Raw genomic sequence first — 56251 nt, 5'->3', positions numbered from 1 at the left:
GCCGGGCGCGCCGATCGCCATGATCAGCTTGCCGAAGTCGATCAGCATGCGCTGGTAGGTCATGTCGGTGTCCGGGCTCACGCCCATCACCTCGAGCAGCAGCACGCGCGCCGCGCACGGGTCGCGCAGGAACGCGAAGAACGCGGCAAGCCCCGCGTCGACGCTCTCGCGCAGATCGCCGCCGCGCGCGGCGACCGCCTGCGCGACCGCGTCATGCAGTTGCTGTGCGAGATGCAGGTAGGTGCAGCGCAGCAAATCCTCGGTGCTGGCGAACGCCGCATAAAAATAGCGATCGTTCAGCTTCGCTTCCTGGCAGATCGACCGCACGGTCGCCTTGCGGAACCCGACCGTGCCGAACACGCGCGTCGCCGCGCGGATCAGCGCATCGCGCCGCTCGGCGGCCCGCACCTCGGGCGCCACGCCGCCATACGAGCGGCCCCGTTTTTCCGTTTCGAGTGCTTTCTCCATTCCGCTATTTGACATCAGGACACCCGAAAACTAAAGTGGTGACGATCAACACCACAATAGACACGCCGCCGGCGCGGCGCAAGCGGAACGGGAGGAACGACGGATGAAGGGGTTTTCCGGGAAAGTCGCCGCGATCACGGGCGCCGGTTCGGGCATGGGCCGCAGCCTCGCGGTCGAGCTCGCGCGGCGCGGCTGCGCGGTCGCGCTCGCCGACGTCAACGATGTCGGGCTCGCCGGCACGGCCGCCGCCTGTGCGCAGCACGGGGTGCGCGTGAGCACGCGGCGGCTCGACGTCGCCGACCGCGATGCGGTATTCGCGTGGGCCGGCTTCGTCCGCGCCGAACACGGCAAGGTCAACCTGGTCTTCAACAACGCGGGCGTGTCGCTGGCCGCCAGCGCCGAGACCGCGCGCATCGCCGATCTCGAATGGATCGTCGGCATCAACTTCTGGGGCGTCGTGCACGGCACGCAGGCGTTCCTGCCGCATCTGCGCGCGTCGGGCGACGGACACGTCGTCAACACGTCGAGCCTGTTCGGGCTCGTCGCGATGCCGACGCAAAGCGCGTACAACGCAACCAAGTTCGCGGTGCGCGGCTTCACCGAGGCACTGCGGATGGAGCTCGAACTCGACGGCGCGCCGGTGAGCGCGACCTGCGTGCATCCGGGCGGCGTCGCGACGAACATCGTCGACGCGAGCCGCGTCGATACCAGCATCCACGCGCTCACGGGCCAGGACGAAGCGACCCATCGCCGGCAGGCGAACCGCCTGATCAACGCAACGACGGCCGACGATGCCGCGCGGCAGATTCTCGCGGGTGTCGAGCGTAATGCGCGCCGCGTGCTCGTCGGCGCCGACGCACGCCGTCTCGACCGGATCGCACGCGTGCTCGGCGCCGGTTACCAGCGGCTGATGCTGCGCTACGTGCGCCGCGCCCGCGCACGCAACCTCGAACGCACCCACGCCCCGGCCGCACTCCCGACCACGCCGACCAAGGACCCCGCATGACCTCGACGACGACCGACCGGCGCGACGCGCCGCCCGCCCCCGGCGCCCGCCGCGACGATGGCGACAACCGCGACCTCGACGTGCTGATCGTCGGCGCCGGCTTGTCCGGCATCGGCGCCGCGTATCACCTGAAGCAGCGCTGCCCGCATGCGAGCGTCGCGATCGTCGAGGCGCGCGAGGCGAGCGGTGGCACCTGGGACCTGTTCCGCTATCCGGGCGTCCGTTCGGATTCCGATATGTTCACGCTCGGCTACAGCTTCCGCCCGTGGCACAGCGACAAGGCGATCTCGGACGGCCAGACGATCCTCGACTACATCCGCGACACCGCACGCAGCTACGGCATCGACAAGACGATCCGCTACGGCCAGAAGGTCGTCGCGGCCGACTGGGATTCGAACCGCGCGCGCTGGACGGTACGCATCGAGCGCACGCGCGACGGCGCGACCGACACGCTCGTCACCACCTGCCGTTTCCTGTTCATGTGCAGCGGCTACTACGACTACGACGCCGGCTACCGGCCCGACTGGCCCGGCATGGACACGTTCGAGGGCAACCTCGTGCATCCGCAGCACTGGCCGAAGGATCTGTCATACGCGAACCGGCGCGTCGTCGTGATCGGCAGCGGCGCGACGGCCGTCACGCTCGTGCCGTCGATGGCGGCCGACGCGCAGCACGTGACGATGCTGCAGCGCTCGCCGACCTACATCGTGTCGCTGCCCGCACGCGACAAGATCGCGAACGCGCTGCGCCGCGTGCTGCCGGCGCGGCTCGCACACCGGCTCGTGCGCGTGAAGAACGTGCTGCTGACGATGTACCTGTACAACGTGTCGCGCCGCAAGCCCGATCAAACGAAGAAGTTCATCATCCGCGCGGCCGGCAAGCAGCTCGGCCCCGGCTTCGACGTCGCGAAGCACCTGACGCCGCGCTACATGCCGTGGGACCAGCGCGTGTGCCTCGTGCCGAACGGCGACCTGTTCAAGTCGATCCGCGCGGGCCGCGCGTCGATCGTCACCGACGAGATCGAGCGCTTCACGCCGACCGGCCTCAAGCTGAAGAGCGGCCAGCAGCTCGACGCGGACGTGATCGTCACCGCGACCGGGCTGAAGGTGAAGATGCTTGGCGGCGCGCGCGTCACGGTCGACGGCCGCGCGGTCGACCTGCCGGACACCGTGTCGTACAAGGGGATGATGTACAGCGACGTGCCGAACCTCGCGTCGTCGTTCGGCTACACGAACGCGTCATGGACGCTGAAGGCCGAGCTGATCGCGCGCTACGTGTGCCGGCTGCTCAACCACATGCGCGCGAACGGCTACGACACGTGCGTGCCGCGGCTCGGGGCCGGCGATCTCGGCGACGTGCCGGCCGTCAACCTGAGCTCGGGCTACATCCAGCGCGCGGCCGGCATCCTGCCGAAGCAGGGCCACCGCAAGCCGTGGAAATTCCATCAGAACTACGTGCTCGATCTCGCATCGCTGAAGTTCAGCGCGCTCGCCGATTCGGCGATGCATTTCGAACGCCGCGCGAAAGCCGGCCCGGCCGCCACCGCGCCGGTTGCCGAACCCGCACTCGAAACCCGTTGAGACCGACATGACCCATACGCTCCATCTGATCCAGAACGTGCTGCTCGGCGTCGTCGCGGTGCTCGCCGCGCTCGCGCTGTTTTCCGGTTATGTGGCCCGTCGCGTGACGCGCGCGTTTCCGCCCGAAGGCCGGTTCGTCGACATCGGCGGCGACCGTATCCACTACGTCGAATACGGCAACGGCCCGCCGATCGTGTTCGTGCACGGGCTCGCGGGGCAGCTGCGCAACTTCGCGTACCTGCCGCTCGCACGGCTCGCGCAGCAGCATCGCGTGATCCTCATCGACCGGCCCGGCGCCGGCCGCTCGATCCGCGGCGCGGGTTCGCAGGCGAACGTGTTCGCGCAGGCCCGCACGGTCGCCGCGTTCATCGACGCGCTGCGGCTCGACAAGCCCATGCTCGTCGGCCATTCGCTCGGCGGCGCGATCGCGCTCGCGGTCGGCCTCAACCACACGGACCGCGTGAGCCGGCTCGCGCTGATCGCGCCGCTATCGCACCAGCAGCCCGAGCCGCCGGCGCCGTTCCGGCCGCTGATGCTGCCGTCGCCGCTCGTGCGCCGTTTCGTGTCGTGGACCTTCGCGATCCCGCTGACGATCCTGACCGGCCGCAAGGCCGTGCGCCAGGTGTTCGCGCCGGAAGACGTGCCGCGCGACTTCCCGGTCAAAGGCGGCGGGCTGCTCGGCATGCGGCCGCACGTGTTCTACGCGACGGCGACCGACCTGCTGTCGGCGCCCGTCGACCTGCCCGCGATGGAGCGCCGCTACGCGGACCTCGCGCTGCCGGTCGACGTGCTGTACGGCCGCGCCGATCCGATCCTGAACTGGCGCGAGCACGGCGACGCGCTGGCGAAGAAATCGGCGCGCGTGCGGCTGAAGGTCGTCGAAGGCGGTCACATGCTGCCGATCACGATTCCCGATGCGACGGCCGACTGGCTGCTCGAAGTCGCCGCCGCGCCGACCGATGCCGCCGCGCAAGCGGCGCGTGTCGAGCACTGAACACCAAGCCGGAACGTAACGAAGCCTGATCCCGTGCCGGACCGCCGGCGCCGCGGCGGAATCAGGCTTCGTCGTCGGGCACCGACAGCCCGAGATCCGAGATCACCTCGCGCGCGCTGCGGAATGCCGCGACCGCGGCCGGCGCGCCCGCGTACAGCGCGCTGTGCAGCAGCACCTCGCGGATCTCGACGAGGCTCGCGCCGTTGTTGAGCGCTCCGCGAATATGGCCTTTCAGTTCCGTGCTGCGGCCGAGCGCCGCCAGCATCGCGCACGTGCACAGGCTGCGCGTCTTCAGGTCGATCCCGCCCCGTTGCCACGTGCTGCCCCACGCGTGTTCGTTCAGCCAGTTCTGCAGCGGACGCGAAAAACCGTCGAGGTCGCGCATCGCGCGCTCGACGAACGCCTCGCCCATCACGTCGATCCGCCGCGCCTTGCCGTATTCCCTGTCCTGTTCGCTCATGTCGGTGTCCTGTGTGAGGTCGTGACCGTTGCGGCGGCGCCGGCGGCCGGGAGATGTCGCGCCATGTTCACGGGGCCGGCGCGTTTCGTCAAAGACGCGGCCCTCGGTTCGCGGCCGCCCGCGTGACGCGATGTCGAACGCTACGTAACATTGCGCCGCGCGTTACGGCGGTTCACGGGAACATCGCCATGAACGCACCGGCGCACCGTGCGTGCCCGCCGCGCGAAACCATCATTAATGCGTTTAAATCGCGTTGATATTCCCGATTTCCGCAACAAAGCGCGACACCGTTTCGCGGAACCCGTCGTGGCGCGGAATTTGCAGTGCAGGCTTGGACACACTTCCAATGTCGAGGCCAACATGTACAACATTTTCAAGAAGACGACGGTAACGATGGCCGTCTCGTCGCTGCTCGCACTATATGGTTGCGGCTCGGTCGATGGACCGACGACCCCGCCGACGATCAAGCCGAGCACGTCGGGGACGGGCGGCAGTTCGGGGACTTCCGGCACGTCGGGCGGCGGTTCGTCGGGGACGTCGGGCGGCGGTAGTTCGGGGACTTCGGGTACGTCTTCCGGTACGTCGGGTACGTCTGGCACGTCTGGCACGTCTGGCACGTCTGGCACGTCGGGTACTTCCGGTACGTCGGGTACGTCTGGCACGTCGGGTACGTCTGGCACCTCGGGTACTTCCGGTACGTCGGGCACTTCCGGTACGTCGGGTACTTCCGGTACGTCGGGTACTTCCGGCACGTCGGGCACTTCCGGTACGTCGGGCACTTCCGGTACGTCGGGTACTTCCGGTACGTCGGGTACCTCCGGTACGTCGGGTACCTCCGGCACCTCGGGCACTTCCGGTACCTCGGGCACTTCCGGTACCTCGGGCACTTCCGGCACCTCGGGCACTTCCGGCACCTCGGGCACTTCCGGTACGTCGGGTACCTCCGGCACCTCTGGCACTTCGGGCACTTCGGGCACTTCGGGCACTTCGGGCACTTCGGGCACTTCGGGTACTTCGGGTACTTCGGGTACTTCCGGCACTTCGGGTACTTCGGGTACTTCCGGCACCTCGGGCACCTCGGGCACCTCCGGCACCTCGGGTACGTCGGGTACGTCGGGTACGTCGGGTACGTCGGGTACGTCGGGCACGTCGGGCACGTCGGGTACGTCGGGCACCTCTGGCACGTCGGGTACTTCCGGCACCTCCGGTACCGGCGTCACCCCGCTCGGCAATGTCCTCCAGAAATCCGGCAACCTCGTGACGGCAGTCGGCACGACGGTCGCGAACGGCGGCGCGCAGATCGGCGGCGTGCAGATCCCCGGCACGAACCCGACGACGGCCACCAGCATCGGCAATGCGGTCACGAGCCTCGGCAACGGCGTGCAGTCGCTCGGCAACGGCGTCGCGGCCGGCCTCGGCTCGATCGGCGTGTCGGCGAACCCGCTCGGACCGACGCTGACGTCGACCACCGGCCTGCTGACCGGCGCCGGCGGCACGGTCAACAACCTCGGCAACGCGGTGAAGAGCCTCGGCTCGGGCCCGCTGTCGCCGCTGTCGCCCGTGACGACGCTCGTCGGCGATCTCGTCAACACCGTCGGCGGCGCCGTCAACTCGACCGCGTCCGGCCTCAACACGGCGCTGAACAGCTCGCCGGTCCAGCAGCTCGAGACGCAGGTCGGCAAGGTGATCAACCCGATCACGAACACGCTGACCGGCGGCGTCACGACGCCGGGCGCCACGCAGACGCTCGGCGGCGTGACGCTGCTCGGCACACCGCTCAACGGCCTGCTGAGCACGCTCGGCAACGGCCTCGCAACCGCAGGCACGAAGGTCGGCGGCGCGACCGACAACCCGCTCGGCGCGGCTCTCGGCGGCGTCGTGGCCCAGCTCGGCAATACGGTGACCTCCACCGGCGGCCTCGTCCACGACAACAACGCGGGCAGCTCCAGCAGCGGCACCGGCGGCAGCAACCCGCTCGCCCCGATCACGGGCCTGCTCGGCACGCTGACGGGTGGGCTCGGCGGCGGCAGCTCGAGCGGTTCGGGCGGCACCAGCGGCACGAGCGGCGGCCCGCTCGGACCGGTCACGGGCCTGCTCGGCTCGCTGACCGGCGCACTCGGCGGCCTCGGTTCGAGCGGCACCAGCGGGACCGGCGGCACGAGCGGCACCGGCGGCGGCCCGCTGGCACCGGTCACCGGCCTGCTCGGTACCGTGACGGGCGCACTCGGCGGCCTCGGTTCGGGCGGCACCAGCGGGACCGGCGGCACAAGCGGCACCGGCGGTTCGGGTGTCGGCGGCCTGCTGGCGCCGGTCACCAACCTCGTCAACTCGCTGACGCCGCTCGGCGCAAGCCTCACCGGCACGGTCACGACGCCGGGAGGCAACGTGACGGGCACCCTCGGCGGCCTGCTGACGAGCGGCCCGGTCGGCACGCTGACGGGCGCGCTGACGACGCCGGCCGGCGGCGCCGGTGCCGGCGCGACGGTCACCCCGAGCGGCGCGGCCGGCACCGCGACGACACCGGCCGGCAGCGGCACCGTGGCGGCCGGCCTGACCGGCAGCTCGAACGGCGCCGCCGCGGGTGGTGCAGCCAACCTGCTGTCGCCGGTGACGAACCTCCTCGGCGGTCTGCTGGGCGGCGGCACCAAGAAGTAACGTCTTACCTACCAGAACCACAGGCCAATGGCCGGGCACGCATCAATACAAAGCCCGGCCGACGGCCGGCGTCACCCGCCAAGCGGGGGCGCCGGCCCTCATCCCGACGAGGATCCGATCATGAATTCCACGCTCGACGGCATCGCCGCGGTCCAGGACCGCCCGCCCCGTTCCGCCACGCCCTTCCGTGCCGGCCTGCTCGGCATCACGGCCGGGCTCCTCGCGCTGTGGTTCACGCGCGACCAGCCGGCCCTCGACGCCGCGACGCGCGCGATCATCGCGAGCCTCGCGATCATCGGCACGATCGCGCTGCACGAAATCCTCATCTCGCGCGTCTACCTGCGCCCGAGCGCGGGGCTGTCGCGCCAGGCCGTGCGGCCGCTCGGCCTCGCGCGCGTCGCGACACGGCTCGGCGCGCTCACGTCGATCTACGCGGGCATCGGGATGCTGTACTGGCTGCTGCCCGAATATCACGGCGATTTCTACCTGCCGTTCTGGTCGCTGCTGCGCGCGCTCGCGCCGTACGTGATCGTCGCCGCGCCGTTCTATTTCATGTGGATGGACCGCCATCAGCGCGAAACCGACGACGCGTACCTGCTGTGGGGCCGCCTCCTGTTCCGCCGCGAGAAGCCCGCGAGCTGGCAGCCGGTGCGCGAAATGCTCGCCGGCTGGGGCGTGAAGACGTTCTTCCTGCCGCTGATGACCGTCTACCTGTCGAAGGACGCCGATCATCTGACCGCGTCGCTCGCGCACGCGATGAGCGCGCCGATGTCGCTCGCGACCTTCACGTTCATGTACGACCTGTCGTTCACGATGGACCTGATGTTCGGCACCGTCGGCTATCTGTGCACGTTCCGCATCCTCGACAGCCACGTGCGCACGGTCGAACCGACGGCACTCGGCTGGGGCGCCGCGCTGATCTGCTACCAACCGTTCTGGTCGCTGATCTCGGGCCACTACATCCGCTACGAAGGCTCGCTGTTCTGGGACAACTGGCTGCTGTCCGCGCCGACGCTGCGCGTGATCTGGGGCGCGCTGATCATCCTGCTGCTGCTGACGTATGCGCTGTCGACGATCTCGTTCGGGCTGCGCTTCTCGAACCTCACCCATCGCGGAATCATCACGTCGGGCCCGTACCGCTTTACGAAGCATCCGGCGTACATCACGAAGAACCTGTCGTACTGGATGGTGTCGGTGCCGTTCGTCGAGCCGCTCGGCTGGCAGATCGGGCTCATGCACTGCGCCGCGCTGGTCGCGGTCAACCTGATCTATTACCTGCGCGCGAAGACGGAAGAACGCCACCTGATGCGCGACCCCGACTATCGCGCGTATGCCGCATGGATCGCGGAGCACGGGCTGTTCGCGCGGATCAGGCAGGCGTTCGGGGTGCAGCAGCCGGCCTGACGCATCGACTGGAGGCCGGGGCAGCGCGCAAGCGTCGACGTTTCGCCGGCCCCGGCGCACAATGGCGCTCCCCGACGGACGGCGCGCGATTCGAACGATGAACGACAAAACGATACGACCGGCAACCACCGGCGACGCGGCGATCGTCGCGCGCATCCTCTCCGATGCAGTCGCGTTCAAGATCGCCCACGACGACATGGCATGGGGGCACCGCCCGCGAACCGAACACGACGTGCTGCCGATGCTCGACGACGGCAATGTTCAAGTCGTCGAGCAGGACGGCGTGGCCGCCGCGATCTTCATGCTGACGTGGCAGGACGACGAGTACTGGGGGCCGCAGGACCCGGTCGCCGGCTACGTGCACCGGCTCTCGGTGCGTGACGGCTTCCACGGCCACGGGCTCGGTCGCCACGCGATCGACTGGTGCGCCGATCAGGTACGCACGCGCCGGCGCCCGTTTCTGCGGCTCGATTGCGATCCGCGCAACGCGCGGCTGTGTGCGTACTACGAGGCGCTGGGGTTCGCGCGCGTGTCGCTGCGGCCGATGGCGAGCGGGTATATCGCGTCGCTTTACGAGCGCGCGGTGGCGGGCTGACGGTCACGCTCGCGCAACACGTGCTGGCGTGCGTGGCAACCATGCACTCGCCCGCCCTCCGAACGCTCCGTGTTCGCGCGCATCGAGTATCGCCGCAACGCAGCTCCGTTGCGGCCAATTGTCGCGAAACAACGCTTTTCTCCGCTTTCCGTCGCTTTTCCCCGCCAGTCCGATTGCCCAGCCCGATCGCCTGGCGTATGGTTCCGGCCGTCCGCGTGCGCCCTGTCGCCCGGACACCCGACCGTCGTCCCGCACGACGGCCGTGCGGGCCGTGCCCGCCGCTCACCGTCTCCGCGATGCCGCCCGCCGGCGCCGCGCATTCATGAGGAAAGAGGCGTGATCCACAAAGTCCTGATCCTGTTCGCACTCTGCATCGCGGGCCTCGCCGCGATCGCCGCCGGTTTCCAGCACATCCCCAGCTGATTCGCGGCCCCGGCTCGCTTCGCCGAGCCCGGGGGCCGCACCCATTCCTCTCCCTTGTTGCGATGAACCCTTTTCTCGAACCGCCCGGGACGGGCGACCTTTGCCATGCGCATCGACGTACAGCATTCCCAGCACGACATCGACGATGAACTCGACACACTCTACGCACGCCTCCATCAGCCGGGCCATCGCCTGCACGGGCTGCCGGCCGTCACGCTCGGCCGCTCGGGCCTGATCGTCCGCCACCGCGAGGCGGACGGCGAATACTTCCTGTACGTCGAGGATCCGGCCGCGCGCGAACTTGCCGGCTACACGGTGTTCAACCGCCTTCCCGAAATCCCGCGCCGCGCGGACCGCTACCTGCGCGCGCCGCATACGCGGCTGCGCGGCTCGTCGCAACGCAAGGGCCTCGCGACGACGCTGTATCGCTGGGGGCTCGACGCAGGCCTGTGCCTGATCAGCGGCGCGCGCCAGTCGGTCGGCGCCGCGCAGCTGTGGACCACGCTCGCGCACGATTACCGGCACGGCTTCGTCGATATCGAGGGCCGCGCGCTGCGCTATCTCGGCGAAACCGTCGCCGACGACGTACACGGCGCGCTGCATACGCGGCGCCTGTTGCTCGGCAACGGATGGGAAATCGGCGCATTCGCACGAGCGGTCGGGATGAGCGACGCCGAACCGGCTCGACGCGAGTCAGCAACCATTTTCAACGAGGCAGCACGGACCGCGTCGCGTACGTAGCGTCGGCACACGCGCCACGCCGATCGAACGCCGATGCGATAATCCGTCCGGTCCGCGTGACGCGGCTGCGCACCCCGCCAACCGAAACGCCCATCGATGACCACCGAATTCCGAACCGACGCCGACCGCCGCATCAACATCGTCGCCCTGTGCGGCAGCCTCCGGTCGCTGTCGTACAACGCCGCGCTGCTCGATGCTGCCGCGCACGTCGCGCCGCGCGGCATGCGCATCACGCGTTTCGATCGCCTCGGCGAATTCCCGCTGTTCAATCCCGATGCCGAATTTCCGTCGCCCGCCGCCGTGCGCGACCTGATCGATCGCCTGAACGCGGCGGACGGCGTGCTGATCGCGAGCCCGGAATACGCGCACGGCGTAACCGGCGTGATGAAGAACGCGCTGGACTGGGTCGTGGGGTGCGAAGCCATCGTCCACAAGCCGGTCGCGGTGCTGAATGCATCGCCGCGCGCAACGCATGCGGACGCGGCGCTGCGGGAAACACTGTCGGTGATGTCGGCCCGCATCATCGAGCGCGCGTCGATCACGCTGCCGATCCTCGGGAGTCAGCTCGACGCCGCGGGCATCGCCGCGCATCCGCCGTTCGCGTCGATGCTGGCCGAAGCATTGCAGGCGCTCGGCGCGGCGATAACCGAAGGCGAGCCGCCGCACTGATGTTGCGCATCCGGCAACGCATCGCAGTCCAAACGAATCGGACGTTGCACCCGTCGACAGGCGCAATGTCCAACCCGGATCATCGTCCGCGATAGATCGGATTGTCGCGGGTAATCGAGCCCGATTCGCTCGCGGTCGGCGACATCGTCCCGTATCCGCTCGTATCGGCGGTCGACGTACCGGTCGAGCCGATCTTCGTCAGCGCTTCCGCCAGTCGCGCCGGATAGTGCGGATCTTCACCCGTCTGACGGTAGCCGGCCGCGTGCAGTGCGGCCAGTTCGGCCGTGACCTCCGCGCGCGTCACGGTGGACTGCGGCGCGGCCCATGCGGAAACGGAAGCGGTCGCGGCAACCGTCGCAAGAACATACAGAGCAAGCTTGTTCATCTGATCTCTCCTGAGCATCGACGACGTTGTCGATGGAGAGTGAGTCGACCCGCGAGCGCAAAGATGACACGCGTCGACGAAATTTATTCGACGTCGTGTCCGACGCGAACGACATACGCACGTGAATGTCGACCGACTGTCAGATTTCGCCGGCTCGCGCGACTACAGTGTGGTGGCCACGCGCCACCCTCTGTTCTCGTTCAAAGGGTCCGATATGAAAAGCAGAATCTGGATACTGATCGCGTCGCATCTCGCAACGGGTCTCGTTGCATTCGCAGCGGGCATCTACGTGCTCCCGATCCTGACGGCATCGGAAGGTGCAAGCGCCATCGAACTGCAAGTGGCCGCCGAAAACACCCGACATACCGGCCGCTTCGAACGCGACCTGCCGGGAAGCGATCCGCTGCACTGGGCCAACGGCAAGCTGACGATCACCGATTCGTCGATCGCCTTCGAAGGCGACATCGCGCCAGGGCCCGACTACAAGATCTATCTCGTTCCGGAATTCGTCGACACGCGAGCGTCGTTCCTCGCGATCAAGGCGCGTGCCGCGCGCGTGGGCGACCTGACGACCTTCGGCAATTTCGTCGTGCCGCTTCCCGACGACGTGAATCCCGCGCAATACACGACGGTCGTGATCTGGTGCGAGCGATTTTCGAAATTCATCAGCGCGGCCCGATATCAAAGCGCAGCGACGTCGGGCAGTGTGTCGATGTAATCGGCCCCAGCTGCAACGGTACGAGGTCGCGCTACCGGCTCTTGCTCCGCGTGCCCTTCTTCACCGCCTTCGCGCGCGGCGCTTCCTTCTCGGGCTGCGCGCCGCCGCCGGCAAGATCCTCGAGCCACGCGAGCGCATCGACGTACGACAGGAATTGCTGCAGATAGGCCGGCGACAGCTCGCGCATCGTCGCCAGCGACCGATGCACGAGGCTGTTCGAATTGAGCGGCCCCGCGTTGCGCGGCACCTGGTCGAGCGACTGGCGATACTGCTTTTCCGTGCGAACTTTCGACCACATCGTGTGGAAGTAGTCGACCAGTTCGGGATCGAGCCCGCGCCGGTCGGCCTGCGCATCACGCGCGAGCCGATCGACGAGCCCGGCAAGCGCGCCACGCGGCGGCGCATCTGCCGCGGCTTCCGCCGCCTTGCTCACTTCCGTTGCTTCATCGGCCCGCGCGACGACCGCCGCAAAACCTTCGATCAGCGTCGCCAGCCGCGCGTCGAGCAACCCGCGCGCGTCGCCATCGAGTGCGGCCGCGCGCCGTTCGAGTGCGTCGATCCGGTGAAAGCGCACGGGATCGAGCCGATCCGCGCCCTGCTCGCGCCATGCGTCGAGCGTCGCGCGGGCGTGCGTCGCGTCGCCCGTCACTGCGCCTTTCCTCCGTTCGATGCGCTCTTGCGCGGCACCGGCGCGATCTCCACGCGGCGGTTCTTCGCGCGGCCTTCATCGTCCGCATTCGAGCTGACCGGCTGTTCGGAGCCGAACGCGGCGGCGAACACCGACGGCGCCGGCACGCCGGCATCGATCAGCGCACGCGTGACGGTCAGCGCGCGCTTGGCCGACAGTTCCCAGTTGTCCGCGAACTGGCGGTTGCCGGCATGCACCTGCTGGTCGTCAGCGAAACCACTGATCATCAGGATCTCGTCGCGCGTCTTCAGGTAGGCGGCCAGCGGCCCGGCCAGCGTCTTCAGCAAGTCGCGGCCCGCGGGCTGCAACTGGTCGGAGTTCAGCGCGAACAACACGTTGCCGCTGATGCCGATGCGGCCGTTGATGAGCGTCACGCGGCCGGCCGCGAGCGGCCCGGCGAGCGCCTGTTCGAGCGACTTGCGCTGCTGCGCTTCCTGCTGGCGCGCGCGCACGGCTTCCTCGAGCTTCGACGTGAGCTGAAGCTGCATGCCGATCACGCCGACGAGGATCAGCACGAACGCGCCGAGCAGCACCGACATCAGGTCGGCGAACGCGGGCCACACCGGCGCGGATGGCGCGCCGCCGTCGATTTCGTCGTGCATGCGTTACGCTCCGACGGGCGCCCGCCGGCCGGCGAGCTGCTGCAGATCCTCGACGATCTGCTTCTGCGACATCATGCTCAGGTCGATCACCTCGCGCGCCTGCGCGACGTAGTACTCGAGCTGCTCGTCGCTGCGCGCGAGCGATTTCTCGAGCGCGGCCTCGATGCGCTGCAGATGGTTCAACAGCTTGTCGTTCGATTCGCCGAACACCTGCACGGCCATCCCGAACGCATCGCCGAGGCTCGCGACCTCGACGGCGCCCGCGGTGACCTGCGCGGCCACCGAATCGAGCTTGCGCGTTTCGGCATCGACGGTGTCGTTGAAGCGCGCGCCGACACGATCGAGCAGGTCGGCCGACGTGCTGACGAGCGCATCGATCGCGGTGCGCTGTTCGGTCGACGCGTGATTGACCGCGCCGAGCAGCGTTTCGAGCGTCGCGAGCAGGCGGCTGCGCTCCTCGAGCGTCGCGGTATCGCGCACCATGCTGTCGGACAGGCGCTGGCGCAACTCGGCAACGACGTCGGCCGCGGCCTTCGGCGCCTCCGACGCGGCCTGCACGAGGCGCGCGATCTCGTTGATCGTGTCGCTCGCATGCACCTGCGCCTGCGCGGTGATGTCGTTCGCGGTGCGGGCCAGCGTGTCGCAGATGTCCTGCTGGCGCGTCGCGGCCTGTGCGCTCGTCTGTGCCCATTCGTCGCGCAGCGCGGCCGCCATCGCGGCGAGCGAATCGTTCCACGCGGACAGGCGCTGTTCGTCGCGCGCGGCGAGTTGCGTCTGCAGGCCCGTGTGCGAATCGCGGATCGTCGTCAGCAGATCGTTCGAGCGTTGTTCGAAGGTCGTTGCCTGCGTGGTGAGATCGCGTGTCGTTTGCGCAAGTGCGTCGCAGATTTCCTGCTGACGGCCGGCGCTGTGCACGCCAGCACGCTGCCATTCGTCGCCGAGCTTCGTGGCCATCGCGGCCAGCGAGGCGTTCCATGTCGACAGACGTTCTTCGTCGCGTGCGGCGAGTTGCGTTTGCAGGCCCGTATGCGAATCGCGGATCGTCGACAGCAGATCGTTCGAGCGTTGTTCGAAGGTCGTTGCCTGCGTGGTGAGATCGCGTGTCGTTTGCGCGAGTGCGTCGCAGATTTCCTGCTGACGGCCTGCGCTGTGCACGCCCGCACGCTGCCATTCGTCGCCGAGCTTCGTCGCCATCGCGGCCAGAGAATCGTTCCACGCGGACAGGCGTTCTTCGTCGCGCGCGGCGAGTTGCGTTTGCAGGCCCGTGTGCGAATCGCGGATCGTCGCCAGCAGGTCGTTCGAGCGTTGCTCGAAGGTCGCTGCCTGCGTGGTGAGTTCGCGCGTCGTTTGTGCGAGTGCGTCGCAGATTTCCTGCTGACGGCCGGCGCTGTGCACGCCCGCGCGTTGCCATTCGTCGCCGAGCTTCGTAGCCATCGCGGCCAGCGAATCGTTCCATGCCGACAGGCGTTCTTCGTCGCGTGCGGCGAGTTGCGTTTGCAGGCCCGTGTGCGAATCGCGGATCGTCGACAGCAGGTCGTTCGAGCGTTGTTCGAAGGTCGTTGCCTGCGTGGTGAGTTCGCGCGTCGTTTGCGCGAGTGCGTCGCAGATTTCCTGCTGGCGGCCGGCGCTGTGCACGCCCGCACGCTGCCATTCGTCGCCGAGCTTCGTGGCCATCGCGGCCAGCGAATCGTTCCACGCCGTGAGGCGCTGTTCGTCGCGCACAGCCAGTTCGGTCTGCAGCCCCGCGTGCGACTCGCGCATCGCGGCAAGCGCCGCGCCCGAATGTCGCTCGAACGTCGCGGCAGCCTCGCCCAACGCGCGCGCATGCTGGCCGGCCAGCGTCTCGCCGACCTGCTCCTGGCGCGACAGCGCATCGCGCCATGCGTCCGACAGGCGGCCTTCGGTCGATTCGAGGCGGGTCGCGACGCCATCGAGCAGGTCCGTCGAACGCTGCGCGAACGTGTCGGTGAACTGGCCGAGCGTCGTCTGCAGCTGCTGCGCAACGGCGTCGCCGGCGCGGCGCTGTTCGTCGAGCGCGCGGTTCCACACGGCCGTCACGTTGCCGGTGGTCTTCTCGAAGCCGTCCGTCAGCCCGTCGAGCTGACGCTGCACGGCGCCCGTCACGGTGTCGCGCAGCGCGGCCATCTCGTGCGCGAGCCCCGTCATCGTCGCCGCGACGACCGGCTGCAGCGCGGCACCGGCCACGCGCGCGCTTTCGGCGGCGCTTTCCTTCAGCGCGTCGCCGACGTTCGACGCAAGGCCCGCGTACGCACGCTCGGTCCGGTCGAAAAACGCCTGCTGGCTGTCGAGCTGGCGATCGTGCAGCGCGACGCTGCGCGCCTCGAGCGTCGTCATCATCGTCTGCAGCCGGTCGACCAGCGCCGGCATCACGTCGGCCTGGCGCTGCAGCAGCCGGAACGATTCGTCGCGCTGGTGCGCGGACGAATGCACGCGCAACGTCGTCGCGATCTTCGCGTCGAGCTGCTGTGCCGCGTCGATCCGCTCACGGCGCACGAGCGCGGACAGCAGCCCGAGCATCGCGGACGTCGCGACACCCGCGATCGACGTGCCGAACGCGAACCCGAGGCCCTTCACCGGCGCGATCAGCGATGCGCGGATCGCGTCGAGATCGGTCGCGCTTTCGAGCGCGGCGCCCGTGCCCTTCAGCGTCACGACCATCCCGAGCAGCGTGCCGAGCATGCCGAGCAGCACGAGCAGGCCGACGAGGTAAGGCGTGAGCGACGGGCCCGGCAGCGCGACGCGCGCGCCTTCGACACGCGCGCGCACGGCGCCGCGCAGGCCCGGGTGCAGCGTGTCGAGCCACGTGTCGAGCTTCGCGGGCGGCTCGGTCAGGCCGGCGACCGCACGCGACAGCGTGGCAGTCGCCTGCCGGTAGCGCAGCAGTTCCCACGCGCCGGCGACGTAGCACGCGCCGATCAGCAGCGTGACGGCCGACGCCAGCGGGTTCGACGCGACGTAACCGACACCGATCCAGCACACTGCGAGCAAACCGGCGACGAAGACAACGAGATCAATGCGAATTCTGGACATAGCGTGTTGATTAGCAGGTGCGAAGGGCCGCGAGCAGCCCGTCTACCGTTTGAAACCGGACTTCGAGTTCGGCAAGCAGGATGCCTTGCATCTCGTCTCGAAACGTGTCGAGCCATGCGCCGGGCACGAGCGCCTTGACGGTCGCGCCGTCGGCAACCGCGCCGTCATCGGTGGGGTCGACGGCAGCAGCGGATTCGGCATCGGCCAGCGCCTGCCGCTCCGCGTCGCGCAGCCGCCCGAAACGCGTGCCGAGCAGCGCGGGCACGGCCGACAGCAGGCTGCGCTCGCGCGCGCCGAGCACGCGCTCCATGATCGCGTCGAGCGTCGCGAGCCGCGCCATCCCGGACGAGCGCGCGGCGAGCGCGCCCCGCAAGCGGCCGCGCAACTGGCCGATCGCCGTTTCCATGTCCTGCTGCAGGGACAGATAACGCTGGCGGAAGTCCGCGAAATCGGCCGTATCGGCAGCCGGCGGCGGCAGGTCGCCGGGCCGGCGCCGCGTACGCGGCCGGTTGGTGGCCGCGATCGCCTGCGCGAGGTCGTGGCGCACGCGCGCGAAGTCGCGCTCCGCGTCGTAGCCGCGCACGCCGGCCGCGACGCCGGGCGGGCTCGCACCCAGCGCGGACGACAGCGTGATCGCGTCGGTCCAGCCGAGCCACTGGCTCAGCCGGTCGGACAGCGTTTGCCGGGATTCCGCGACATCGGCGTCGGCCAGGCGCGCGAGCAGCCGGACGAGCGTCGGGCCGGTCAGTGCCGGGCGCGGGGAAGCGTGCACCATGCTGCAAACCGTCAAAAAAGGCAGCAGTTTACACGGCGCCGGGAGGTCGACCGCCAGAATCGGGGAAGCGGCGCCGTCGAGCGCGCCGAGCGACACGCGCGAACGCCCGCCGCGCAAGGCTCGCCGGGTGGCGGCAGGGAGCCGGGAAGATCGTCGGCAACGGCCTGGCGCGCCGCCGGAATCGGGCTGCCGGGCACATCACCTAGTGCCTGAAGAGGAAGAAACGGCGTTTCCGGTCGACCTGCGGTTTCCGGAAACCGGATGCGCGTTGGCGCCGTTTGAGCGGTTCGAGCAGTTCGCTCCGGCGGCCGGCCACGTAAATGGCCAGCCGCCGTGCAATGCAAACCGGAATCGGAAGCGGTCAGATCCCCGCTTTCGGCGCGTTCAGGATCAGCCGCAGCCCGAGCAGCGTGATCGCGCCAGCCGCGATGCGGTCAACCCACTTCTTCGCGCGCAGGTACAGCTCGCGCGGCCGGCGGGTGGAAAAGCACAGCGCGACGATCGTGTACCAGCCGAATTCGACGCCGAACACGAGCGGCGGCAGCGCGAGGTAGCACCACAGCGGCGGATGCTGCGGGAGCAGCGCCGCGAAGATGCTGCCGTACCAGATTGCCGTCTTCGGGTTGCTGAGCTGGGTCGTGAGGCCCGTCCAGAACGACTTGCGCGCGCTGCCGGCGGCCATCGCCTGCGGATCGTCCATCGCGATCGGCCGGTCGGCGCCGCGCCAGATCTTCGACGCCATATAGATCAGGTACGCGCCGCCCGCCACCTTGAGGCCCACATACAGCCATTCGACGGCCTGCAGCAGCGTATAGAGCCCGGCCAGCGCGACGCCGCCGAACACGATGCCGCCCAGGCCCATGCCGAGCGCGGTGGCAAGGCCGTCGCGGCGCGACAGTCCGATCGAATTGCGGGCAACCAGCACGAAACTCGGGCCCGGAATCATCGCGCCGAGCCACAGCGCGGCCAGGATGGCGAGTACGGCAGCCGATGCAGTCATCGAAGTCTCCTTGGTCAACGACGCCGATTCGCCGACGCCTGCGTGTCGTTTCCGACGGTCGAAGCGCTGATTCTGGCACGCTTCCCGGGCGGCCGAAAGCGCCCGCGCGCTGCTATGCTGGCCGTTTTTCCCGTCATCCCGCACCGTCGCCCATGATCGAGATCCGCGCCGCCCGCTATCCCGACGACGCCCGCGTCGTCGAAGCGATCTTCCGCGAGTACATCGCGAGCCCCTCCGTCAGCCTCAAATTCCAGGACTACGAGCCCGAGATCGCCGCGCTGCCCGGCAAATACGCGGCGCCGCGCGGGTTGCTGCTGCTCGCGTGGCACGGCGAGCGCGCGGTCGGCTGCGGGGCGTTTCGCGAGATCGACGCGGTAACGTGCGAGATGAAGCGTGTCTACGTACGCCCCGAAGCGCGCGGGTTGAACGTCGGCCGCCAGCTCGTCGAACGGCTGCTACGCGACGCAAAGGCGGCCGGTTATGCGCGCATGTGCCTCGACGTGCTGCCCGAGTTCGTCGCCGCAAGGCAACTGTATGCTTCACTCGGCTTCACGCCCGCGCCGCCCGTCACGTTCAATCCGGTGCCCGGCACCGAGTTTCTCGGGCGCGATCTGTGACCCGCGCGGCCGGCATGCCCTTCCTCCTTTCGACCCGACACCCCGCCATGCGCGTCCTCCGCCTGTCCCTCCTGCTGCTCCCGCTGCTCGCGGCGCTGCCTGCCGGCGCCCGCGCCGGCGAGCTGCCGAAGTCGATCGCCGCGCAACTGCCGCCCGACTACCGGCCGCTGCTCGCGCAAGCCGGGCCGGATCTCGGCAACGGCCGGCACAGCTTTCTGGTCGTCGTGCATCGCGCGATCGATACGCGCGAGCAGCCGTCGCCGCGCCCGCTGCTGATCTTCGAGGAGCAACCCGATCACGCATTCCGGCTCACCGCGCGCAACGACGAGGTCGTCCTGCGCGCGAACGACGGCGGCCAGTGCGACCCGTTCGATCCCGAATACGCCGCCGACAACGGCCTCTCGGTGAAAGGCCGCTATTTCACCGTGCAGAACTTCGTCGCGTGCGGGCAGCACTGGACCGACTACGTGACGTTCCGCTACGACCCGCGCACGCACGGCTGGGAATTTTCGAACCAGATCGTCACCGTCTCGTATCCGCTCGACGACAAGCCCGACCACGTCACCGTCACGCGCGCCGACGCGCACCAGCCGGTGTCGTTCGGACAGTGGAAACGCAAGGATTAAACGGGGCACGGCAAGCACCGACACCGGCGAAATCCCGCAGGCAAAACGCACCGCCCGGGGAGTACGCGGGTGACAGGAAATGTCGAGACTAGCGGAAATTCGATTGCATGCCCGGTGCACTCGCCGGCGCGCTCCGCTCCGACGCCGGCAGGCCCGCGTCGTGCCCGCTCGCGACGATCACGTCCGACCCGGCTCGCCGATCGAGAACAGCTCGCGCCTTGTCCATATCCAGCGCCCCTTCCCAGCGGGCCACCACCACCGTGGCGACGCCGTTCCCGATCAAGTTGGTCACGGCGCGTGCTTCGTTCAGGAAGCGATCGACGCCGAGCAGCAAAACCAGACCGGACACGGGCACCTGATGCATCGTGGACAACGTCGCCGCCAGCGCGACGAAACCCGCGCCGGCCACCCCGGCGGAGCCCTTCGACGTAAGCAGCAGGACCCCGAGCAGCAGAAGCTGATCCCAGATCGACAGGTGGATATTGAACGCCTGCGCGATGAAGAGGGATGCCATCGTCAGGTAGATCGCAGTGCCGTCCGCGTTGAAGGTGTAGCCCGTGGGCAAGACCATGCCGACGACCGGACGCGAACACCCCATGCGTTCCAACTTGAGCAGCATCTGCGGCAGCACGGCTTCCGTCGATGCCGTGCCGAGCGTGATCAGGATCTCGTCGCGGATGTAACGCAGGTACTTCCACAGCGACAACCCGCACACGCGCATGACCAGACCGAGCGCGACAGTCACGAACAGGATCGACGTGAGGTACAGGCACAGCATGAGTTGCCCGAACTGCGCGAGCGTACCGATGCCATATTTTGCGATGGTGAACGCCATCCCGCCAAACGCGCCTGCGGGCGCCACATACATGACGATGCGCACGACACCGAACATCCCCTGCAGGAACATGTCCAGCATATCGACGAGCGGCGCGGTCCGCGGGCCGAGCTTCGCAAGCGCGATCGCGAAAATCACCGAGAAGAAGATGATCGGCAGTATCTCGCCAGTCGCGAATGCCCCGACAACGCTGCCCGGCACGATGCTCATCAAGAAATCGAGCGCGCCGTGATGCTGTGCTGCATGCGTGTAGCTGGCGATCGCGGCACTGTCGATCCTCGACGGATCGGCGTTCATTCCACTGCCCGGCTTGATCACGTTGACGACCACCATCCCGACCACGAGCGCAACGGTGGATGCGGCCTCGAAATACAGCACGGCCTTCACGCCGACCCTCCCGGCTTCGTGAAGGTCGGTCATGCGCGCAATGCCGACCACCACCGACGCAAAGATGATCGGCGCGAGAAGCATCCGGATCAGCTTGATGAACAGGTCGCCGAGCGGCTTGAGCTGGGATCCGATATCGGGGTAGAAATGCCCGACGAGGATGCCGGCAACGATGCCGATCAGAACCTGGACGTAAAGTTTGGAAAGCGTTCTGCGAATGCGTGATGCCAGCATGACTGTCTCCTGTGCATGGCGTCCTGTTTCGGAAATCGCGTGCGCGCGGGGGCGATGCAGCCGCTCACCCTGAACGTCGACGTCGATCTCGCCTGCCTGACTATTTGTTATGTGTCACGGTGCGCCGGCGAGCGTCCGGCGCACCGTGCCGATGGGGCTTATGCCGACAGCTTTTGCATTTCCGCGAACAGGTCGGCCTTGCCTTCGAAGCCGATGCCGGGCAGGTCCGGCATCGTAATGAAGCCGTTGTCGACCTTCACGCCATCGGGAAAGCCGCCGTACGGCTGGAACAGGTCCGGATACGACTCGTTGCCGCCGAGGCCTAGGCCGGCCGCGATGTTGAGCGACATCTGATGGCCGCCATGCGGAATGCAGCGGCTCGGCGACCAGCCGTGCTGGCGCAGCATGTCGAGCGTGCGCAGATACTCGACGAGACCATAGCTCAGCGCGCAGTCGAACTGCAGCCAGTCGCGATCCGCGCGCATCCCGCCGTAGCGGATCAGGTTGCGGGCGTCCTGCATCGAGAACAGGTCCTCGCCCGTCGCCATCGGTTTGTCGTAGTAATTGCGCAACGTCGCCTGGAGTTCGAAATCGAGCGGATCGCCCGGTTCCTCGTACCAGAACAGGTCGTATTGCGAGAGTGCCTTCGCGTACCGGATCGCGGTGTCGAGATCGAATCGGCCGTTCGCGTCGACCGCAAGTTTCTGGCCATCACCGAGCACGCTGAGGATCGAGTCGATGCGGCGCAGGTCTTCATCGAGCGACGCGCCGCCGATCTTCTTCTTCACGACCGTGTAGCCACGGTCGATATAGCTGCGCATCTCGTCCTTGAGCTTCTCGTGATCCTGGCCCGGATAGTAGTAGCCGCCCGCTGCATAGACGAAGATCTTACGGTTCGGCCGACCGTCGCCGTAGCGGTCCGCCAACAACTGGAACAGCGGCTTGCCGTCGATCTTGGCCACCGCATCCCACACGGCCATGTCGATCGTGCCGATGGCGACCGAGCGCTCGCCATGGCCGCCCGGCTTTTCGTTGGTGAACATCGTCGCCCAGATCTTGTGCGGATCGAGGTTGTCGCCGGCATCGTTGGCGAGCGAGCCGGGATCGGCCTCGAGAATGCGCGGGATGAAGCGTTCGCGCATGAGCTTGCCCTGGCCGTAGCGGCCGTTCGAGTTGAAGCCATAGCCGACGACCGGCTTGCCGTCGCGGATCACGTCGGTGATTACGGCGACGAGGCTCAGCGTCATCTTGCTGAAGTCGATGTAGGCGTTGCGGATCGGGGAACTGATAGGAACGGTTTTTTCGCGAATCTCGACGATTCTCATGGTGGTGTCTCCTGGACTGACACGTTTGCTGGCGATCTCGATTGCATGCACGCTGCTGCAATGAGACGGAGCATAGTCCGCGGAGAACGACCTATAATTCACCTTAATTCATTTCATTTTTTACCAAAAGTGAGAACTGATTCGACGTCGGACTTCGAGTTCTTCATCCAGCTCGCAAAACTGAAGAGCCTGTCGGGAGCAGCCCGGTCTCTCGGAATCACGCCTCCCGCGGCGACCAAGCGGCTCGGCATTCTCGAGGACCGGTTCGGCAAGCGGCTGGTCAACCGGACGACACGCAGCGTGAGCCTGACACCGGAAGGCGAGATGTATGCGCAGTACGCCACACAGATCCTCGATCAGGTGCGGGAGATGGAGGAGGCGATCGCCGGGACGCCGGCAGACCCGCATGGTCGGCTGCGCATCAATGCGACGCTTGGCTTCGGGCGCACTACCATCGCGCCGCTGGTATCGGAATTTGCGAAGCGCTATCCGAACGTCGATGTCCAGTTCGTGGTCACCGATCGCCCGGTGGATCTGGTCGAGGGTGCGTTCGACATGGCCATCCGGTTCGGCGAATTGCCGGACCAGCGCTTGCGGGCACGGCGCCTGATGAGCAATCGCAGGTTCCTGTGCGCGTCGCCAAAGTATCTCGAGCGAAACGGTGTTCCCCAGCGCAAGGAAGATCTCGTCCATCACCGCTGCATCATTCACACGCAGAACGACGACGCGTTCGGCGTCTGGCGCTTCATGCAGGACGATCATCTCGAGGCGTTGAAGGTAAGCGGCTCGCTCTCCAGCAACGACGGCGACATCGTGCTGCGCTGGGCGCTGGACGGTCATGGCATCCTGATCCGCTCGGAATGGGATCTCGCCAAATACATCCAGAGCGGGCGACTTCGCCTCGTGCTGCCCGACGTCGTCCTGCCCTCCGCAGACCTGTTCGTCTACTACCCGGGGCAACGCAACGAGTCGACTCGCGCCCGTGCGTTCATCGACTTTCTCGTCAAGCACTTCGAGGCGCCGTTTGTTCCGGTCGACGTGAACAACGCGGCACCGGAGCGGAAGAGAATCGGTCGGTCGAAATAATGACGCCACGCTCCCTCGGAAGGTTGGCGCAGGAACGCATCATGGGGATCCGTATCGCCCGGAGCCGGAACCCGCCGCACTGCCCCGCGGGCAAACCATGATCCACGCCAGGCGATTCACGACAACTCGCGACGGCCCGCCAACAGGTCTACCATAGGCGCTCGTCGCCCTTCGGGCGATCGCCGCACGGCATACGCCGTGCGCCTGCCCTTCCCACGTAGAACCCGCGCAGGAGGACGTCATGACGCAACACTTCGACGCGATCGTCATCGGCACCGGGCAAGCCGGCCCGCCGCTCGCCGCACGGCTGTCGGCCGCCGGGATGAAGGTCGCGATCATCGAGCGCGGCCGCTTCGGCGGCACCTGCGTGAACACCGGTTGCATCCCCACCAAGACACTGATCGCGAGCGCGTACGCCGCCCACCTCGCGCGGCGGGGCAGCGAATACGGCGTGTCGGTCGGCGGCCCCGTCACCGTCGACATGAAGGCCGTGAAGGCGCGCAAGGACCAGATCTCCGGCCGCTCAACCCACGGCGTCGAACAATGGGTGCGCGGGCTCGCCAACACGACCGTGTTCCAGGGTCATGCCCGGTTCGAGCGCGCCGACGCGGTGCGCGTGGGCGACGCGCTGCTCGAAGCCGAACGCATCTTCATCAACGTCGGCGGACGCGCGCTGGTACCGCCGATGCCGGGCCTCGATTCGGTGCCGTACCTGACCAACTCGACGATGATGGATGTCGACTTCCTGCCCGAGCATCTCGTGATCGTCGGCGGCAGCTACGTCGGGCTCGAATTCGGCCAGATGTACCGCCGCTTCGGGTCGCAAGTCACGATCGTCGAGAAGGGCTCGCGCCTGATCCGCCGCGAGGACGACGACGTATCGCAGGCCGTGCGCGAGATTCTCGAAAACGAAGGGATCGACGTGCAGCTCGACGCGAACTGCCTGAGCGCGCGGCGCGACGGCAGCAACGTCGTGGTCGGCCTCGACTGCGCGGGCGGCGGCCGCGAGGTCGCGGGCTCGCACCTGCTGCTCGCGGTCGGACGCGTGCCGAACACCGACGATCTCGGGCTCGACCGCGCGGGCGTCGCGACCGACGCGCGCGGTTATATCGACGTCGACAACCAGTTGCGCACGAACGTGCCCGGCATCTGGGCGCTCGGCGACTGCAACGGGCGCGGCGCGTTCACGCACACCGCGTACAACGACTACGAGATCGTCGCGGCCAACCTGCTCGACGACGATCCGCGCAAGGTATCCGACCGCATCACCGCATACGCGATGTATATCGATCCGCCGCTCGGCCGGGTCGGCATGACGCTCGCGGAAGCGAAGCAGACGGGCCGCCGGCTGCTGGTCGGCACGCGCCCGATGACGCGCGTCGGCCGCGCGGTGGAAAAAGGCGAGAGCCAGGGTTTCATGAAGGTGATCGTCGACGCGGACAGCCACGCGATCCTCGGCGCGTCGATCCTCGGCGTGACGGGCGACGAAGTCGTGCACGGGATGCTCGACGTGATGGCCGCCGGCGCGCCGTACACGACGATCAGCCGCGCGATGCACATCCACCCGACCGTCTCGGAGCTGGTGCCAACGCTGCTGCAGGATCTGCATCCGGTCGAATGACGCGTGGCGGGCAGCCGTGCATCGGCGTTTCACCGGGGTCGGACGGTGTGCGAAGATGGCCGCTCGCCACGACACCCGGGAACGCCATGGACCGCCTGCAAACGATGCAGATCTACGTACAGATCGTCGAACGCGGCAACTTCACGCAAGCCGCCGACGCGCTGCAACTGCATCGGCCGGCCGTGACGAAAGCCGTGCAGCAGCTCGAACAGGAACTCGGCATCCGGCTGCTGAACCGCAGCACGCGCCGCGTCAGCGTGACCGCCGAAGGCGAGGCATTCTACGCGCGCTGCGTGCAGCTGCTCGGCAGCATCGACGACGCGTTCGCGTCGTTCCCCAAGCAGCGCGCGGCGCCGAAGGGCCGGCTGCGGCTCGACATCGCGCTCGCGCTCGCGAAGACGGTCGTGATTCCGGCGCTGCCCGATTTCCAGCAGCGCTATCCGCAGATCGAGCTCGTGCTCGGCGCGAGCGACCAGCCGTCCGACCTGATCGGCGAAGGCATCGACTGCGTCGTGCGGGTCGGCACGCTGAAGGATTCGAGCATGGTCGCGCGCACGGTCGGCGCCGTGCCGATGGTGACGTGCGCATCGCCCGCGTATATTTCCCGCCACGGTTTGCCGCGCACGCTCGACGATCTGCGCGCGCATCGCGCGGTCAACTTCTTTACCGGCAGCAATCGCCGGGTGCTCGAATGGACGTTCCGCCCGAACGGCGAAACCGTCGCGCTGAAGCTCGCGAGCAGCCTGCTCACGAACAACTCGGAAGCGCTGCTGTCCTGCGGGCTGGCCGGCCTCGGCATCGTGCACGCGCTGCGGCCCGCGCTGCAGCCGAGCATCGACTCGGGGCACCTGATCGAACTGCTGCCGGGCGTGCCGGCCGTGCCGAAGCCGATTTCGGTGCTGTACCCGAACCGCGCGCATCTGCCCGACAAGGTGCGCGCGTTCATCGACTGGCTGACCGAGCTGATCGCGCGCCGCTATCCGGCGTAGAACCGGTCATGAACCTGCACGAACGCGGTCGACGAAGACGATACGCTTGCAGCCGGATCGCCGGACGAAGGTCCGGGCGCGACTTCCACGCGACCGCGTTGCGTGCGTCACCGCGTGACGCGATAACCCAGCGATCGCTCCAGGTACCGCGCCAGTTGCTCCCGGGAAAATGCCGGCTGCTCGATCCCGCTGCCGTCGAGAAATTCGATTACATTGCGGCAGTCCCACACGTAATTGTTCTGGTAGAGCTCGGCGGTACTCATGCCGTCGCGGATGTTGTCGTCGAACAGGCTCAATAACGGATAGAGCGGCGCGTCGACATCCGACTTCCACGCATCGCGCCATTCACGGAACGGCACGACCTGAAACCGCATACCGAAGTAGCGCTCCAGCCTCGAGAAGAATTCCCTCAGCGTCAGGTCGGTCTCGGGCGAATTGATCAGATTGAATTTGCGCCCCAGCGCCGCCGGATTGCGTGAAATCCGTGCCAGCGCTTTCGTCATGTAATCCACGCTCGTCAGCCCTTCGCGCAGGTCCTGCAGATCCGGCACGGTACCGAGCGCAATACATGTCTTCACCAGCCGTCCCCACCACTGATAATCCGCGCTCACGCCGGTCTCGCCGTGAAACGTCGCGTATCCGAGCCGGAAGGTCATCAGCGGCAGGCCGCGCTGCCCGGCCTGGTCGGCCATCTTCTCCATCACCCATTTGCTGCGCGTGTAGCCGATATCCTCAAGCACCGCCGGCAGGTTCTGATCGATGTCGTCCGCTTCGGTCATCATCGTCTTGCCGGTGAAGCGATGCCCCCAGCTGTACACCGAGATCGTCGACAGCAGGATCACCGCCTTGCTTCGCCGGCACCCGGCGAACGCAAGGACCTCGAACATGCCGTCCACATTGATCTTCTTCATGTACGAATACGGCTGGATGAAATTGACCGCGCTGGCGGAGTGGTAAACGATGTCGATTTCGTCCGCCAGCACCGCGTAGTCTTGCTCGTTCATGCCCAAGCGCGGCTGCGTGAAGTCGCCCGCCCACACGCGGATGCGCGATCGCTCGTCCGGCCCGAGGTTCACGTCGTATGCATGCAGCTTCTCGTCGATCCGCACGCGCGCCGCGGCGGCATCCTGCGCACGCACCACGCAATGCACCACCGCCGACGTCGTCGCGAGCAGTTCGGCCAGCAAGTGAACCCCGACGAATCCCGTCGCACCCGTCAGCAGGATCGTGCGCGGACGCGCCAGCAGCGCCGTGTCGAAGGCACCGCTGAAATCCGCCTGCTCCGGTATGCGGATATCGTTCGCCAGCACATAAACCGGTTCGCGCTCGATCTCGGGCGCCACCACGGCGACACGCCGCTCGATCTCGCCCGCGAGCCGCTCCACCGATGGATGCTCGTAGACGTCCCGGATCAGCATCTTCGTCCCCACGGCATCCGACAGCGCCCGTGCGAGCTTCGCGGTCAGCAGCGAATTTCCGCCAATGTCGAAAAAACTGTCGGTCTTGCGAAAGGACGCATGTCCGATCAACGCGACGAACGCATCTGCCACGATCCGCTCGACGGCCGTGTACGGTTCCCGCTCAGTCCGGTTGCGCTGTTCCGCACGGTAACGATGTTCGAGCGCGACGCGGTCGGTCTTGCCGTTCACCGTCATCGGCAGGTCGTCCAGCAGCACATGGCTGACGGGCCACATGTAATCGGGCAGGGTTTGCCGCACGCTCGCCTTGAGCGCGTCGACGACACGCGCGGGCGACGCGTCGGATTCGCGCGGCACGACAAATGCGACCAGTTCCGGCCCGGTTCCGGCCGCGCCGGGCAACGCCAGCACCACTGCCTTGCGCACCTCGCCGGACCCGACGAGCGCGGCGTGAATTTCACTCAGCTCGACCAGATTGCCCCTGATCTTGACCTGATCGTCCAGGCGCCCGAGGAACTGGATCGAGCCATCGTCCAGCCAGCGCCCGAGGTCGCCGGTGCGATAGACGATCTGGTCCGGACGCTGCGGATGCGGGCGGAATTTCTCGCGGGTCAACGCAGGGTTGCCCAGGTAGCCGCGGGCCAGGCTGCGCCCGCCGATGCAGATCTCGCCGACCTCGTCCGCCGTCACGGATTCCAGTGCGTCGTTCAGGATCAGGATCTCCGTGCCGTCGATGGGCCGCCCGATCGAGTCCGGACGGCCGAGCGCCGCATCCGGAACGACGTGGCAAGTCGCGAAGATCGTCGCTTCGGTCGGCCCGTAGTAGTCGATGACCGTGTAATCGATCCCGCCGGTATCGATCGGGCCAAGCTTTTCGCCGGCGGTAAACAAATATTGCAGCGCCAGTTCCGCCGGCTGCCCGACGCGCACCACATCGGCAACCATCACGGTGGGCACGTACGCATGCGTGATCCGGTGACGGGCGAAGAAGCCCACCAGCGCGTCGGCGTCGAGGCGCGTTTCATCGTCGGGTAAAAACAGCGTCGCGCCCGAAGCAAGGGTCGACCAGATTTCCCACTGCGATACGTCGAAGCCGAGGCCGGCCATCAGCGTCGCACGGCTGTCGGCGTTCATCGCGAAACGCGTATTGTGCCAATCGACGAGTGCCGCCACCGCGGCGTGTTCGACGATCACGCCTTTCGGCGCCCCGGTGGAACCGGACGTGAAGATCACATAGATCGCACTGTCCCGCGCATCGAAACGGGGCGTCGCACGCGCGGCGTCCCGATCCGGTCGCCGCGCACACAGGTCGGCCACGCAAGCGAACGGGATGGCCACATTCCGCGAAGTCGCGCCGGCCGTCAATACCAGCGGGGCATTGCATTCGCGCAGGATGGTGTCCTTGCGGGCATCCGGATAGCGGTCGTCGATCGGCACATAGGTCGCGCCCGCTTTCAGGATGCCGAGGATGCCGACAATGAAGTGCGCGTTGCGCGACGCCTCGATCGGCACCAGGCTGCCACGTCCGATTCCCCGGTCCTGCAATGCATCGGCAACCGCGTCGCTCAAACGGTCCAGCGCCTCGTAACTCAGGGTTTCGTGCTCGGAGACCACGGCCGGCCTGTGTCCCCCGCAGGCCGCACGCATTTTGAATGCGTCGAGCACGTTCGATTGAGTAGTCATCGTTTTTATTCCTCATATCGAACACAACAGATCTCAATATAGGCGGCGACAAACAAAAAGCAATTTCACCCGCGGTCATCACGCATCACGAAACGCCGGGGTTATTTGATGCATTCGGCGAAGCATTCGACGATGTTCCGGGTCCGCGACGGCACGCGGCTGATTGTTATTCTTCGAATAACAATCAATGATTTCGTCACGCGTTTATCCGGCGCGGTCACGCGCCTACAGTGCTCCTTCATCAACCCCCGTTCATCGAAGGAGCAATCCATGTCCCGCATCGTTCGTTTCCATCGCATCGGCGGCCCCGACGTGCTGCAGATCGACACCGTCGACGTGCCCGCGCCCGGGCCGGACGAAATCCAGTTGCGCGTGAAGGCAATCGGCCTGAATCGCGCGGAAGTCATGTACCGCAGCGGCGAATACACGTTCATGCCGCGCTTGCCCGCATCGCTCGGTTATGAAGCGTCGGGCGTCGTCGCGGCGGTCGGCCGCAACGTGACGGCATTCGCCGAAGGCGACGCGGTGAGCGTCGTGCCGGCGTTCTCGTTCGCGGACTACGGGATGTACGGCGAGGTGGTCAACGTGCCCGCGCATGCGGTCGTCAGGCATCCGGACAGCCTGTCGTTCGAGGAAGCGGCCGCGACCTGGATGATGTTCGTCACGGCCTACGGCGCGCTGATCGAACTCGGCGGGCTGCAGCGCGGCGATGCGGTGCTGATCGGCGCCGCGTCGAGCAGCGTCGGGCAGGCGGCGATCCAGGTGGCGAACCATATCGGTGCGGTGCCGATCGCGCTGACGCGCGGCGAATCGAAGCGCCAGGCGCTGCTCGACGCCGGTGCCGCGCACGTGATCGTCGGCAGCCCCGCGGACCTGCCGCAGCAGGTGGCGGAGATGACGGGCGGCAGCGGCGCGCGCATCGTGTTCGATCCGGTCGGCGGCCCCGACGCGGCCAACCTGCTGCGCGCGCTGCGCCCCCACGGCACGTTCTTCCAGTACGGCGCGCTCGACACGCGCGACATCCCGGTGCCGGTGATGGACCTGCTCGCGCGCCACCTGACGCTGCGCGGCTACGAGCTGTTCGAGATCACCGGCGACGCGCAGCGGCTCGAACGCGCGAAGCGCTTCATCGTCGACGGGCTCGCGGCCGGCGCGCTGAAGCCGCTGATCGACCGCACGTTCGCGTTCGACGACATCGCCGAAGCGCATCGGTACATGGAAGCCGGCGCGCAGGTCGGGAAGATCGTCGTCACGGTCTGAGCGGCGCATGGCGGGCGGCGGCCTCGGCGAGCCGTCGCGCCGCCCGCTCAGCTTTCGAAATACCGCGGCCGGTCGATATCGGCCAGCAGCCCCGGCTGCGTCGGCGCCCAGTCGAGCGATGCACGCGTGCGCTCGCTGGTTGCCGGCGCATCCATCCCCGCGAACATCGCGAACCAGCCGAAGTGCTCGCCCGCATCCGCACTCGATTTCGCGACGACCGGCAGGTTCAGCCGGCGGCCGATCACCGCCGCGATCTCGCGGAACGGCACCCCGGTATCGTCGACCGCGTGATAGCGCGCGCCGGCCGCGCCGCGCTCGACCGCGAGCCGGTACACGCGCGCCGCGTCGAGCCGGTGCACGGCCGGCCAGCGATTGCCGCCGTCGCCGAGATAGGCCGACGCGCCCTTCTCCCTGGCGAACGCAATGAGGCGCGGCACGAAGCCGTGATCGCCGTCGCCGTGCACGGACGGCGGCAGGCGCACGACCGACGTGTGCACGCCGCGCGCTTCCAGCGCGGCCGCGGTGGCTTCGGACGCGCGCGGATACACCGACGACACCGGCACGTGCGGATCGTCCTCCGTCGCCTCGCGTCCAGGCGCGACGAGCGCGAGGCCCGACGTGACGACCAGCGGCCGCGCCGAGCCCGCGAGCACCGCGCCGATCGCTTCGATCGCGCGACGGTCGAGCTCGCAGTTCTGCGCGAAGCGCGAGAAGTCGTGATTGAATCCCGTATGGATCACCGCATCGGCGGCTTCGGCGCCGCGCGTCAGGCTGTCGTGATCCTCCAGCGACCCGCGATGCACGTCGGCGCCGGCGGCCGAAACCGACGCGGCGGCCGCGTCGGACCGCGCGAGACCGAGCACCGAGTGCCCGGCGGCAACGAGTTCGGCAACGACGGCGGCGCCGACGAATCCCGACGCTCCAGTGACAAAGACACGCATGTTGAGTACCTCCGGGTGGAATGGAGGCTTACTATCTGTCGACGGCCGCTCGCGGTGAAGTCGTGACGGTTTACCGGTAAACGAACTAACAGGATATGGCTGACGCCCCCGACAACCTGCTCGGCGCGTACCTGCGGGACCGCCGCGAGAAACTCGACCCGGCCGCGCTCGGGCTGCCGGCCACGCGCCGCCGCACGCCGGGCCTGCGACGCGAGGAAGTCGCGCAGCGCGCGCACGTGAGTGCCGCGTGGTACACGTGGCTCGAACAGGGGCGCGGCGGCGCGCCGTCGGCCGACGTGCTCGATCGGCTCGCCCGCGCGCTGATGCTCAACGAAGCGGAACGCGAGCACCTGTTCCTGATCGGCGTCGGCCATCCGCCCGAGGTGCGCTATCACGCCCCCGCCAGCGTGACGCCGCGCCTGCAGCACGTGCTCGATTCGCTCGACGCGAGCCCCGCGATCGTGCGCACGGCGACCTGGGACGTCGTCGCATGGAACGACGCGGCGGCCGCGACGCTGACCGACTATGCAACGCTGCAGCCGTCCGCGCGCAACATCCTGCGGCTGATCTTCGTCGATCCGCGCGTGCGCGCGGCGCAGTCGAACTGGGCGCGCGTCGCGCAATTCGCGGTGGGCGCGTTTCGCGCCGACGTCGCGCGCAGCGGCGCGACGCAGGCCGTGCAGGCGTTCGTCGACGAGATGCGCATGGAGAGCGCCGAATTCGACGCGATGTGGCGCGACCACGATATCCATTCGCATGACGAAGGGACGAAAGAGATCCGCCATCCGCAGGCCGGCCGGATCGCGCTCGAGTATTCGGCGTTCTCGGTGATCGGCCGCCCCGACCTGAGCCTCGTGATCTTCACGCCCTCGACGGCGGCCGACCGCGCGCGCATCCGGGCGCTCGTCGCGGCCCGAGAACAGGCACGTGAACAGGCCGGCGCGCAGCAAGTGCCGGCTGCATAACCACGCGCAATCCGGAGCGACGGCTGCGCCGCGGGCCATGCGCCACACGGCGTCGCCCGCCCCGCCGGCCGCGCCCATCCGTCCCCACCGCCCCGCGCGATCCCATCGCAATCCGCACTGATTCCCAGTCGAATATTTAATTTTCACCTGGCGTAGCGCGCGCTTACCCTTTCGGCATCGCATCACAGGGCCACCGGCCCTTCCCTGGAGCATCCCCGATGACCGATCCCGGCACCGCGCAAGCCGTACACCGCCCGCATGCGGCTTTCGTGTCCTATGGCGCGCTCGCGCTGCTGGTACTCGCCGGCCTCAACCTGCGTCCGTTCCTGACCGCGTTCGGCCCCGTGCTCGACGTCGTGCGCGCCGACACGGGCCTCGGCTTCCGTGCGGCCGCGCTACTGACCACGCTGCCGTTCGTGCTGATGGGGGTCGTGGCCGGTGTCGGTGTCGGGCTCGCGCGGCGCTTCGGCGAGCAGCGCGCGCTGACCGCCGCGCTGGCGCTGATCGCGGCCGGCTGCACGGCGCGCCTGTGGGCCGGCGGCAGTGCGGGCCTGATCGCAACCGCGATCGTCGCGGGCGCCGGTGTCGCCGTGGTCCAGGCGCTCGTGCCGGGCCTCGCGAAACGCTGGTTCGTCGACCGGCTGCCGCTCGCGATGGGGCTCTATTCGGCCGCGCTGGTCGGCGGCGGCGCATTCGGCGCGGTCGCGAGCCCGTGGCTCGCCGTGCACGGCGGCTGGCATCTCGCGCTCGCCGTGTGGGCCGTGCCCGCGTTCGTCACGCTCGCGCTGTGGCGCGCGAAAGCGCCGCGCGACACCGTGCACGCGACGGCCGCCTCGACCTCGATCACTGCATTCGCACGCATTCCGCGCGCATGGCAGCTCGCGCTGTTCTTCGGCCTCAGCAACAGCGGCTACGCGAGCCTCGTCGCGTGGCTGCCCGCGTTCTACCGCGGCGTCGGCATGAGCCCGCAGGCGAGCGGCAACCTGTTCGCATGGATGGCGCTGTTCCAGGCGACCGGCGCGCTCGCGATGCCGATGCTCGCGAAACGTTCGCCCGACCGTCGCAACGTGCTGTGGCTCACGCTCGCGCTGCAGGCGGCCGGCTTCGTCGGGTTCGCGACGCTGCCCGCGTTCGCGCCGTGGCTGTGGGTCGCGAGCGTCGGCCTCGGTCTCGGCGGCTTCTTCTCGATGAGCCTGATCGTCACGCTCGACCACCTGCACGACGCGCGGCTCGCGGGCGCGCTCGCCGCGTTCGTGCAGGGCGTCGGCTTCCTGACGGTGGCGGCGAGCCCCTGGCTGATCGGCTGGCTGCGCGACGCGGGCGGCGGTTTCGCGAACGCGTGGTGGATGCACATCGCCGTGATCGCGGCGATGGCCGCGCTGAACGCCGCGTTCTCGCCCGCCGGCTACCGGCACAGCATGGTGCGCATCACCGGCGCCGCGCACTGAACCCGATTTCCTGATCCGGGTGTTCGCCGGCCTCTTCCGGCGACCGTCCAGCCGCCCGCGCATGGCCGGGCGCGGGCCGTCACGCCCATCGGCCGCTGTTCGCTTCACGACAAACACAATCAATCGGTATTGGAGACACAAATGAAAAAGCTCGTTCTGGCCGTCGCGCTCGCGCTGACGGCAGGCGCCGCCGCCGCGAAAGACCCGGCGGTCCTGCGCCTCGGCGTCGATCCCAGTTATGCGCCGTTCGAATCGCTCGCGCCCGACGGCAAGCTCGTCGGCTTCGACATCGATCTCGGCAACGCGATCTGCGAACGGATGAAGGTGCGCTGCGTATGGGTCGAGAACGCGTTCGACGGGATGATCCCCGCGTTGAAGGCACGCAAGTTCGACGGCGTGCTGTCGTCGATGAGCGTGACCGAGAAACGGCTCGCGCAGATCGCGTTCACCGACAAGATCAACAACGTGCCGCCGCGTCTCGTCGCGCGGCGCGGCTCGAACCTGCAGCCGACGCCCGAGTCGCTGCAGGGCAAGAGCGTCGGTGTCGAGCAGGGTTCGACGCAGGAGACCTACGCACGCACGTACTGGGAGCCGAAGGGTGTGATCGTCCGCACGTACCAGACGCAGGATCTCGTGTACCAGGACCTGCTGTCGGGCCGGCTCGACGCGTCGCTGCAATCGTCGGTGCAGGCCGACCTCGGTTTCCTGAAGACCGCGAAGGGGGCGAACTTCGAATTCGCGGGGCCGGCACTGCATGATCCGAAGACGCTCGGTGTCGGTTCGGCGATCGGTGTGCGCAAGGACGATGACCCGCTGCGCACGCAGATCAACCAGGCGCTTGCGAGCCTGATTCAGGACGGGACTTACCAACGCATCGCGAAGAAGTATTTCTCGTTCGATATCTACAATTGACGATGTGACGAGTTGGCCGGTGACGGCTGGCGGAGAAAGCGAAGGGGCGTCGTGCATGAGTGCGCGGCGCCTCTTTTTTTGGGCAGCGGTATTCGAAGACATAGCAGCCGTTCGTCGATCACGGTGCCTTCTGTTCAGCCTCGGCCGTTGCGTACGCAACGACGACCCTCGTCATGTTCCCTCGCGGGCCAGCGTCTGCATCACGGTCCATATCTCGCCGACCATTCCCGAATCGAGCGCGGAAGTGAGTCCGCCCGACGTTTGGCCAACCGCCTGCGACCGCGTGACGTTTTTTGAGGGTTATACGACCTTTGAGCCTTCTGTGTCGCCTTTCATAATTGGTATGGAAGACGAGTCAGGCGCATCAACATGATTGCGCTTTGAACCGTCGGCTTGGTCAATCACGAGGCAGATAAAGGAACACACGATGAGGCTCAGGAACAAGTCAGCTTTGATCACCGGTGGCACGAGTGGCATCGGTCTTGCAACCGCCAGGCTCTTCATTGCCGAAGGCGCCCGCGTAGCGGTTACCGGTCGCGACGATGCCGTATTTGAACGCGTGAAGGCCGAGCTTGGCGAGAATGCGCTCGTTCTCAAGGGCGACGTCCGTTCGATCGACGACATGCGGGCGATTGCCGCGGAAGTGAAAGAGCAGTTCGGCGGGCTGGATGTCGTGTTCGCCAATGCGGGTCGGGCGTTCCCGTCAGCCGTCAACGACATCGACGAGGCACTCTATGACGAGATCCTGGACATCAACGTCAAGGGCGTGGTGTATACGCTCCAGGCGGCGCTCCCGATCTTGCGAGAGTGTTCCTCAGTCATCCTCAATACATCGTTCGTCGCGCAGACCGGCAAGCATGGCATCTCGCTGACCGCGGCGGCGAAGGCGGCCGTCCGATCCCTTGCCCGCAGCTGGTCCTACGAGTTTCTCGACCGCAAGATCCGCTTCAACGCGATCGCTCCCGGCGCGATGGACACGCCCCTGATCAGCAAGTGGGGGATGTCCGAAGAGTGGGTTCGCGACCGCAAGGCCGAGTTCGCCAAGGCTATCCCGGTGGGCCACATGGGAAAAGCCGAGGACATTGCCTACGCGGCGCTCTATCTCGCCAGCGACGAATCCTCCTACGTCGTCGGCACCGAACTGGTCGTCGATGGCGGCATGTCGCAACTTTAAGGCCTCGGCTTCCGGTTTCGGAGCCCGGCACGACACCGCGGCTCCACTCATGTGAATCACACCCCCGCCGCGCCTTTCGTCGTGGCGGTCCGGCAATCCGGCCCGACCTGGCTGCGCCCGCAGAGGGGGCCGACGTACAAGGAGAAAATATCTTGACCGACAATAGCGAAAACAACGCGTCCGGCCAGCAGCCGATTGGCGCGGACCGTTCCCGCCGCGATGTGCTCAAGCTTGGCAGCCTCGCCACGCTCGGCGCCATCCTGGGAGGCGGAACCCTGCTTGGCCGCCCCACTTCCGCTTATGCGCAGACGGGCAACGACGGGATGCTCTCCCCGGCCGATCCGCTCGACATCGTCATCGCGGTATATCCCGGCGGGACACTGCTCGATTTCGCCGGCCCCAGCGAGATCTTTCACCGGTTACCGAACACGAACGTTCGCTATGCGAGCCTCGATGGCGGTTATGTGCCGCTCGAATTCGGCGTCATGTATGGCAAGACCGAACGACTGGCCGATATCGAGAAGGCAGGCCTGATTCTGGTTCCCGGCGGATCTAATCTGACGGCGCCGATGCAGCCGGCATATCAAGCGCAGATCCGGCGTCTGGCCGAGCGCGCCGACCATGTGACGTCGGTGTGCAACGGGTCGCTCGTGCTCGCCGCAACGGGCATTCTCAAGGGCAAGCGCAGCGCCTGCCATTGGGCCTTCGTCAACAAGCTGTCCGAATATGGCGCCATCCCCGTTCCGGATCGCTTCGTGGAAGACGACAACGGCCGCTTCATGAGCGGCGGCGGCGTAACGGCGGGCATCGACTTCGCCCTTCGCGTGGCCGCGAAACTGCGCGGTCAACAGGCCGCCGAATTCACGCAACTCGTGATCGAATACGATCCCGCGCCGCCGTTCCATTCCGGCCATCCCCGAGATGCCCGGCCAGAACTCATTGCGATGGTCGACAAGAAACTGCCGGGCGCATCCAAGGGACTCGCACGCATTCCAGGTGTTCGCTGAAACACTTCCACGCGTTGTGCGCGAGGCCACACCGCTGGCCTCGATGAAGGCCGCAACCGGCATGGTCTGCACGCCCCGTCTGCCCAAGCCGGTGCGGCCCACTTCAATTCAAGCCAAGATCGGAAATCATCGCATGCGACAGACTCGTCATTGTGTTGCTGCCCTCGCAGCCTGCATCGCCCTTTTCGCTGTTGCGCCACCTGCAACGGCAAGTGACGCCCAGCGTCCGCCCGAAGCGGCCATCAAAGCCGAAAATGCACGATGGGCGGACGCCTTCGCGCGAGGTGATTACGCTGCGATAGGTCGCCTCTATACGGAAGACGGCGCACTGTTACCGCCCGGGGGCGACCGGGTCACCGGCCCCGGCGCGATCGTCGCGTATTTCACCAAAGGATATTCGGGATCCAGGCCTTGCACCGTATCCTTCGACAACTACGAGTTCTACGGCAACGACCGGATGGTGACCGAAGTGTCGGATGCCGAGATCCGTGATCCGAGCGGCAAGCTCAAATATCGCGGCAAGCAGATCCTTGTCTTCGTGAAGCAGGGCGACACCTGGAAGCTGCATCGCGACATCTGGAACAGTTACGCCCGCTGAAACCCGACGCTCGTCGGTGTCGGTGAAAGTTTCCCGGGCGGTGGGTCAAACGGCAGCGGCCTGATCCATCGGAATGGGAAAGTGACGCGCTGATCGGCCCTCGATCAGCGCTCACCGTTCAATCTGCTTTCGCGTCGGATCGATTGCGGCGGATGTCCATGCAGTTTGACGAAGGCCCTTCGCATCCGTTCCGGATCGGCGAACCCCACCGCGAGCGCAATCTGTTCGATCGGCTCACTACCGCTCTGCAGGCGCAGCCGTGCAGCTTCAACGCGCAAGCGCTCGACCGCCTTGGCGGGCGTTTCACCCGTTTCCCGGCGAAATGCGCGTCCGAATTGCCGCGGACTCAATCTGGCGGCATCGGCAAGCCGCTCGACAGGCAGCGCTTCGGCAAGATGCTCACGGGCAAAATTCAGCGCGATGCGGATACGATCCGACTCCGGTTCCATCTGCGACATCGCCGAGAATTGGGACTGCCCTCCCGGTCGGCGATACGGGACGACCAAATACCTTGCGACAGCGCGCGCGATTTCCGCGCCCATGTCTCGTTCGATCATCGCGAGCGCCAAGTCTATTCCGGCGGCGATGCCCGCCGACGTCCAGATGCGGCCATCGGCGATATAAATGCTGTCGCTCTCGACCCGGGTGCGAGGGAAGCGCGACTGCAACTGGGCAGCATACAGCCAGTGCGTCGTTGCTCTCAGGCCGTCCAGCAAGCCGGTTTCCGCCAGCAGAAACGCGCCCGTACACACGCTTGCCACCCGCGACGCCTTGGCCCCCAGTTTCCTGGCAGCGGCGATGTTCTCCGATGTCTGCATCGGTTCGATATCACCGCCCACGAATACGACGGTGTCGAACGTGCGCCGCCCGACCGGCTTCGTCTCGATCGGAAAGCCCGCATTGCCGAGCACGGAGCCTCCGGCCTGCGAGATGACCTGCAGATCGTATGGGGTATGGCCGGCGGCTCTGACCACCTGATTAAAGGCCGAAAGGGGTCCGGCCAGGTCAAGCGCATCGTAGCCGCGGCAAACGAAGAATCCAATTCGATGCATGATGATGTCGTGATCGAAAACCATCGAAGTGACGTATTTTACGGATAACCCTCGAATAGCGCCATTCGATATTTTCTTGCGAGATAGCCGATGGCGGACGTCGTCCGACCTGAATATTGCTTGTATGCCATCGAGGAAACGCGAGACGGCGGCAACGCCGGGAAGCGGCCGCAAAATACGACCGTCTCAACCGGCCTGCAGCTGAATGTCAGTGCCAGTCGCCAGCGAATCGACGCGGTTGATAAGTACCGTTGTTCCAGGTAAAACGCGCTGACTTGCCCGACGCAACCTTGCCCCTGGGGCGCACAAGCAGGTCATGGAACCCATTGGTCGTGTGAGGACTAAACGACAGCACGTAGTGAGCCTCCGTCGTGCTTTCCGCATCACACGCATCCTGTCGGGCATCGCTCGAATTCGTGCCCTTCCCGGCCTTCTTCTTCACGCAATCGCTAGCCTCATCCTTGTCATAGGTCGACCAATCCGTCAGCGCGGTGAAGATGGGCATCACGCGACCCTCTGCATAACGATACAAGCTCAGTATCTCGGTCGTATCGCTATGTGCGGTCGATGTGTAGTTGTTGTCGAAGCGGACGCCAAAGGCAGTTTCCCGGTCGCTGATTCGGTACGGGACGAGATCCATGGCAACCGATGCGTTCCACAATAGCGGCGACGTATCGACGCGCTCGCTTCGGTCACTCGCGAGCAGGCGGAATCCTTGCTCGTCGCGGGTCAGGATGCCTGTCCACAATGCCGCTTCGACGTCATCGTTCGGGTGCTGTACCAATGCGGCCACGACCCACAGCGGCCCTGACATGGATGGCCCATGCGCCCATGGCGCCAGCGCGAGACCCTTGACGCTTTCCGCCGGTGCCGGATTCTTGTCCATCAGGGTACGCAACGCGGCTTGCTGCTGATCCGTGTCGCGCACGTCGCTCACGCCGCTCTCGGCAAACGTGCAATTTGCAGCCAACGCGAGTATGAGCGCCAACGCCGTTTGTACGTACAAGTGGCGTTTCCTGCTTTTCCTTTCGCCTGGATATCGCTGCCGCGAGGATGATTCTTCTCCGCTTCGTTCCTGCCTGTTGATCAACATGGCTTGTGTATTCATCGGATGCCTAACTTCGAATCAGTTGCGTGCAGACTTTGTCGGGGTAACGGATCTCGCCGACTTCCATTGTCAATGACCGCCGGACATCGCTTCAAAGCGCCATTCCCCGGGCTTCATCAAGCATCCATTTCGCAAATGCCTGTAGCGGCCCTTCGCTCAACTCGATCGGCTCGGGAAGAACGAGGCAGAAGTTTTTGGCAATCGACTTGCCGTCTGGCCAGGGCGCGACCAGACGGCCTTGTTCAAGCTCGGTCTCGATGTAAAGACGCGGCACCAACGCAACGCCCAAACCAGCCAGCGCCGCTTCGATCAGCATGGAATGCAGATCGTAACGCGCGCCGACCGCCGAATTGGTCAGCGCGATGCCGGACTCCTGTGCATAAAGCTGCCACGCGTCCGGATTTTGTCGCCGGTGCAGGCGCGGCAACTCATCCAGCGATACGTTCGCACCGGCGCCTTCGAGGAGCGCCGGACTACAAACAGGCACCAGCACCTCCTCCAGCAGCTGATGCAGATGCATGCCCGCCCATGCCGGATGCTCGAAATGAATCGCCGCATCGAAACCGCTGCCGGCAAGCAGGAAGGGTTCCATCCGTTCGGCGATATGCACGGTAATGTTCGGATGCCTGTCCTGAAAGCGTTTCAGTCGCGGGATAAGCCAACGGGTGGCGAAGGTTGGAATGGCGGCGATATCGATGCTCGCGCCCTCGCTCGGCTGCCCCATCAGATACAGGCTGTCCCGTTCCAGCCGATCCAGAATCTCGCGAACCTGCCCCGCGTATCGCATGCCGTTGGGGGCGAGCCGCACCCGATTTCCCACGCGCTCGAACAGCGCGACACCCAGAAACGCCTCCAGTCGACCGATCTGGCGACTGACGGCACCCTCGGTCAGCGCCAGCTCCTCGGCCGCGCGGGCGAAGCTGCCGTGTCGAGCCGCGGCCTCGAAAGCCTGAAGCGCGGAATTGCTTGGAATCTTGCGTCGCATGAGGGTCTCGCCGGTGGGTATGCGCTCGACGTCAGCTTGATCAAAGATCACTGAAGGCTGACTTTATTTCGTTATCTACGCAGAAAACACCAGCCTACCATTACATTTTCGCAGCGACCATCGATCGTTCGCGGAAAAATACTCATCCGGCCCGAAGGATAATCTGATGATCTACACCGTGGAATGCAGCTTCGCCGACCCCGGCAGCGAAGCCGAATGGAACGACTTCTACAGCCTCGAAAAGCTGCCCGCCCTCATCTCGGTTACCGGCTTTCACACGTCGCAACGCTTCAAGGCGTTGAGCGACGGTTGCCCGGTCTACCTCGCCGTCCACACGATCGACGGTCCCGAGATCCTGACCGGTGATGAATATCGCCGGAAAGGCGGCGGCAATTTCGCCCGGTGGCAGCAACACATCACCGACTGGCATCGAAACCTGTACAGCGATATCGGCGTTGCGCCGGCGGTCGATGCGGACGAACGCCTCGCGCTGTGTGCAAGCGGCCCCGAACCGCTGATCCGGATGGGCGTCACGCCGCTGGCCATGCACGCGGTTGCGCTGGAGAAAAGCCCGGAACGCCGTTGGCTCGCCACGCTGCCTCGGCGAACCGCTCAGTTGGCCGAGAGCGTGCCCGAAGGCGTCCACCTCTACGCGCCGATGACGGAACAACTGACCCGCTTCCGCACCGTGTCGACCGAACAGGAACAATAGATCCGCGATGCCCAACGTCACCATCCATATCCCTGCGGGGCAAATGCCGTCGGACGAGCGGCTTGCCGAGCTGTCCGGCGACTGCGTCGAACTCTGCACGCGCGTCCTTGAAGCGACACTCAAGAACGTTCACGTCATCTTTGTCGAGGTTCGGCATGGGCACGGCCATCCCGTCTTCGCGGAAGTCCAGTATCGCGTCGAGACGTTTCGCACACCCGCGGTAATGGACCGGTTCATGGAAGCGCTGGAAAACGCCATCGTCCGCTGCACCGGTCTCACCGCGCGCATCCGTTGTTTCGGTCATGCCGCGTCGAACATTCACGCCCGAAATTAATCGGTCCGGAGAATCATTGTGTCCACCGCTACCTTTCCCAGTCAGCAAGCCGGCGATTTCACGATCACCGCGATCAGCGACGGTTACCTCACCGCCAGCCTCGACTTCCTGTCGAACCTCGACGCGCCCGACGCTTCCAGAATGCAGCGCGACGCCGGGCAGAACGAGCCCGCCGCGGTGCATATCAACTGCTACGTGGTACGCGGCGCAGGCCGCACGATTCTCATCGACGGTGGGGCCGGCGGGTTCAAGCAATGGGGCGGCCGCCTGCAGACCAACTTGTTGCTTGCCGGCATCGAGCCGTCCACGATCGACACGATCCTGCTCACGCACGCGCATCCCGACCATGTCGGCGGGCTGGTGAATACGGCCGGACAAGTGGCCTTTCCGAATGCGGAGCTCGTAGCACATCAACGCGAGGTCAAGTTCTGGCAGGACGACGGAAATCTGAGCCGTGCCGGCGAGCGGGCCCGCGGCAACTTCCTGATCGCGCGCCAGGTATTCGACGGCTACCGCGACAGGCTCCGTACATTCGATGACGGCGAAGTGCTGCCCGGCATCATGGCGATGTCGCTACCGGGACACACGGACGGGCACACCGGCTATCTCGTCGAATCCGGCGATCGCGGCCTGCTCGTGTGGGGGGATGTCGTTCATTTCCCTCACATCCAGATCAAACGGCCAGATGTATCGATCGCATTCGATCAAGATCCGTCGCTGGCAGCCACCACACGCTCGCGGCTGTTGGACCGGGTCAGTTCCGACGGACTTCTGATCGCCGGCATGCATCTGGGCGAACTCGGTTTCGCGCGAATCAAGCGAACGACGGGGGAATACGGTCTGTTTTACGAGACCGACGCGTGAACGTCCGGCCAACGACGCATGTGCAAGGCGGCTCGTGGCCGAATCCGAATGCGATGCCGATGTCCGGCGACACGTAAATGCCACACAACGCGCGAGTGCGTGTAGATTAGGACCTCGCTGCGACCCGTCGCTGTGTCTTCGAATCGGTCGCCATCCGAGTCAATCCTGAAGTTGCATGGGAGCCGGCATGAACACGAAGCACAGCAAGAAAGGTCATCTCGAAGCCGCGGCGTCGCACCACGAGCAGGCCGCGCGATATCACCGCGAGGCATCGCGGCATTTCGAGGACGGCAAGGACTTTGCCCACGCCGCCCATCAGGCGATGATCGCCCATGGTCACACGCTGCATGCGATCGATCAGGCACACGACGCCGGCGCGCACGGCGCCAATTCGCCATCCACCACGCCTTCGTCATCCGGCTCGAGCGCAAGTGCCGCGGACGTGGCCAAGCTTCATGCGGCGGCCGTCGAGCTTCACACGCAGGCGGCGCAGCACATGCGTCACGCGGTCAAGCTGTTCGACCAGGATCGCAGCGCGGCCTCGCACGACGCCCAGCTGGCGCTCGCCCTCGCACTGCGCGCGTTGTCCAATGAAAATGAAGCGGCCCGACTCTTCGTCAAGCTCACTGCCGGTGGTGCTGCGTGAATCGACGCTGATCGAATTCAGGCCAGTCACATCTCGTCTGGCTGGAGATTCGGTGTGACGCGGTATTCCTTTGCGCACGCCGCACGGCACCCGGTTGTCGCGCGGACCCACGGTCGTGGGCCGCCCGTATCGATCCGCGCAACACCCGTTATGGTGTAAGCGGCTAGGCCGTGCGTTCCAGCAGGTTGGTGGCGAACGACTTCGCATGCGCGACGGCTTCCTGCGCGTCGGGGAATACACCGAGCTGCTCCCAGTGCTCTTCGGCCGCGTACGTTCCCTTCACACCGAGCGCCCGCTGAACGCGCAATTGCGCGGCGTATCTGCCGTCCTCCAATGGTCGGGCAGTTGCGATCACCTTGTGCGGCAGATCGGATCGTTCCGGCTGAACCAGCTCGACCGGACCGCCGGGTGCGCCGACATCCTTCAACTCGTTTCTGGCATTGCAGTCGGGGCAGTAGAAGCACCACCCGTCGTCGTCCTGCCTGGACCTGACCTGACCGCGAGCCAGCACGGCACGACATTCAACGTTTTCGCAGATGAACGGCATAGCAGTCTCCGGAGTTGTTTGGTGGAAATCCTAGCATGTCCGCCGACGGCCAACCATCGGCAATGTTTCCGTACGTTGATGACGACGTGCCACCTCGTCATCTTGCGCCCGTGCTTCGGTGCGTCCTGATCGTCAAGCGAGCGCCAAGGCCTTTCGTTTTTCTGCGTCGCGCTTGGGTGGCGCGTTGAACAGCCGCCCGTACTCCCTGCTGAATTGCGACGGGCTTTCGTAGCCGACACGATACCCGGCTTCCGCCGCACCCAGTCCTTCCGCCAGCATCAGACGGCGCGCCTCCTGCAAACGGATCTGCGCACGAAAACGCAGCGGGCTCATGTGCGTGGCCGCCTTGAATTGCGCGTGGAAATTCGACACGCTCATGTCCGCGAGCGCGGCGAGTTCGTCGATGGCGAAATCTTCGGTGAAGTGCTGGCGAATGAACACGATCGCTCGCTGAATCCGGCTGATACGGCCGGTCTGATACGCAATCTGATGCAACATGCCGGCATGCGGCCCGCGCAACAGGCGATAGAGAATCTCGCGCTCGATCAGCGGCGCGAGCGCGGGCACGTCGTCCGGTGCGTCGAGCAGATGCAGCAGCCGCGTTGCCGCGTCGATCAGGTGCGGCGTCGCGGCTTCCACGACGATCGCGGGCGAAGCGCGCTCCGCGCCGCGATCGGGCTTCGCTGAATCGTGCATGAGCATGTCGGCGAGCGCCTGACGATTCAGCGGCAATCGCACGCTGAGATACGGCTTGTGCGCGCTGGCCTCGATCACCGCACCGATCACCGGCAAATCCAGGCCGACGATCAGGTAGTTCGACGGATCGTACTGATACGCGCGGCCGCCGACCACCGCACGCTTGCGCCCTTGCGCGACGATGCAGCAGGACGGTTCGTAGAGCGTATGCACGGGTTCCGTCGTGGCCGACGAGCGCAGCAGGCCCAGACCCTCAATTGCTGTGTCGACCGCGCCGTCCGCAGGCGCATGGCGCGCGATCAGCGCCGCGAGATCAGCGATTTTTTCCATGGTTCGAGTGTCGCATATCCGATCGTGACCGGCATCGCAGCCGCTGCATTTTCGGAGAATCGTGCAAGAAATGCGGACTTGCAAGATATCGGCCGCCGCCCCTTCCGCGCGATGCTGTCGGTTCTTCACCTGAACCGAGGAACGGATATGTCCAGCCACAACATCGAACAGAAAGTGGTCCTGATCACGGGCGCGAGCAGCGGCATCGGCGACGCCACCGCCCGCTATCTGGGCGCCCGCGGCGCCCGGCTCATGCTCGGCGCGCGTCGCACCGAACGTCTTGCTACCCTCGCCGGCGACATTCGTGCCAAGGGCGGCACCGCAGCGTGGCGCCCGCTCGACGTGACGCGTCGCGACGACAGCGTCGCCTTCGTCGAAGCCGCGCTCGCCGAGTATGGACGTATCGACGTCATCGTCAACAATGCGGGCGTCATGCCGCTGTCGCTGATGGCGTCGCTGAAAGTCGACGAATGGGACCGCATGGTCGACGTCAACATCAAGGGCGTGCTGTACGGCATCGCGGCCGTGCTGCCGGTGATGAATCGCCAGGGTTTCGGCCAGATCGTCAACGTATCGTCGATCGGCGGGTTGCGGGTGTCGCCGACCGCCGCCGTCTATTGCGCGACGAAGTATGCGGTGCGCGCGATCTCCGATGGCCTGCGGCAGGAGAACGACAAGCTGCGCGTCACGAGCATTTGTCCGGGCGTCGTCACGTCGGAGCTGGCCGACACCATCACGGACCCGGTCGCCGCGGACGCGATGGCGACGTACCGCAGTATCGCGCTCGAACCGGACGCGATCGCTGCGGCAATCGCGTATGCGATCGCCCAGCCCGCCGACGTCGACGTGAACGAGATCGTCGTGCGCCCGACTGCGACGATCACTGGTTGACGAAAGACCCGGAATCGAAAAAGGCCAGCCCCGATCGGGGCCGGCCTTGCCGGATTGCGCTACGTGAACCGCCGTCAGCGCGACAGTCACTCAATAGTGACTGCGCCCCCACAGCGTCGCCGGCTCGTCGAGCAGATGATGCAACCCGCTGCGTTCAATCACGCGTTCCGCGACTTCGTTCACCCGCTCGAGAATTGCGTTCTCGTCGACCGACAGCACCTTCCGATCTTCCATCAGCACGCGCCCGCCGACCATCGTCATGCACACGTCGGCCGCGTTCGCGAAACACGTGACGCGATACACGGGCATGTTCATCGGCATCATGTGCGGCCGGAACAGGTCGACGAGGATGACGTCGGCGAACTTGCCGGCTTCGAGCGAGCCGACTTCGTGATCGATCGACAGCGCCTTCGCCGCGTCGATCGTCACCATCTCCAGCACCTTGCCGTGCGGCAGCACGTCCGGGTCGCGGAAATGCCGACGGTGGTAATGCATGCACTGCCACATGTGGCGGAACATGTCGTAGCCGCGATCGGGCGCCGCGCCGTCCGACGCGATCGCCACCGTCACGCCCGCATCGATCAGTTCGGGCACCGGGCAGCGCCCGATGATCGACATGATCGCGCTCGGGTTGTGGACGATCGCGGTGCCCGTCTCCACGCAGGCGGCGATATCGTCGTCGGTCAGGTCGATGCTGTGCGACATGAACGACGTCGGGCCGAGCAGCCCGAGCTCGCGATGCGCGAACGCGAGCGTGCCGGCGCGGTGGCCGTCCTGCGTAAACGTCAGCTCGCGCTCGCGCGCCAGCGCGCCGTAGCGCGCGGCCTGATCGCGAAAGTCACGCTCGTACTGCGCGAGTTCCGGGTCGTGCTCGGGGCCGTACACGGGCAGCGTGAGCGCGATCCGGATCCGGCCGCCGGCGTCGCCGTGGCATGCGTCGATGATGTTCTTGCACACGTCGTACATCGTGTCGAAATCGATGTCGCGCGTGTCGCTGCCGTCCGGTGTGTGGCGCGTGTACGCACGCGGCGCGGGCGGACGCGACGGGCCGACCGCGACGATCGAGCGCGTGCCGGTACGCACGACCGCGTCGCAATGGCGCCGCGCGTACACCGGATCGTCGACGCGCATGATCGAGTTGCCGCCGCCGAGCAACGACACGCCCGTCGTCACGCCGGCCTTCAGCCGTTCGAGCGCGGCGAGATGCGATTCGGTCTCCCAGAACGCCTCGTCCGATGCGCGCGTGTAGATCGTCTCGGCCGCGGCCGACCACGCATCGCCGTCCGCGCCGCCGATCGTGCGCAGCATCGCGTGGCCCGCGTGCGCATGCGCGTCGATCAGCCCCGGCAGCACGGCCTTGCGGCGCGCGTCGATCGTGCGCGCGGCGCGATAGCGCGCCTGCAGTTCATCGGTGCCGCCCACGGCGACGATGCGATCGCCCTTCACGGCAACCGCGCCGTTGTCGATCACGCGCCGCTGCGGGTCCATCGTGATCACGCAGCCGTTCGCGATCAGGATGTCGATCGCTTCGCGCTGGTCCTCGCGTTTTACCTCGGTAGTCATCGCGTATTGTCCTGTTGTGATTCGGGAGGGTCATGACGCCGTCGAACGGCAAAGCCGCCGGTTGAGTGCCCGGCGGCTCGCTATCGTCATGACAAAGCAGCTGTCACGCGGAACCGACCGGCGCCGCGACACGGGCCTTCAGCTTGCGCTGCACCGCGCTGATCGCGATGAACACCACCGCGTTCACCGCGAGCGCGACGAGCCCGGGGTTGATCGACGTCAGCGTGTTCGACGCGCCGGGGAACAGCGACGCAAGCGTCACGCCGTAGTAGTTCGTCATCGCGATCACGATCGCACCGGCGACGATGCCCGCGAACGCGCCTTCACGCGTGCCGAACGGCCGCTTCAGGAAGCTCGACGCGAGCATCGGCACGAGCTGCGTGAGCAGGCTCGACGAGAAGATCGCGAGCGTGACGAAGGTCGCGCCACCGCGCAGCACGAAGTAGACAACCACCAGCGTGAAGATCGGCAACGCGATTCGCGCGACGCGCGTCACTTCGCGGTCGGTCGCGTTCGGCGCGAAGCCTTCGCGGTAGATGTTGCGTGCGATCGTCGTCGACGCGTTCAGCATGATCAGCGAGCCCGGCACCAGCGCGGTCAGCAAGCCCGTGCCGCCGACGATGCCGACGAACCACGCGGGGAAGGTCTGCTTCACGAGCCGCAGCAGCGCGAGATCGGTCTGCGCGCCTTCGAGCCCGTGCACGGTCATCACAGCCGCGAAGCCGACGAGGAACAGGAACGCGATCAGCACCTGGTACAGCGGCATCAGGATCACGTTGCGGCGCAGCGCGCGCTCGTCCTTCGCAACGTAGATCGCGGTGAAGCCGTGCGGATACAGGTAATAACCGAGCGACGTGAGCAGGATCGTCGAGTTGTACCAGCTCAGGTTGAAACCATGCTCGGGCATGCGCAGGAGTTCGGGATGCGCGGCGTCGAGCTTCGCGAACATCGCGCCGAGGCCGCCGTAATAATGCATCGGCAGGTACAGGCCGAGGAAGATCGCGATCGCGAGGATCAGCACGTCCTTGAAGATCGCGATGCTCGCCGACCCGTGGATGCCCGACACGACCATGTAGACGGCCATCAGCGTCGCGGCGATCCAGATCGCGGCGGCCTGCGGAATCAGCCCGTACGACATCTCCGACACGATCACGCCGAGCCCGCGCAACTGGATCATCAGCAGCGACACCATCGCGAACACCGCGACGAGCGACACCAGCACGCCGATCGCGCGGCTGTCGTACTTCGCCGCGAAATAATCGGCGAACGACACGAGGCCGCGCTCCTTCGCGTAGCGCCACACCGCCGGCAGCATCCAGTAGCCGATCACGAACGCGAGGCAGCCGTACGACAGGATGTAGAACGCCGGCACGCCCTTGCTGTAGGTCCAGCCGCTCGCACCGAGGAACGAGAACGTCGAAAACGCCTCGCCGGCCATCAGCAGGAACGTGAGCAGCGAGCCGAAGCCGCGCCCGCCGACCGCCCACTGTTCGAGCGTGAGCTTGCGGCCACGACGCGCCATCACGCCGATCGCGAGCGCGAACACGGCGAACGCCGCGATGATGATGATCGATGCGTTCATTGCGCGTCTCCCGTGCGGCCGTCACGGGCCGCGTCGCGCTCGTCGAGATGGAACAGGATCGCGAGGATCGCGGCCGTCGCCGCCATCCAGATCAGGTTCCAGACAAGCAGGAACGGCAGCCCGAACAACAGCGGCCGCACCTCGGCGATCGAGCCGCCCGTATACATCCCGACGAACGGCAACGACGCCAGCAACAGTTTGAATTTCATGTGAGCCTCCTCCGGAAGACGCGCGTGCGCATCAGGACATCAGAACTTCTGGCGGATGCCGACCACCACCGCCACTTGCGACGTCGTCGACGACGGGCTGTCGGTGCCGTCGATCCACGCCGTGCCGACCGACGACGACGCCTTTTGGTAGAAGCCGTTCACGTACACGTCGGTGCGCTTGGACAGCAGGTACTGCACGCCGGCCGACACCTGCTGGTAGTGGCCGCTGTCGCCGCCGCGCGCGACCTTCGTATACGTGTAGCCGGCCGCGGCCATCAGCGCGGGCGTCACCATGTAGCGCAGGCTGCCTTCGTAGTTGTTGAAGCGCAGCGCGCCGCCCGTCACCTGACCGAAGTTCGAGCCGGTGTACAGCAGCCCGAGCGTCGCCTGCCCGATCGCGTAGCTGCCGCCCGCGCCCCAGATCTGCTGGCGCACCGCGCTCGACAGGCTCGCGCCGAACACCGACGCCGACGACGGGTAGTAGTTGTCGGAGGCGACGGCGCCCGCGGCGCTGCTCGCCGGATGATTCACGCGCGCATACGCGGCGCCTGCATTGAGCGGCCCGTTCGCGTACGTGACACCCGCGCTCCAGCTGTTGTCGTTCGCGAAGCCGGTCGAGTTCGAGAAGCCGTACACCAGGTTCGCCTGCAGCCCCGCGATCGTCGGCGACACGTACTTGACCGCGTTGTTGAGACGGAACGTGTTGTTGATGTCGTCGTTGTCGAACGGGTGCGTCGAGTTCTGCACGAGGAAGCTGCTCATCTGCAGCGAGCCGAGGATGTCCTGCGTCGAGTTGTACTGGCGGCCGAGCGTCACCGCGCCCCAGTTCGCGCCGCTCAGGCCAACCCACGCCGAGCGGCCGAACATCCGGCCGCCCTGGCCGAGCGCGCCGTTCGCGACGTTGAAGCCGTTCTCGAGCCGAAAGTTCGCCTTCAGGCCACCGCCGAGATCCTCGGAGCCGATCAAGCCCCAGCGCGGGCCCGATTCGTTGCCGCCCGTGAACTGCCACAGCGCATGGCCCTTCGCGTTGTTCGTGTAGGTCACGCCCGCGTCGACGATGCCGTACAGCGTCACCGTCGACTGCGCATGCGCGGCGCCGGCAAACAGCATCGCGATCGCGGCGCCCACGCTTGCGGCGCACGTCTTTCCACCCTTCATTTGCATCATCTCCGTCGTCTCCGCTCCAAACCTGCTCATTGATGTCGTGTTGTGTTTTGTTGGTCCTGCCATGCATCCCGATCGCGTTGCATCGAGTTGTCTAGACAGTCGCTGGATGGTATCCAGCCGCAATCACATCAAGAAATGAAATGTTCAACTGGCCAGCAGTTGAAAATCGAATGGAGGGGAAACGCGCGGGGCCTATGCGACCCCGCAAGACAAACGAAAGTGAACAGGCCCGCTGGACGGGGCCCGATTTGCTCAGACGTGAATGGCTCGCGTAAGCAAGCTGACGGAACGGCGCGCGCGCCGCGCCTATGCGGTTTTCCCTGAGAGCCCGTGCATCGGCCGGCGCAGCGCGGCGTCGAACGGGTTGGTGCGCGGCCCGATCGCGTCGGCCTGACGTCGCAGCAGTTCGACGACCATCGGCATCCGGTCGTCGCCGAGGCGCGACGCGAGCGTGCCGACGCTCAGCGCGCCGACCGGATAACCGGTGCGATCGAGAATCGGCACCGCGACGCCGGCCATGCCGTCGAGCACGCCGCTGTTGCGGCCCGCGTAGCCGAGCTGCCGCACGCGTTCGATCTCGGTGCGCAGGTACACCTCGTCAAGCACGCCATAGCCGCGAATGCGCGGCACGTTGAAGCGGATCACTTCCTCGCGTTCGGCTTCCGGCAGGAACGCGAGGATCGCGAGGCTGCCCTGCCCGACGCCGAGCGCGATGCGCCCGCCGATATCGCCGGTGAACGAGCGGATCGGGAACGGCCCTTCGCACAGGTCGAGACACACCGCGTCGAAGCCGCTCTTCACGAGCAGGAAGATGGTTTCGCCGAGGCTTGCGCACAGCCGCAGCAGCGCGGGGCGGCACAGCGTGCGCATGCTGCTCGGGTTGCCGGCCAGCGCGGCGAGCGCGAAGAAATCAACGCTCAGCCGGTACAGCTTCGACTGCTCGTCCTGCTCGACCATCCCTTCGGCGATCAGCGACTGCAGGATCCGGTGCGCGGTGCCCTGCGTGAGGCCGACGGCCTTCGCGAGGTGCGTGACGCGCACGCCGTCCTGCTGCATGCCGGCCAGCGCGCGCAGGATCGCGAACGCGCGCTGCAGCATGCCGGTGCCCGGCGCGCCGGCCGGATCGGCGTCCTCGTCGGCGCCGGGTGCGCGCGCGGCGGGCGTGCCGCGCATTCCGGACGAAAGGGGTTCCTGCATGCCGGCTCTCCTCAACAATTTCATTGAACGGAATACGTCAGCCGCCATTGTCGTCCGGCCGAAATTCGCCGGGCATCCGGGTGTGCACGGGATTGACGCGTGCATTTCGCGGTCCGGTCACCCTTCATTCAACGGAACGATTTGCATGCGATTCGTCGATCCATTCCGATCATCGGAATTTTTCTGAAATTCATCCCGTTGATCAGAATTCGAAATTGACGCGCCGAAATATGGCTGGCTAGAGTCCGCGTCATTGGTGCACCGGCCACTCGGTGTGCGAACCCGGAGCTCCCCATGTCGTTTCTCACGCTGTCGGATCTGACGAAAACCTTCGGCGACCTCACCGCCGTCGCCGACGTCAACCTGTCGGTCGAACAAGGCGAATTCGTGTCGCTGCTCGGGCCGTCGGGCTGCGGCAAGACCACGACGCTGCAGATGATCGCCGGCTTCGTCGACGTCACGCGCGGCCGCATCGCGCTCGACGGGCAGGACATCACGCACCTGAAGCCGAACCGCCGCGGGCTCGGCATCGTGTTCCAGAGCTATGCGCTGTTTCCGCACATGAGCGTCGCGGAGAACGTCGGCTTCGGCCTCGACATGCGCGGCGTCGACAAGGCCGAGCGCGCCGAGCGCATCCGCGCGGCGCTCGCGCTGGTGCGCCTCGATGCGCTCGCGCACCGCTTTCCGCGCGAGCTGTCGGGCGGCCAGCGGCAGCGCGTCGCGATCGCGCGCGCGGTCGTGATCGAGCCGCCGGTGCTGCTGCTCGACGAACCGATGTCGAACCTCGACGCGAAGCTGCGCGAGGACATGCAGTTCGAGCTGCGCGCGATCCAGCGCAAGATCGGCACGACGACGATCATGGTCACGCACGATCAATCGGAAGCGCTGTCGATCAGCGACCGCGTGGTCGTGATGGAAGCCGGTCGCATCACGCAGACCGACACGCCGTACCGCGCGTACGAGCGCCCGGAAAACCGCTTCGTGTCGCAGTTCATCGGCAAGGCGAACCTGCTGCCCGGCACGATCGTCGCGCACGACGGCGACGCGATCCGCATCGACCTCGGACACGATCTTGCCGAGACGGGCCGCACCGCGCACCTGCCGCCGCGCGAACGCGACGTGCGCGTCGGCGATGCCGTATCGGTCTGCATCCGTCCCGAGAAGCTGCGGCTGTGCGCACCCGATGCCGGCCGCTTCGCCGCGACGGTGACGAGCCGCTTCTTCCTCGGCAGCCAGTGGCTGTACCGCGTCGACAGCGCACTCGGCGAAGTGCTGGTGTGCTGCCAGAACGAAGGCGCGGAGCCGCTCGCGGAAGGCGCGCCGGTCGGCATCGACTGGCACAGCGATGCGGTGCGCGTGATGCGCCGGGAGGCCTGAATGCGACAGCCTTCCCGCCCGCTGCCCACCGACGGCGCAACGGCCGGCCTCGCGCGGCCGGCCGCGCCCGACACCGTGCCGGCCCCTGCCGCCACCGGGCACACGAAACGCGCGACATGGCGCGCGCATGCGCCGCTGTGGCTGATGTGCGCACCCGCGTTCGCGCTGTTCGCCGCGCTCGTGCTCGTGCCGCTCGCGATGACGCTCATGCTGACGGTCTACCGCTACGACCCGGCCACCGGCCCGATCGCCGCGTTCCAGTTCGGCAATTACGCGGAAGTGCTCGGCTCGTCGTACTTCCACACGATCTTCGCGCGCACGTTCGGGATCGCCGCGCTGACGACCGCGATCTGCGTCGCGATCGGCACGCCGGAAGCGTACGTGCTGTCGAAGATGCGCGACCCGTGGCGCTCGCTGTTCCTGCTCGCGATCCTCGCGCCGCTGCTCGTGTCGGTCGTCGTGCGCGCGTTCGGCTGGAGCATGCTGCTGAACACGAGCGGGCTCGTGAACCAGGCGTTCGGGCTCGTCGGCCTCGGGCCCTTCAAGCTCGAATACACGACCTTCGCGATCGTGATCGCGCTGGTGCACGTGATGCTGCCGTTCATGGTGATTCCGGTGTGGACCGCGCTGCAACGGCTCGATCCGCAGACCGAGCACGCGGCGCTGTCGCTCGGCGCGTCGCCGTTCACGACGCTGCGCCGCATCGTGCTACCGCAGCTGATGCCCGGCGTGCTGTCGGGCAGCCTGATGGTGTTCGGGCTGTCGGCGAGCGCGTTCGCGATTCCCGGCCTGCTCGGCGGACGCCGGCTGAAGGTCGCGGCCACGGCCGTCTACGACGAATTCCTCGGCTCGCTGAACTGGCCGCTCGGCGCGACGATCGCGGTGTTGCTGCTGGTCGCGAACCTCGTCGTGATGCTCACTTACTACCGCGTGCTCGAACGCCGCTACGCGCGCAGCCTCGGAGGCGCATCGCGATGAGAAAGAACGGCCCCTTCGCCCTTGCGTTCCACACGCTCGTGATCCTGTTCGTGCTCGCGCCGCTCGCGATCGTCGTGCTGGTTGCGTTCACCCCCGACGAAACGCTGACGTTGCCGACCCACGGGCTGTCGCTGCGCTGGTTCCGCGCGATCCTCGACTATCCCGACTTCGTCACCGCGTTCTTCAACAGCGTGAAGCTCGCGTTTGCATCGGCGACGCTGTCGCTCGCGATCGCGCTGCCGGCGGGCCTCGCCATCGGCCGCGCGGCGTTTCCCGGCCGCGCGTTCCTGAACGGCCTGCTGCTGTCGCCGCTCGTGATCCCCGGCCTCGTGCTCGGCATCGCGCTGCTGCGCTTCTTCGCGCTGATCGGCGCGACCGGCTCGTTCGCGTGGCTCGTGCTCGCGCACATGATCGTCATCACGCCGTTCGTGATGCGGCTCGTGCTCGCGTCCGTCGCGGGCCTCGACCGCAGCATCGAGCAGGCCGCGTGCTCGCTCGGCGCGGACCCGTGGACGACGTTCCGCCGCATCACGCTGCCGATGATCGTGCCCGGCATCACGGGCGGCTGGCTGCTCGCGTTCATCAACAGCTTCGACGAGCTGACGATGTCGATCTTCGTCACGTCGCCGCAGACGGTCACGCTGCCCGTGCGCATGTACATGTACGCGACCGAGTCGATCGACCCGATGATGGCGTCGGTGTCGGCGCTCGTCATCTTCATCACCGCCGGCGCGATGCTGCTGCTCGATCGCGTGTACGGCCTGAACCGCATCCTGATCGGCCAACACTGATGTCGACTCCCGTTTCCCGTTCCCCCATCGACCCGGCCGACGGCGCGCAGTTCGTGCGCGTCGCCGAGCGCGAGCGCGCCGCCGTTGCGTTCACGCTCGACGGCCGCCCCGCGCACGCGCTCGCCGGCGACACCGTGCTCACCGCGATTCTCGTCGCGCAGCGCCGCGTGCGCGTCAGCGAATTCAGCGGCCTGCCGCGCGCGGGCTTCTGCCTGATCGGCGCATGCCAGGACTGCTGGGTGCGCACCGAGGCCGGCGCGCGCTTGCGCGCGTGCTCGACGCCCATCGCCGAAGGCATGCGAATTCTCACCGGCGCGCAGCCGGCCTCGACCGGAGACACGCAATGACCGCCGCACTGCAACCGGTGATCGTCGGCGCGGGCCCGGCCGGCGTGCGCGCTGCAGAGGCGCTGGTCGACGCGGGGCTGCGCCCGGTCGTGATCGACGAGAACGCACGCTGGGGCGGGCAGATCTACCGGCAACCGCCGGCCGGCGGCGCGTTCGCACGCGGCAAGCGCACGCTGTACGGTTTCGAGGCCGCGAAAGCCGACGCCGTGCACCGGACGATGGCCGCGCTGCTGCCGCACGTCGACTACCGGCCGGACACGCTTGCGTGGGCGTGCGGCGCGGGCCGCGTCGATACGCTGCAGGACGGCCACGAAGTGACCGTGCCCTACTCGCACCTGATCGTCGCGAGCGGCGCGACCGACCGCATGCTGCCCGTGCCCGGCTGGACGCTCGCGGGCGTCTATACGCTCGGCGGCGCGCAGGTCGCATTGAAGGCGCAGGGCTGCGCGATCGGCCGGCGCATCGTGTTCGCCGGCACGGGGCCGCTGCTTTACCTCGTCGCGTACCAGTACGCGAAGGCCGGCGCGCAGGTCGCGGCCGTGCTCGACACGAGCCCGCTGCGCCGCCAGGCCGCCGCCGCGCCCGCGCTGCTGCGCATGCCGTCGACCTTCGCGAAAGGGCTCTATTACATCGGCTGGCTGCGCGCGCACGGCGTGGCGATCGAAACGGGCGTCACGCTCGAACGCGTGCTCGGCGAACAGCATGTGACGGGGCTCGCATGGCGCGCGGCCGGTGACGATGCACAGCTGCATGTGCTCGACTGCGATGCGCTCGGTCTCGGCTTCGGCCTGCGTTCGGAAACGCAGCTCGCGGATCTCGCCGGCTGCCGGTTCGGTTTCGATCCGGTCAATCGCGCGTGGCTGCCCGAGCGCGACGCGGCCGGCCGCACGTCGGTGCGCGGCATCTACGTCGCGGGCGACGGTGCGGGCATCGCCGGTGCCGACGCAGCCGAAGCGTCGGGCCGCCGCGCGGCGCTCGCACTGCTCGATGATGCCGGCATCGCGACGCCGTCGCCATCGCCGTCCGGCAAACCCGATGCGGCGACGCTGGAACGCACGCTCGCGCGCGTCGGCGCATTCCGCGCGGGCCTCGAAGCGGCGTTTGCACCGCCCGACGGGCTGGTCGCGCGCTGCCCCGACGACACGATCGTGTGCCGCTGCGAGGAGATCGACGCGGGCACGCTGCGGCGCTGCATCCGCGCCGGCGCGGCGACCGAACTCAACCGTCTGAAGGCGCTGACACGCGTCGGGATGGGCCGCTGCCAGGGCCGCATGTGCGGCGACGCGGCCGCGCTCGTGCTGGCCGCCGAAACCGGCCGCCCGCTCGCCGATGTCGGCCGGTTGCGCGCGCAACCGCCGGTGAAGCCGTTCCCGATCTCGGCCGCGCTCGCGGGCGACGACGTCGCGGCGATTCCCGACGAGGCACGCGATGAGTGATGCCCGTCATTACGACGTCGCGATCGTCGGCGGCGGCCTCGTCGGCGCGTCGGCCGCGCTCGCGCTGGCACGCCGCGGCCTGCGCGTCGGGCTGTTCGA

54 protein-coding genes (1 of these 54 cut by a window edge) are annotated in these 56251 nt (G+C 66.9%); 32 read left to right on the top strand and 22 right to left on the bottom strand.

The genetic code is table 11. The annotated features are described in order from the left end of the window. Window positions 1-483: the 5' portion of a TetR/AcrR family transcriptional regulator gene (locus tag VL15_RS09860; RefSeq protein WP_048245287.1), read on the bottom strand. Its footprint begins 174 nt before the window's first position; only the first 483 of its 657 coding nucleotides appear in the window; its start codon is at window positions 481-483; the stop codon falls past the left edge of the window. Between the two features lie 88 nt (window positions 484-571). Here VL15_RS09860 and VL15_RS09855 point away from each other — a divergent pair, with 88 nt between their 5' ends. From VL15_RS09855 to VL15_RS09845, 3 genes are read left to right on the top strand one after another with little or no spacing between them, the layout of a single operon-like run. Continuing rightward, window positions 572-1474, top strand: coding sequence for an SDR family NAD(P)-dependent oxidoreductase (locus tag VL15_RS09855; RefSeq protein WP_048245286.1), 903 nt, complete (start codon window positions 572-574; stop codon window positions 1472-1474). Continuing rightward, window positions 1471-3054 carry a flavin-containing monooxygenase gene (locus VL15_RS09850; RefSeq protein ID WP_048245285.1) on the top strand — a complete coding sequence of 528 codons (1584 nt, stop codon included), beginning with the start codon at window positions 1471-1473 and terminating at the stop codon, window positions 3052-3054. Before VL15_RS09855 ends, VL15_RS09850 begins: the two co-directional genes overlap by 4 nt. 7 nt (window positions 3055-3061) lie before the next feature. Beyond that, complete coding sequence (locus VL15_RS09845; protein WP_048245284.1) at window positions 3062-4048, top strand: alpha/beta fold hydrolase; 987 nt, start codon at window positions 3062-3064, stop codon at window positions 4046-4048. 61 nt (window positions 4049-4109) lie between these two features. Here VL15_RS09845 and VL15_RS09840 read toward each other — a convergent pair whose 3' ends face one another. Beyond that, window positions 4110-4508, bottom strand: a complete 399-nt coding sequence (locus VL15_RS09840) for a carboxymuconolactone decarboxylase family protein (protein WP_048245283.1) — start codon at window positions 4506-4508, stop codon at window positions 4110-4112. Between the two features lie 360 nt (window positions 4509-4868). On the opposite strand from VL15_RS09840, the gene VL15_RS41870 reads away from it, so the two are divergent. The 5 genes from VL15_RS41870 to VL15_RS09815 all read left to right on the top strand — a co-directional run bounded on the left by VL15_RS41870 (window position 4869) and on the right by VL15_RS09815 (window position 10995). Next, window positions 4869-7163, top strand: a complete 2295-nt coding sequence (locus VL15_RS41870) for a collagen-like triple helix repeat-containing protein (protein ID WP_155420181.1) — start codon at window positions 4869-4871, stop codon at window positions 7161-7163. Window positions 7164-7283: 120 nt separating this feature from the next. Next, window positions 7284-8567: an isoprenylcysteine carboxylmethyltransferase family protein gene (locus VL15_RS09830; RefSeq protein ID WP_048245281.1), complete on the top strand. Its 1284-nt coding sequence runs from the start codon at window positions 7284-7286 to the stop codon at window positions 8565-8567. A gap of 97 nt (window positions 8568-8664) precedes the next feature. Next, complete coding sequence (locus tag VL15_RS09825) at window positions 8665-9162, top strand: GNAT family N-acetyltransferase (protein ID WP_048245280.1); 498 nt, start codon at window positions 8665-8667, stop codon at window positions 9160-9162. Between the two features lie 528 nt (window positions 9163-9690). Beyond that, window positions 9691-10326, top strand: a complete 636-nt coding sequence (locus VL15_RS09820) for a hypothetical protein (RefSeq protein WP_048245279.1) — start codon at window positions 9691-9693, stop codon at window positions 10324-10326. Window positions 10327-10422: 96 nt separating this feature from the next. After that, window positions 10423-10995 (top strand): NADPH-dependent FMN reductase, encoded by a 573-nt coding sequence (locus VL15_RS09815; protein ID WP_048245278.1) that lies wholly within the window; start codon window positions 10423-10425, stop codon window positions 10993-10995. Between the two features lie 79 nt (window positions 10996-11074). Here VL15_RS09815 and VL15_RS09810 read toward each other — a convergent pair whose 3' ends face one another. After that, the gene (locus VL15_RS09810; protein ID WP_048245277.1) at window positions 11075-11380 is read right to left on the bottom strand and encodes a DUF4148 domain-containing protein; all 306 of its coding nucleotides are present in this window, start codon (window positions 11378-11380) and stop codon (window positions 11075-11077) included. A gap of 214 nt (window positions 11381-11594) precedes the next feature. Between VL15_RS09810 and VL15_RS09805 the strand changes: the two genes are divergently transcribed. Then, on the top strand, window positions 11595-12098 hold the full coding sequence (locus VL15_RS09805; protein ID WP_048245337.1) for a DM13 domain-containing protein: 504 nt from the start codon (window positions 11595-11597) through the stop codon (window positions 12096-12098). Between the two features lie 31 nt (window positions 12099-12129). On the opposite strand, the gene VL15_RS09800 is transcribed toward VL15_RS09805, so the two are convergent. The 5 genes from VL15_RS09800 to VL15_RS09780 all read right to left on the bottom strand — a co-directional run bounded on the left by VL15_RS09800 (window position 12130) and on the right by VL15_RS09780 (window position 18214). Further along, window positions 12130-12747 carry a DUF2894 domain-containing protein gene (locus tag VL15_RS09800; RefSeq protein WP_048245276.1) on the bottom strand — a complete coding sequence of 206 codons (618 nt, stop codon included), beginning with the start codon at window positions 12745-12747 and terminating at the stop codon, window positions 12130-12132. Beyond that, window positions 12744-13388 (bottom strand): OmpA family protein, encoded by a 645-nt coding sequence (locus VL15_RS09795; RefSeq protein ID WP_048245275.1) that lies wholly within the window; start codon window positions 13386-13388, stop codon window positions 12744-12746. Before VL15_RS09795 ends, VL15_RS09800 begins: the two co-directional genes overlap by 4 nt. Before the next feature lie 3 nt (window positions 13389-13391). Beyond that, on the bottom strand, window positions 13392-16439 hold the full coding sequence (locus tag VL15_RS09790) for a DUF802 domain-containing protein (RefSeq protein WP_048245274.1): 3048 nt from the start codon (window positions 16437-16439) through the stop codon (window positions 13392-13394). 10 nt (window positions 16440-16449) lie between these two features. Next, on the bottom strand, window positions 16450-17214 hold the full coding sequence (locus tag VL15_RS09785) for a DUF3348 domain-containing protein (protein WP_048245336.1): 765 nt from the start codon (window positions 17212-17214) through the stop codon (window positions 16450-16452). Between the two features lie 361 nt (window positions 17215-17575). Beyond that, window positions 17576-18214 carry a LysE family translocator gene (locus VL15_RS09780; protein ID WP_048245273.1) on the bottom strand — a complete coding sequence of 213 codons (639 nt, stop codon included), beginning with the start codon at window positions 18212-18214 and terminating at the stop codon, window positions 17576-17578. A 152-nt stretch (window positions 18215-18366) separates the two neighbouring features. Here VL15_RS09780 and VL15_RS09775 point away from each other — a divergent pair, with 152 nt between their 5' ends. Together VL15_RS09775 and VL15_RS09770 are read left to right on the top strand one after the other, a co-directional pair. Next, window positions 18367-18831, top strand: a complete 465-nt coding sequence (locus tag VL15_RS09775) for a GNAT family N-acetyltransferase (protein WP_048245272.1) — start codon at window positions 18367-18369, stop codon at window positions 18829-18831. Window positions 18832-18878: 47 nt separating this feature from the next. Further along, window positions 18879-19457 carry a hypothetical protein gene (locus tag VL15_RS09770; RefSeq protein WP_048245271.1) on the top strand — a complete coding sequence of 193 codons (579 nt, stop codon included), beginning with the start codon at window positions 18879-18881 and terminating at the stop codon, window positions 19455-19457. An 88-nt stretch (window positions 19458-19545) separates the two neighbouring features. Here VL15_RS09770 and dctA read toward each other — a convergent pair whose 3' ends face one another. Both dctA and VL15_RS09760 read right to left on the bottom strand, forming a co-directional pair. After that, window positions 19546-20913: a C4-dicarboxylate transporter DctA gene (gene dctA / locus VL15_RS09765; RefSeq protein WP_048245270.1), complete on the bottom strand. Its 1368-nt coding sequence runs from the start codon at window positions 20911-20913 to the stop codon at window positions 19546-19548. A 158-nt stretch (window positions 20914-21071) separates the two neighbouring features. Further along, window positions 21072-22238: a mandelate racemase/muconate lactonizing enzyme family protein gene (locus VL15_RS09760; protein ID WP_048245269.1), complete on the bottom strand. Its 1167-nt coding sequence runs from the start codon at window positions 22236-22238 to the stop codon at window positions 21072-21074. A 129-nt stretch (window positions 22239-22367) separates the two neighbouring features. Here VL15_RS09760 and VL15_RS09755 point away from each other — a divergent pair, with 129 nt between their 5' ends. The 3 genes from VL15_RS09755 (at window position 22368) to VL15_RS09745 (ending at window position 25934) form a co-directional block, all read left to right on the top strand. Beyond that, a complete protein-coding gene (locus VL15_RS09755) occupies window positions 22368-23324 on the top strand; it encodes a LysR family transcriptional regulator (protein ID WP_048245268.1) in 957 nt (318 codons plus the stop codon). Between the two features lie 241 nt (window positions 23325-23565). Then, complete coding sequence (locus tag VL15_RS09750) at window positions 23566-24945, top strand: FAD-containing oxidoreductase (protein ID WP_048245267.1); 1380 nt, start codon at window positions 23566-23568, stop codon at window positions 24943-24945. Between the two features lie 86 nt (window positions 24946-25031). Further along, window positions 25032-25934 carry a LysR family transcriptional regulator gene (locus VL15_RS09745; protein WP_048245266.1) on the top strand — a complete coding sequence of 301 codons (903 nt, stop codon included), beginning with the start codon at window positions 25032-25034 and terminating at the stop codon, window positions 25932-25934. Window positions 25935-26041: 107 nt separating this feature from the next. Here the strand turns inward: VL15_RS09745 and VL15_RS09740 are convergent, their stop codons facing one another. Continuing rightward, entirely contained in the window at window positions 26042-29017 is a 2976-nt protein-coding gene (locus VL15_RS09740) for a non-ribosomal peptide synthetase (protein WP_230684414.1), read from the bottom strand. 288 nt (window positions 29018-29305) lie between these two features. Between VL15_RS09740 and VL15_RS09735 the strand changes: the two genes are divergently transcribed. After that, complete coding sequence (locus VL15_RS09735) at window positions 29306-30295, top strand: zinc-dependent alcohol dehydrogenase family protein (RefSeq protein ID WP_048245265.1); 990 nt, start codon at window positions 29306-29308, stop codon at window positions 30293-30295. Between the two features lie 47 nt (window positions 30296-30342). Here VL15_RS09735 and VL15_RS09730 read toward each other — a convergent pair whose 3' ends face one another. Next, window positions 30343-31236 (bottom strand): SDR family oxidoreductase, encoded by an 894-nt coding sequence (locus tag VL15_RS09730; RefSeq protein ID WP_048245264.1) that lies wholly within the window; start codon window positions 31234-31236, stop codon window positions 30343-30345. Window positions 31237-31331: 95 nt separating this feature from the next. Between VL15_RS09730 and VL15_RS09725 the strand changes: the two genes are divergently transcribed. The 6 genes from VL15_RS09725 (at window position 31332) to VL15_RS09700 (ending at window position 37340) form a co-directional block, all read left to right on the top strand. Then, entirely contained in the window at window positions 31332-32201 is an 870-nt protein-coding gene (locus VL15_RS09725; protein WP_048245263.1) for a helix-turn-helix transcriptional regulator, read from the top strand. Between the two features lie 218 nt (window positions 32202-32419). Further along, entirely contained in the window at window positions 32420-33649 is a 1230-nt protein-coding gene (locus VL15_RS09720) for a cyanate transporter (RefSeq protein ID WP_080970778.1), read from the top strand. A gap of 141 nt (window positions 33650-33790) precedes the next feature. Beyond that, window positions 33791-34561 carry an ABC transporter substrate-binding protein gene (locus VL15_RS09715; RefSeq protein ID WP_048245262.1) on the top strand — a complete coding sequence of 257 codons (771 nt, stop codon included), beginning with the start codon at window positions 33791-33793 and terminating at the stop codon, window positions 34559-34561. A gap of 427 nt (window positions 34562-34988) precedes the next feature. Further along, window positions 34989-35735, top strand: a complete 747-nt coding sequence (locus tag VL15_RS09710; protein WP_048245261.1) for an SDR family oxidoreductase — start codon at window positions 34989-34991, stop codon at window positions 35733-35735. 152 nt (window positions 35736-35887) lie between these two features. Continuing rightward, on the top strand, window positions 35888-36742 hold the full coding sequence (locus tag VL15_RS09705) for a DJ-1/PfpI family protein (protein WP_048245260.1): 855 nt from the start codon (window positions 35888-35890) through the stop codon (window positions 36740-36742). A 133-nt stretch (window positions 36743-36875) separates the two neighbouring features. After that, a complete protein-coding gene (locus VL15_RS09700) occupies window positions 36876-37340 on the top strand; it encodes a YybH family protein (RefSeq protein WP_048245259.1) in 465 nt (154 codons plus the stop codon). A gap of 104 nt (window positions 37341-37444) precedes the next feature. Here VL15_RS09700 and VL15_RS09695 read toward each other — a convergent pair whose 3' ends face one another. From VL15_RS09695 to VL15_RS09685, 3 genes are all read right to left on the bottom strand, one after another. Beyond that, entirely contained in the window at window positions 37445-38392 is a 948-nt protein-coding gene (locus tag VL15_RS09695; RefSeq protein WP_048245333.1) for a GlxA family transcriptional regulator, read from the bottom strand. Between the two features lie 208 nt (window positions 38393-38600). Next, the gene (locus VL15_RS09690; RefSeq protein ID WP_048245258.1) at window positions 38601-39398 is read right to left on the bottom strand and encodes a hypothetical protein; all 798 of its coding nucleotides are present in this window, start codon (window positions 39396-39398) and stop codon (window positions 38601-38603) included. A gap of 193 nt (window positions 39399-39591) precedes the next feature. After that, the gene (locus VL15_RS09685) at window positions 39592-40485 is read right to left on the bottom strand and encodes a LysR substrate-binding domain-containing protein (RefSeq protein WP_048245332.1); all 894 of its coding nucleotides are present in this window, start codon (window positions 40483-40485) and stop codon (window positions 39592-39594) included. A gap of 166 nt (window positions 40486-40651) precedes the next feature. On the opposite strand from VL15_RS09685, the gene VL15_RS09680 reads away from it, so the two are divergent. The 4 genes from VL15_RS09680 to VL15_RS41865 all read left to right on the top strand — a co-directional run bounded on the left by VL15_RS09680 (window position 40652) and on the right by VL15_RS41865 (window position 43041). Further along, on the top strand, window positions 40652-41197 hold the full coding sequence (locus tag VL15_RS09680) for a hypothetical protein (protein ID WP_048245257.1): 546 nt from the start codon (window positions 40652-40654) through the stop codon (window positions 41195-41197). Window positions 41198-41204: 7 nt separating this feature from the next. Continuing rightward, on the top strand, window positions 41205-41531 hold the full coding sequence (locus VL15_RS09675; protein ID WP_048245256.1) for a tautomerase family protein: 327 nt from the start codon (window positions 41205-41207) through the stop codon (window positions 41529-41531). Window positions 41532-41549: 18 nt separating this feature from the next. Beyond that, window positions 41550-42395, top strand: coding sequence for an MBL fold metallo-hydrolase (locus tag VL15_RS09670; protein ID WP_048245255.1), 846 nt, complete (start codon window positions 41550-41552; stop codon window positions 42393-42395). 187 nt (window positions 42396-42582) lie between these two features. Continuing rightward, the gene (locus tag VL15_RS41865; RefSeq protein ID WP_048245331.1) at window positions 42583-43041 is read left to right on the top strand and encodes a hypothetical protein; all 459 of its coding nucleotides are present in this window, start codon (window positions 42583-42585) and stop codon (window positions 43039-43041) included. 163 nt (window positions 43042-43204) lie between these two features. On the opposite strand, the gene VL15_RS09660 is transcribed toward VL15_RS41865, so the two are convergent. Together VL15_RS09660 and VL15_RS09655 are read right to left on the bottom strand one after the other, a co-directional pair. Beyond that, window positions 43205-43588: a hypothetical protein gene (locus tag VL15_RS09660; RefSeq protein ID WP_048245254.1), complete on the bottom strand. Its 384-nt coding sequence runs from the start codon at window positions 43586-43588 to the stop codon at window positions 43205-43207. Window positions 43589-43720: 132 nt separating this feature from the next. Next, window positions 43721-44497, bottom strand: coding sequence for an AraC family transcriptional regulator (locus VL15_RS09655; protein WP_230684412.1), 777 nt, complete (start codon window positions 44495-44497; stop codon window positions 43721-43723). On the opposite strand from VL15_RS09655, the gene VL15_RS09650 reads away from it, so the two are divergent. Then, a complete protein-coding gene (locus VL15_RS09650) occupies window positions 44492-45505 on the top strand; it encodes an SDR family oxidoreductase (protein WP_419188656.1) in 1014 nt (337 codons plus the stop codon). The genes VL15_RS09655 and VL15_RS09650 overlap by 6 nt on opposite strands. Before the next feature lie 90 nt (window positions 45506-45595). Here VL15_RS09650 and VL15_RS09645 read toward each other — a convergent pair whose 3' ends face one another. The 5 genes from VL15_RS09645 to VL15_RS09625 all read right to left on the bottom strand — a co-directional run bounded on the left by VL15_RS09645 (window position 45596) and on the right by VL15_RS09625 (window position 51223). Further along, entirely contained in the window at window positions 45596-47068 is a 1473-nt protein-coding gene (locus tag VL15_RS09645) for an amidohydrolase family protein (RefSeq protein ID WP_048245251.1), read from the bottom strand. A 103-nt stretch (window positions 47069-47171) separates the two neighbouring features. After that, window positions 47172-48650: a sodium:solute symporter family protein gene (locus tag VL15_RS09640; RefSeq protein WP_048245250.1), complete on the bottom strand. Its 1479-nt coding sequence runs from the start codon at window positions 48648-48650 to the stop codon at window positions 47172-47174. Further along, window positions 48647-48859, bottom strand: a complete 213-nt coding sequence (locus tag VL15_RS09635; RefSeq protein WP_048245249.1) for a DUF3311 domain-containing protein — start codon at window positions 48857-48859, stop codon at window positions 48647-48649. Before VL15_RS09635 ends, VL15_RS09640 begins: the two co-directional genes overlap by 4 nt. 39 nt (window positions 48860-48898) lie before the next feature. Next, window positions 48899-50026, bottom strand: coding sequence for a porin (locus tag VL15_RS09630; protein WP_080970775.1), 1128 nt, complete (start codon window positions 50024-50026; stop codon window positions 48899-48901). Window positions 50027-50332: 306 nt separating this feature from the next. Further along, window positions 50333-51223: an IclR family transcriptional regulator gene (locus tag VL15_RS09625; RefSeq protein ID WP_048245248.1), complete on the bottom strand. Its 891-nt coding sequence runs from the start codon at window positions 51221-51223 to the stop codon at window positions 50333-50335. 294 nt (window positions 51224-51517) lie between these two features. Here VL15_RS09625 and VL15_RS09620 point away from each other — a divergent pair, with 294 nt between their 5' ends. The 6 genes from VL15_RS09620 to VL15_RS41860 form a co-directional block, all read left to right on the top strand. Continuing rightward, the gene (locus tag VL15_RS09620) at window positions 51518-52600 is read left to right on the top strand and encodes an ABC transporter ATP-binding protein (RefSeq protein ID WP_048245247.1); all 1083 of its coding nucleotides are present in this window, start codon (window positions 51518-51520) and stop codon (window positions 52598-52600) included. Continuing rightward, a complete protein-coding gene (locus VL15_RS09615) occupies window positions 52601-53578 on the top strand; it encodes an ABC transporter permease (RefSeq protein ID WP_048245246.1) in 978 nt (325 codons plus the stop codon). After that, window positions 53575-54369, top strand: a complete 795-nt coding sequence (locus tag VL15_RS09610; RefSeq protein ID WP_048245245.1) for an ABC transporter permease — start codon at window positions 53575-53577, stop codon at window positions 54367-54369. Before VL15_RS09615 ends, VL15_RS09610 begins: the two co-directional genes overlap by 4 nt. Further along, the gene (locus VL15_RS09605) at window positions 54369-54716 is read left to right on the top strand and encodes a (2Fe-2S)-binding protein (RefSeq protein WP_048245244.1); all 348 of its coding nucleotides are present in this window, start codon (window positions 54369-54371) and stop codon (window positions 54714-54716) included. Before VL15_RS09610 ends, VL15_RS09605 begins: the two co-directional genes overlap by 1 nt. After that, a complete protein-coding gene (locus tag VL15_RS09600) occupies window positions 54713-56152 on the top strand; it encodes an NAD(P)/FAD-dependent oxidoreductase (RefSeq protein ID WP_048245243.1) in 1440 nt (479 codons plus the stop codon). The genes VL15_RS09605 and VL15_RS09600 overlap by 4 nt, the downstream gene beginning before the upstream one ends. Further along, window positions 56145-56251: FAD-dependent oxidoreductase (locus tag VL15_RS41860; protein ID WP_155420180.1), on the top strand; the 107-nt coding region annotated here is incomplete at its 3' end. The genes VL15_RS09600 and VL15_RS41860, both read left to right, overlap by 8 nt.

It is taken from the genome of Burkholderia cepacia (genome assembly GCF_001039005.1).
Taxonomy (GTDB): Bacteria; Pseudomonadota; Gammaproteobacteria; order Burkholderiales; family Burkholderiaceae; genus Burkholderia; species Burkholderia theae.
This window is presented reverse-complemented; position numbering and strand designations above follow the sequence as displayed.

Excerpts from the sequence above, each read along its gene's own strand:
- VL15_RS09780 (WP_048245273.1), bottom strand. The coding sequence starts at position 18,214 with ATGACTGCATCGGCTGCCGTACTCGCCATCCTGGCCGCGCTGTGGCTC.
- VL15_RS09750 (WP_048245267.1), top strand. The coding sequence starts at position 23,566 with ATGACGCAACACTTCGACGCGATCGTCATCGGCACCGGGCAAGCCGGC.
- VL15_RS09615 (WP_048245246.1), top strand. The coding sequence starts at position 52,601 with ATGCGACAGCCTTCCCGCCCGCTGCCCACCGACGGCGCAACGGCCGGC.
- VL15_RS09650 (WP_419188656.1), top strand. The coding sequence starts at position 44,492 with ATGCACGGGTTCCGTCGTGGCCGACGAGCGCAGCAGGCCCAGACCCTC.
- VL15_RS09710 (WP_048245261.1), top strand. The coding sequence starts at position 34,989 with ATGAGGCTCAGGAACAAGTCAGCTTTGATCACCGGTGGCACGAGTGGC.
- VL15_RS09760 (WP_048245269.1), bottom strand. The coding sequence starts at position 22,238 with ATGAGAATCGTCGAGATTCGCGAAAAAACCGTTCCTATCAGTTCCCCG.
- VL15_RS09775 (WP_048245272.1), top strand. The coding sequence starts at position 18,367 with ATGATCGAGATCCGCGCCGCCCGCTATCCCGACGACGCCCGCGTCGTC.
- VL15_RS09635 (WP_048245249.1), bottom strand. The coding sequence starts at position 48,859 with ATGAAATTCAAACTGTTGCTGGCGTCGTTGCCGTTCGTCGGGATGTAT.
- VL15_RS09820 (WP_048245279.1), top strand. The coding sequence starts at position 9,691 with ATGCGCATCGACGTACAGCATTCCCAGCACGACATCGACGATGAACTC.
- VL15_RS09730 (WP_048245264.1), bottom strand. The coding sequence starts at position 31,236 with ATGCGTGTCTTTGTCACTGGAGCGTCGGGATTCGTCGGCGCCGCCGTC.
- VL15_RS09725 (WP_048245263.1), top strand. The coding sequence starts at position 31,332 with ATGGCTGACGCCCCCGACAACCTGCTCGGCGCGTACCTGCGGGACCGC.
- VL15_RS09715 (WP_048245262.1), top strand. The coding sequence starts at position 33,791 with ATGAAAAAGCTCGTTCTGGCCGTCGCGCTCGCGCTGACGGCAGGCGCC.
- VL15_RS09825 (WP_048245280.1), top strand. The coding sequence starts at position 8,665 with ATGAACGACAAAACGATACGACCGGCAACCACCGGCGACGCGGCGATC.
- VL15_RS09680 (WP_048245257.1), top strand. The coding sequence starts at position 40,652 with ATGATCTACACCGTGGAATGCAGCTTCGCCGACCCCGGCAGCGAAGCC.
- VL15_RS09810 (WP_048245277.1), bottom strand. The coding sequence starts at position 11,380 with ATGAACAAGCTTGCTCTGTATGTTCTTGCGACGGTTGCCGCGACCGCT.
- VL15_RS41865 (WP_048245331.1), top strand. The coding sequence starts at position 42,583 with ATGAACACGAAGCACAGCAAGAAAGGTCATCTCGAAGCCGCGGCGTCG.
- VL15_RS09695 (WP_048245333.1), bottom strand. The coding sequence starts at position 38,392 with ATGCATCGAATTGGATTCTTCGTTTGCCGCGGCTACGATGCGCTTGAC.
- VL15_RS09855 (WP_048245286.1), top strand. The coding sequence starts at position 572 with ATGAAGGGGTTTTCCGGGAAAGTCGCCGCGATCACGGGCGCCGGTTCG.
- VL15_RS09745 (WP_048245266.1), top strand. The coding sequence starts at position 25,032 with ATGGACCGCCTGCAAACGATGCAGATCTACGTACAGATCGTCGAACGC.
- VL15_RS09645 (WP_048245251.1), bottom strand. The coding sequence starts at position 47,068 with ATGACTACCGAGGTAAAACGCGAGGACCAGCGCGAAGCGATCGACATC.
- VL15_RS41870 (WP_155420181.1), top strand. The coding sequence starts at position 4,869 with ATGTACAACATTTTCAAGAAGACGACGGTAACGATGGCCGTCTCGTCG.
- VL15_RS09675 (WP_048245256.1), top strand. The coding sequence starts at position 41,205 with ATGCCCAACGTCACCATCCATATCCCTGCGGGGCAAATGCCGTCGGAC.
- VL15_RS09850 (WP_048245285.1), top strand. The coding sequence starts at position 1,471 with ATGACCTCGACGACGACCGACCGGCGCGACGCGCCGCCCGCCCCCGGC.
- VL15_RS09840 (WP_048245283.1), bottom strand. The coding sequence starts at position 4,508 with ATGAGCGAACAGGACAGGGAATACGGCAAGGCGCGGCGGATCGACGTG.
- VL15_RS09685 (WP_048245332.1), bottom strand. The coding sequence starts at position 40,485 with ATGCGACGCAAGATTCCAAGCAATTCCGCGCTTCAGGCTTTCGAGGCC.
- VL15_RS09630 (WP_080970775.1), bottom strand. The coding sequence starts at position 50,026 with ATGATGCAAATGAAGGGTGGAAAGACGTGCGCCGCAAGCGTGGGCGCC.
- VL15_RS09625 (WP_048245248.1), bottom strand. The coding sequence starts at position 51,223 with ATGCAGGAACCCCTTTCGTCCGGAATGCGCGGCACGCCCGCCGCGCGC.
- VL15_RS09720 (WP_080970778.1), top strand. The coding sequence starts at position 32,420 with ATGACCGATCCCGGCACCGCGCAAGCCGTACACCGCCCGCATGCGGCT.
- VL15_RS09795 (WP_048245275.1), bottom strand. The coding sequence starts at position 13,388 with ATGCACGACGAAATCGACGGCGGCGCGCCATCCGCGCCGGTGTGGCCC.
- VL15_RS09805 (WP_048245337.1), top strand. The coding sequence starts at position 11,595 with ATGAAAAGCAGAATCTGGATACTGATCGCGTCGCATCTCGCAACGGGT.
- VL15_RS09640 (WP_048245250.1), bottom strand. The coding sequence starts at position 48,650 with ATGAACGCATCGATCATCATCATCGCGGCGTTCGCCGTGTTCGCGCTC.
- VL15_RS09770 (WP_048245271.1), top strand. The coding sequence starts at position 18,879 with ATGCGCGTCCTCCGCCTGTCCCTCCTGCTGCTCCCGCTGCTCGCGGCG.
- VL15_RS09620 (WP_048245247.1), top strand. The coding sequence starts at position 51,518 with ATGTCGTTTCTCACGCTGTCGGATCTGACGAAAACCTTCGGCGACCTC.
- VL15_RS09790 (WP_048245274.1), bottom strand. The coding sequence starts at position 16,439 with ATGTCCAGAATTCGCATTGATCTCGTTGTCTTCGTCGCCGGTTTGCTC.
- VL15_RS09660 (WP_048245254.1), bottom strand. The coding sequence starts at position 43,588 with ATGCCGTTCATCTGCGAAAACGTTGAATGTCGTGCCGTGCTGGCTCGC.
- VL15_RS09830 (WP_048245281.1), top strand. The coding sequence starts at position 7,284 with ATGAATTCCACGCTCGACGGCATCGCCGCGGTCCAGGACCGCCCGCCC.
- VL15_RS09735 (WP_048245265.1), top strand. The coding sequence starts at position 29,306 with ATGTCCCGCATCGTTCGTTTCCATCGCATCGGCGGCCCCGACGTGCTG.
- VL15_RS09600 (WP_048245243.1), top strand. The coding sequence starts at position 54,713 with ATGACCGCCGCACTGCAACCGGTGATCGTCGGCGCGGGCCCGGCCGGC.
- dctA (WP_048245270.1), bottom strand. The coding sequence starts at position 20,913 with ATGCTGGCATCACGCATTCGCAGAACGCTTTCCAAACTTTACGTCCAG.
- VL15_RS09815 (WP_048245278.1), top strand. The coding sequence starts at position 10,423 with ATGACCACCGAATTCCGAACCGACGCCGACCGCCGCATCAACATCGTC.
- VL15_RS09605 (WP_048245244.1), top strand. The coding sequence starts at position 54,369 with ATGTCGACTCCCGTTTCCCGTTCCCCCATCGACCCGGCCGACGGCGCG.
- VL15_RS09700 (WP_048245259.1), top strand. The coding sequence starts at position 36,876 with ATGCGACAGACTCGTCATTGTGTTGCTGCCCTCGCAGCCTGCATCGCC.
- VL15_RS09785 (WP_048245336.1), bottom strand. The coding sequence starts at position 17,214 with ATGGTGCACGCTTCCCCGCGCCCGGCACTGACCGGCCCGACGCTCGTC.
- VL15_RS09610 (WP_048245245.1), top strand. The coding sequence starts at position 53,575 with ATGAGAAAGAACGGCCCCTTCGCCCTTGCGTTCCACACGCTCGTGATC.
- VL15_RS09845 (WP_048245284.1), top strand. The coding sequence starts at position 3,062 with ATGACCCATACGCTCCATCTGATCCAGAACGTGCTGCTCGGCGTCGTC.